Annotated in this window: 48 protein-coding genes (2 of these 48 cut by a window edge); 24 read left to right on the top strand and 24 right to left on the bottom strand. The window is 64.9% G+C overall.

Going from position 1 to position 57,671, the window contains the following annotated elements; all coding sequences use genetic code 11:
- The 10 genes from ACZYTC_RS17905 to ACZYTC_RS17950 form a co-directional block, all read left to right on the top strand.
- On the top strand, positions 1 to 927 hold the 3' portion of the coding sequence (locus ACZYTC_RS17905; protein WP_488990221.1) for a Gfo/Idh/MocA family protein. It extends 150 nt beyond the left edge of the window; only the last 927 of its 1,077 coding nucleotides appear in the window; the start codon falls outside the window, past its left edge; the stop codon is at positions 925 to 927.
- The gene (locus ACZYTC_RS17910; RefSeq protein ID WP_488990222.1) at positions 927 to 1,757 is read left to right on the top strand and encodes a sugar phosphate isomerase/epimerase family protein; all 831 of its coding nucleotides are present in this window, start codon (positions 927 to 929) and stop codon (positions 1,755 to 1,757) included. The genes ACZYTC_RS17905 and ACZYTC_RS17910 overlap by 1 nt, the downstream gene beginning before the upstream one ends.
- A 198-nt stretch (positions 1,758 to 1,955) precedes the next feature.
- A complete protein-coding gene (locus ACZYTC_RS17915) occupies positions 1,956 to 2,759 on the top strand; it encodes an alpha/beta fold hydrolase (protein ID WP_488990223.1) in 804 nt (267 codons plus the stop codon).
- Positions 2,756 to 3,460, top strand: a complete 705-nt coding sequence (locus ACZYTC_RS17920) for a ribulose-phosphate 3-epimerase (protein ID WP_488990224.1) — start codon at positions 2,756 to 2,758, stop codon at positions 3,458 to 3,460. The genes ACZYTC_RS17915 and ACZYTC_RS17920 overlap by 4 nt, the downstream gene beginning before the upstream one ends.
- 2 nt (positions 3,461 to 3,462) lie before the next feature.
- Entirely contained in the window at positions 3,463 to 4,410 is a 948-nt protein-coding gene (locus tag ACZYTC_RS17925; RefSeq protein ID WP_488990225.1) for an ROK family protein, read from the top strand.
- 202 nt (positions 4,411 to 4,612) lie between these two features.
- Positions 4,613 to 5,731, top strand: a complete 1,119-nt coding sequence (locus ACZYTC_RS17930) for a patatin-like phospholipase family protein (RefSeq protein WP_441774334.1) — start codon at positions 4,613 to 4,615, stop codon at positions 5,729 to 5,731.
- A 4-nt stretch (positions 5,732 to 5,735) separates the two neighbouring features.
- Positions 5,736 to 8,186, top strand: coding sequence for a caspase family protein (locus ACZYTC_RS17935; protein WP_488990226.1), 2,451 nt, complete (start codon positions 5,736 to 5,738; stop codon positions 8,184 to 8,186).
- A 10-nt stretch (positions 8,187 to 8,196) separates the two neighbouring features.
- Positions 8,197 to 9,276, top strand: a complete 1,080-nt coding sequence (locus tag ACZYTC_RS17940; protein ID WP_488990227.1) for a ComEC/Rec2 family competence protein — start codon at positions 8,197 to 8,199, stop codon at positions 9,274 to 9,276.
- A 194-nt stretch (positions 9,277 to 9,470) separates the two neighbouring features.
- Entirely contained in the window at positions 9,471 to 10,451 is a 981-nt protein-coding gene (locus tag ACZYTC_RS17945; protein WP_488990228.1) for an aldo/keto reductase, read from the top strand.
- A gap of 153 nt (positions 10,452 to 10,604) precedes the next feature.
- Positions 10,605 to 11,432, top strand: a complete 828-nt coding sequence (locus tag ACZYTC_RS17950) for an aldo/keto reductase (RefSeq protein WP_488990229.1) — start codon at positions 10,605 to 10,607, stop codon at positions 11,430 to 11,432.
- 108 nt (positions 11,433 to 11,540) lie between these two features.
- On the opposite strand, the gene ACZYTC_RS17955 is transcribed toward ACZYTC_RS17950, so the two are convergent.
- Complete coding sequence (locus tag ACZYTC_RS17955) at positions 11,541 to 12,860, bottom strand: LLM class flavin-dependent oxidoreductase (RefSeq protein ID WP_488990230.1); 1,320 nt, start codon at positions 12,858 to 12,860, stop codon at positions 11,541 to 11,543.
- A 209-nt stretch (positions 12,861 to 13,069) separates the two neighbouring features.
- On the opposite strand from ACZYTC_RS17955, the gene ACZYTC_RS17960 reads away from it, so the two are divergent.
- Positions 13,070 to 13,420, top strand: coding sequence for a GFA family protein (locus ACZYTC_RS17960; RefSeq protein ID WP_434959134.1), 351 nt, complete (start codon positions 13,070 to 13,072; stop codon positions 13,418 to 13,420).
- A 171-nt stretch (positions 13,421 to 13,591) separates the two neighbouring features.
- Here the strand turns inward: ACZYTC_RS17960 and ACZYTC_RS17965 are convergent, their stop codons facing one another.
- The gene (locus tag ACZYTC_RS17965) at positions 13,592 to 14,908 is read right to left on the bottom strand and encodes a S41 family peptidase (RefSeq protein WP_488990231.1); all 1,317 of its coding nucleotides are present in this window, start codon (positions 14,906 to 14,908) and stop codon (positions 13,592 to 13,594) included.
- Between the two features lie 135 nt (positions 14,909 to 15,043).
- On the opposite strand from ACZYTC_RS17965, the gene ACZYTC_RS17970 reads away from it, so the two are divergent.
- Both ACZYTC_RS17970 and yddG read left to right on the top strand, forming a co-directional pair.
- Positions 15,044 to 15,478: a group III truncated hemoglobin gene (locus ACZYTC_RS17970; protein ID WP_434959133.1), complete on the top strand. Its 435-nt coding sequence runs from the start codon at positions 15,044 to 15,046 to the stop codon at positions 15,476 to 15,478.
- 155 nt (positions 15,479 to 15,633) lie between these two features.
- Positions 15,634 to 16,521, top strand: a complete 888-nt coding sequence (gene yddG, locus ACZYTC_RS17975) for an aromatic amino acid exporter YddG (protein ID WP_441774340.1) — start codon at positions 15,634 to 15,636, stop codon at positions 16,519 to 16,521.
- A 72-nt stretch (positions 16,522 to 16,593) separates the two neighbouring features.
- On the opposite strand, the gene ACZYTC_RS17980 is transcribed toward yddG, so the two are convergent.
- The 7 genes from ACZYTC_RS17980 to ACZYTC_RS18010 all read right to left on the bottom strand — a co-directional run bounded on the left by ACZYTC_RS17980 (position 16,594) and on the right by ACZYTC_RS18010 (position 20,756).
- Positions 16,594 to 16,989, bottom strand: coding sequence for an acyl-CoA thioesterase (locus ACZYTC_RS17980; RefSeq protein WP_434959131.1), 396 nt, complete (start codon positions 16,987 to 16,989; stop codon positions 16,594 to 16,596).
- Positions 16,990 to 17,181: 192 nt separating this feature from the next.
- Positions 17,182 to 17,679 (bottom strand): RNA pyrophosphohydrolase, encoded by a 498-nt coding sequence (locus ACZYTC_RS17985; RefSeq protein WP_434959130.1) that lies wholly within the window; start codon positions 17,677 to 17,679, stop codon positions 17,182 to 17,184.
- Entirely contained in the window at positions 17,679 to 18,182 is a 504-nt protein-coding gene (locus ACZYTC_RS17990; protein ID WP_434959129.1) for an RNA pyrophosphohydrolase, read from the bottom strand. The genes ACZYTC_RS17985 and ACZYTC_RS17990 overlap by 1 nt, the downstream gene beginning before the upstream one ends.
- A gap of 24 nt (positions 18,183 to 18,206) precedes the next feature.
- A complete protein-coding gene (locus tag ACZYTC_RS17995; protein ID WP_434959128.1) occupies positions 18,207 to 18,800 on the bottom strand; it encodes a DsbE family thiol:disulfide interchange protein in 594 nt (197 codons plus the stop codon).
- Positions 18,797 to 19,000: a heme exporter protein CcmD gene (gene ccmD, locus ACZYTC_RS18000; protein ID WP_488990232.1), complete on the bottom strand. Its 204-nt coding sequence runs from the start codon at positions 18,998 to 19,000 to the stop codon at positions 18,797 to 18,799. The genes ACZYTC_RS17995 and ccmD overlap by 4 nt, the downstream gene beginning before the upstream one ends.
- A 1-nt stretch (position 19,001) precedes the next feature.
- Entirely contained in the window at positions 19,002 to 19,760 is a 759-nt protein-coding gene (locus tag ACZYTC_RS18005; RefSeq protein WP_434959126.1) for a heme ABC transporter permease, read from the bottom strand.
- A 222-nt stretch (positions 19,761 to 19,982) separates the two neighbouring features.
- Entirely contained in the window at positions 19,983 to 20,756 is a 774-nt protein-coding gene (locus ACZYTC_RS18010; RefSeq protein ID WP_488990233.1) for an SDR family oxidoreductase, read from the bottom strand.
- Positions 20,757 to 20,880: 124 nt separating this feature from the next.
- Here ACZYTC_RS18010 and ACZYTC_RS18015 point away from each other — a divergent pair, with 124 nt between their 5' ends.
- Complete coding sequence (locus ACZYTC_RS18015) at positions 20,881 to 21,786, top strand: LysR family transcriptional regulator (protein WP_454811858.1); 906 nt, start codon at positions 20,881 to 20,883, stop codon at positions 21,784 to 21,786.
- A 6-nt stretch (positions 21,787 to 21,792) separates the two neighbouring features.
- Here the strand turns inward: ACZYTC_RS18015 and ccmB are convergent, their stop codons facing one another.
- The 3 genes from ccmB to ACZYTC_RS18030 are packed head-to-tail and all read right to left on the bottom strand — an operon-like array spanning position 21,793 to position 24,043.
- On the bottom strand, positions 21,793 to 22,461 hold the full coding sequence (gene ccmB, locus ACZYTC_RS18020; RefSeq protein WP_434959123.1) for a heme exporter protein CcmB: 669 nt from the start codon (positions 22,459 to 22,461) through the stop codon (positions 21,793 to 21,795).
- A complete protein-coding gene (gene ccmA, locus ACZYTC_RS18025; RefSeq protein ID WP_488990355.1) occupies positions 22,458 to 23,060 on the bottom strand; it encodes a heme ABC exporter ATP-binding protein CcmA in 603 nt (200 codons plus the stop codon). Before ccmA ends, ccmB begins: the two co-directional genes overlap by 4 nt.
- Positions 23,061 to 23,074: 14 nt before the next feature.
- The gene (locus tag ACZYTC_RS18030; RefSeq protein ID WP_488990356.1) at positions 23,075 to 24,043 is read right to left on the bottom strand and encodes a KpsF/GutQ family sugar-phosphate isomerase; all 969 of its coding nucleotides are present in this window, start codon (positions 24,041 to 24,043) and stop codon (positions 23,075 to 23,077) included.
- A gap of 97 nt (positions 24,044 to 24,140) precedes the next feature.
- Here ACZYTC_RS18030 and ACZYTC_RS18035 point away from each other — a divergent pair, with 97 nt between their 5' ends.
- On the top strand, positions 24,141 to 25,391 hold the full coding sequence (locus tag ACZYTC_RS18035; RefSeq protein ID WP_434959122.1) for a lytic murein transglycosylase: 1,251 nt from the start codon (positions 24,141 to 24,143) through the stop codon (positions 25,389 to 25,391).
- A 56-nt stretch (positions 25,392 to 25,447) separates the two neighbouring features.
- Complete coding sequence (locus tag ACZYTC_RS18040) at positions 25,448 to 26,590, top strand: SGNH/GDSL hydrolase family protein (protein ID WP_434959121.1); 1,143 nt, start codon at positions 25,448 to 25,450, stop codon at positions 26,588 to 26,590.
- Between the two features lie 55 nt (positions 26,591 to 26,645).
- Here ACZYTC_RS18040 and ACZYTC_RS18045 read toward each other — a convergent pair whose 3' ends face one another.
- The 7 genes from ACZYTC_RS18045 to rhaS all read right to left on the bottom strand — a co-directional run bounded on the left by ACZYTC_RS18045 (position 26,646) and on the right by rhaS (position 39,301).
- On the bottom strand, positions 26,646 to 27,278 hold the full coding sequence (locus ACZYTC_RS18045; protein ID WP_434959120.1) for a LysE family translocator: 633 nt from the start codon (positions 27,276 to 27,278) through the stop codon (positions 26,646 to 26,648).
- Positions 27,279 to 27,626: 348 nt separating this feature from the next.
- Complete coding sequence (locus ACZYTC_RS18050; protein WP_441774196.1) at positions 27,627 to 29,051, bottom strand: glutamate synthase subunit beta; 1,425 nt, start codon at positions 29,049 to 29,051, stop codon at positions 27,627 to 27,629.
- A gap of 98 nt (positions 29,052 to 29,149) precedes the next feature.
- A complete protein-coding gene (gene gltB, locus ACZYTC_RS18055) occupies positions 29,150 to 33,922 on the bottom strand; it encodes a glutamate synthase large subunit (RefSeq protein ID WP_441774197.1) in 4,773 nt (1,590 codons plus the stop codon).
- 610 nt (positions 33,923 to 34,532) lie between these two features.
- Entirely contained in the window at positions 34,533 to 35,534 is a 1,002-nt protein-coding gene (locus tag ACZYTC_RS18060) for an ABC transporter permease (RefSeq protein ID WP_434959117.1), read from the bottom strand.
- Complete coding sequence (locus tag ACZYTC_RS18065; protein WP_434959116.1) at positions 35,534 to 36,559, bottom strand: ABC transporter permease; 1,026 nt, start codon at positions 36,557 to 36,559, stop codon at positions 35,534 to 35,536. The genes ACZYTC_RS18060 and ACZYTC_RS18065 overlap by 1 nt, the downstream gene beginning before the upstream one ends.
- Positions 36,556 to 38,052 carry a sugar ABC transporter ATP-binding protein gene (locus ACZYTC_RS18070; RefSeq protein WP_441774198.1) on the bottom strand — a complete coding sequence of 499 codons (1,497 nt, stop codon included), beginning with the start codon at positions 38,050 to 38,052 and terminating at the stop codon, positions 36,556 to 36,558. Before ACZYTC_RS18070 ends, ACZYTC_RS18065 begins: the two co-directional genes overlap by 4 nt.
- A 256-nt stretch (positions 38,053 to 38,308) precedes the next feature.
- Positions 38,309 to 39,301 carry a rhamnose ABC transporter substrate-binding protein gene (rhaS, locus tag ACZYTC_RS18075; protein WP_394311249.1) on the bottom strand — a complete coding sequence of 331 codons (993 nt, stop codon included), beginning with the start codon at positions 39,299 to 39,301 and terminating at the stop codon, positions 38,309 to 38,311.
- Positions 39,302 to 39,605: 304 nt separating this feature from the next.
- On the opposite strand from rhaS, the gene ACZYTC_RS18080 reads away from it, so the two are divergent.
- Positions 39,606 to 40,181 (top strand): tyrosine phosphatase family protein, encoded by a 576-nt coding sequence (locus ACZYTC_RS18080; RefSeq protein WP_441774199.1) that lies wholly within the window; start codon positions 39,606 to 39,608, stop codon positions 40,179 to 40,181.
- A gap of 25 nt (positions 40,182 to 40,206) precedes the next feature.
- Here ACZYTC_RS18080 and ACZYTC_RS18085 read toward each other — a convergent pair whose 3' ends face one another.
- The 4 genes from ACZYTC_RS18085 to ACZYTC_RS18100 all read right to left on the bottom strand — a co-directional run bounded on the left by ACZYTC_RS18085 (position 40,207) and on the right by ACZYTC_RS18100 (position 45,851).
- Positions 40,207 to 41,577: an FGGY-family carbohydrate kinase gene (locus tag ACZYTC_RS18085; protein WP_441774200.1), complete on the bottom strand. Its 1,371-nt coding sequence runs from the start codon at positions 41,575 to 41,577 to the stop codon at positions 40,207 to 40,209.
- Between the two features lie 90 nt (positions 41,578 to 41,667).
- Positions 41,668 to 42,735, bottom strand: a complete 1,068-nt coding sequence (locus ACZYTC_RS18090; protein WP_441774201.1) for a substrate-binding domain-containing protein — start codon at positions 42,733 to 42,735, stop codon at positions 41,668 to 41,670.
- A gap of 178 nt (positions 42,736 to 42,913) precedes the next feature.
- A complete protein-coding gene (locus ACZYTC_RS18095) occupies positions 42,914 to 44,530 on the bottom strand; it encodes an FGGY-family carbohydrate kinase (protein ID WP_441774202.1) in 1,617 nt (538 codons plus the stop codon).
- A 292-nt stretch (positions 44,531 to 44,822) separates the two neighbouring features.
- Complete coding sequence (locus ACZYTC_RS18100; RefSeq protein ID WP_488990234.1) at positions 44,823 to 45,851, bottom strand: LacI family DNA-binding transcriptional regulator; 1,029 nt, start codon at positions 45,849 to 45,851, stop codon at positions 44,823 to 44,825.
- A gap of 193 nt (positions 45,852 to 46,044) precedes the next feature.
- Here ACZYTC_RS18100 and ACZYTC_RS18105 point away from each other — a divergent pair, with 193 nt between their 5' ends.
- Together ACZYTC_RS18105 and ACZYTC_RS18110 are read left to right on the top strand one after the other, a co-directional pair.
- Complete coding sequence (locus ACZYTC_RS18105; protein ID WP_441774204.1) at positions 46,045 to 46,965, top strand: phytanoyl-CoA dioxygenase family protein; 921 nt, start codon at positions 46,045 to 46,047, stop codon at positions 46,963 to 46,965.
- A gap of 92 nt (positions 46,966 to 47,057) precedes the next feature.
- Positions 47,058 to 48,395, top strand: a complete 1,338-nt coding sequence (locus ACZYTC_RS18110) for an MFS transporter (protein ID WP_441774205.1) — start codon at positions 47,058 to 47,060, stop codon at positions 48,393 to 48,395.
- A 153-nt stretch (positions 48,396 to 48,548) separates the two neighbouring features.
- On the opposite strand, the gene ACZYTC_RS18115 is transcribed toward ACZYTC_RS18110, so the two are convergent.
- The gene (locus ACZYTC_RS18115; protein ID WP_488990235.1) at positions 48,549 to 49,328 is read right to left on the bottom strand and encodes a DeoR/GlpR family DNA-binding transcription regulator; all 780 of its coding nucleotides are present in this window, start codon (positions 49,326 to 49,328) and stop codon (positions 48,549 to 48,551) included.
- A gap of 167 nt (positions 49,329 to 49,495) precedes the next feature.
- Here ACZYTC_RS18115 and ACZYTC_RS18120 point away from each other — a divergent pair, with 167 nt between their 5' ends.
- The 5 genes from ACZYTC_RS18120 to ACZYTC_RS18140 all read left to right on the top strand — a co-directional run.
- Complete coding sequence (locus ACZYTC_RS18120; RefSeq protein ID WP_488990236.1) at positions 49,496 to 51,574, top strand: bifunctional rhamnulose-1-phosphate aldolase/short-chain dehydrogenase; 2,079 nt, start codon at positions 49,496 to 49,498, stop codon at positions 51,572 to 51,574.
- A gap of 137 nt (positions 51,575 to 51,711) precedes the next feature.
- Positions 51,712 to 52,827: a glycosyltransferase family 4 protein gene (locus ACZYTC_RS18125; RefSeq protein WP_441774208.1), complete on the top strand. Its 1,116-nt coding sequence runs from the start codon at positions 51,712 to 51,714 to the stop codon at positions 52,825 to 52,827.
- Positions 52,824 to 54,704: a glycosyltransferase gene (locus ACZYTC_RS18130; protein ID WP_488990237.1), complete on the top strand. Its 1,881-nt coding sequence runs from the start codon at positions 52,824 to 52,826 to the stop codon at positions 54,702 to 54,704. The genes ACZYTC_RS18125 and ACZYTC_RS18130 overlap by 4 nt, the downstream gene beginning before the upstream one ends.
- A 119-nt stretch (positions 54,705 to 54,823) precedes the next feature.
- The gene (locus tag ACZYTC_RS18135) at positions 54,824 to 56,722 is read left to right on the top strand and encodes an ABC transporter ATP-binding protein (protein WP_488990238.1); all 1,899 of its coding nucleotides are present in this window, start codon (positions 54,824 to 54,826) and stop codon (positions 56,720 to 56,722) included.
- Positions 56,719 to 57,671: the beginning of an ABC transporter substrate-binding protein gene (locus ACZYTC_RS18140; protein ID WP_454811831.1), read on the top strand. Its footprint extends 994 nt past the window's final position; only the first 953 of its 1,947 coding nucleotides appear in the window; the start codon lies at positions 56,719 to 56,721; its stop codon lies off the right edge, out of view. Before ACZYTC_RS18135 ends, ACZYTC_RS18140 begins: the two co-directional genes overlap by 4 nt.

Consider the following 57,671-nt stretch of genomic DNA (forward strand, 5'->3'; position numbering starts at 1 on the left):
TCCTGGACACACAAGCCCGAGAAGACCTTTTCGGACTACGCCGCCATGCTGGCCGATCCCGAGCTCGATGCGGTTATCGTGGCGACCTCGGACGCCTTCCACGTGCCGGCCTCGATCGCCGCTCTGGAAGCGGGCAAGCACGTGCTCAGCGAAAAGCCCGTCGGCATCGGCATCGAGGAAGTGGAGACCTTGCGCACCGCCGTGGCAGCCAGCGGCAAGGTGCTGCAAGTCGGCCATATGAAGCGCTTCGATGCCGGGCTCGAAGCTGCCAAGGCCTTCATCGACACGGAAATGGGTGAGATGCTGGCTCTGAAGGCCTGGTATTGCGATTCAACCCATCGTTACCCGATGACGGATGCCGTGCAGCCGCTGATCGTCACCAGCAAGCAGGCGCGCAGGCCGGCCGGCGATCCCAAGGCCAACCTCCAGCGCTATTACATGCTTGCCCATGGCAGCCATCTCGTCGACACCGCCCGCTATTTCGGCGGGGAGATCGTCGAGGTCGAGGCCCGCTTCTCCGAGCGCTTCGGCGCGCGCTGCTGGTTCGTCGACCTCGCTTTCGCCAATGGCACGCTCGGCCATCTCGACCTCACCGTGGCCGTGCGCATGGACTGGCACGAGGGCTTCCAGATCTATGGCGAGCACGGCAGCGTGCTCGGCAAGACCTATAACCCCTGGTACTACAAGAGCAGCGACGTCGACATCTTCCGCGAAAAGGATGGCGCCACCACGCGCGTCCTCGGCGCGGATGGCCATTTCTACCGTCGCCAGCTCGAGGGCTTCGCCGACGTCATCCTCAAGGGAGCGCCGATGCGCGGCGCCGACATCCAGGATGGCGTCGCTTCGGTACGGGCGATGATCGCCATCGCCCAATCCGTCCGTGAAAGCCGCGCCGTGCGGCTCGATGACGTCAAGGGAGAGTTGTGATGCGGCTCGGCATCTTTGCCAAGACCTTCCCCGGCAGCGAACCGGGAACGGTGATGGCGGCCGCCCGCGCGGCAGGCTACGGCGCGGCGCAATACAACATGGCCTGTTCGGGCCTGCCCTCAATGCCGGCAGCCATCCCCGACGGCGTCGCCGAGGCGGTGCGTGCTGCTGCCCTCGACCAGAATCTCGACGTCGCGGCCGTCTCCGCCACCTACAACATGATCCACCCCGATCCGGCGCTGCGCTGGCGCGGCCATGACAGCCTTGAAATCATCGCCGGCGCGGCCCACGCCATGGGCGCCCGCCTCCTGACGCTCTGCACCGGCACGCGCGATCCGGACGACCAGTGGCGCGGCCATCCCGACAACGCCTCGCCGGAAGCCTGGCGCGACCTCGCCGCCAGCCTGGAGACGGCACTCGACATCGCCGAACGACACGATGTCGATCTCGGCATCGAGCCGGAATTGGCCAATGTCATCGATTCGGCCGCCAAGGCCCGAGTGATCATCGACGAGATGGCCAGCCCCCGGCTGAAGATCATCCTCGACCCGGCCAATCTCTTCGAGGTCGCTTCGCTCGCCGACCAGCAGCGCCTGGTCTCCGAAGCCATCGACCTCCTGGCCGACCGCATCGTCATGGCCCATGCCAAGGACAGGGATGCCGCCGGCGGTTTCACCACGGCCGGCAAGGGCGTGCTCGACTACGACCATTATCTCGCTGGACTGGCTCGGATCGGCTTCGGCGGCCCTTTGGTCACCCACGGACTTGCTGCCGGGGAGGCGGCAGAAGTCGCCGCATTCCTCGGCCGGAAGCTGGCGGAGGTAGCATGACAACAAGCGCCGAACACCGCGCGAGATCTCCTTCTCCCCTTGCGCGACTAGGCACTTCCCATGGAAATGCCTCGGGTCCCGGCAAGCGGATGAGGGGTCTCGCCCTGCTCGGCCAGCGTAGCGACCCCCCTCATCCGGCACTTCGTGCCACCTTCTCCCGTAAGGGGAGAAGGAAAGCCGCACCGCGGAGCAGCTGACATGAGCGTCTTCCCGTGCCATGGCCTCAGCCTCGCCGTGCATGATCGCGGCAGCGGCCTTCCGGTGGTCTTCCAGCACGGCCTGTGCGGGGATGCCGGCCAACCGGCCGAAGTCTTTCCCTTCGATCTGCCGGCCCGCTGCCTCACGCTCGAATGCCGCGGCCATGGCGGCTCCGAGGCCGGCGACAGCGAGTGTTTTTCGCTTCAGACCTTCGCCGACGACCTGGCGAGCTGGCTCGACAATCTCGCGCTCGGCCCCGTCGTCCTCGGGGGCATTTCGATGGGCGCGGCAATCGCGCTGCGTCTTGCCATTGTCAGGCCGGACCTGGTGCGGGCGCTGGTGCTGGCGCGCCCAGCCTGGATTGCCGAAGCGGGTCCCGCCAACATGGAGCCCAATGCCCTGGTCGGCGCGCTGCTCGCCGGTTATGGCCCCGCGGAAGCGCGGGCCCGGTTCGAGGCTTCCGGTACGGCGCGCGATCTTGCCGCCGCTGCTCCGGACAATCTCGCCTCGCTGCGCGGCTTCTTCTCGCGGGAGCCCCAAGCCGTCACCGCGGCGCTGCTCGCCCGCATTTCGGCCGACGGCCCCGGCGTCTCCCGCGCCGATATCGCTGCCCTGAGGATTCCGGCGCTCCTCATCGGCACCGAGGCCGACGCCATCCACCCTCTCGGCCATGCCGAGACACTCGCCGCCCTCATTCCCGGCGCCCGGCTCGCCCGCATCACCCCCAAGGCGCTGGACAAGCCGCGCTACGTCCAGGATTTCCGCGCTGCTCTGGCACAATTCCTATCGGAGAACCCCGCATGAAACCCGCTTCCGGCTGGCTCCAGGCCCTGCCCGCCGACCGCCTGCTCGCCGAATTTTCGCTGTGGTCCGCCAATCTCGGCCGTCTCGCCGACGATATCGCCCGGGTCGAGCCGCATGTCGACATCTTCCATGTCGATGTCGCCGACGGCCATTTCTCGCCGGCACTGCTCTATTTTCCGGACCTGACTGCGGCCGTACGCAAGGTGACCGCCAAGCCCATTCACGTCCATCTGATGACGACGGACGATATCCTTCTCGACCAGATCGACCAGTTCGCCGAAGCCGGCGCCGACCTGATCAGCATCCATGCCGAGAACGCCAATGCCGATGCCGCCCTCGCCCGCATCCGCGATCTCGGCCTTGCCACCGGCATGGTGCTGCAGCTCCACACGCCGGTGGCGGCGGCGGAGCCCTTCCTCGACCGCCTGGACATGCTGACCCTGCTCGGCACCCTGATCGGCATCAAGGGCGTTGGCCTCGACGATTCGGCCCTGGCGCGCCTGCGCGAAGCCCGCAAGCTGATCGCCCAGAAGGCCAGGCACCGCATCATCCTCGCCTCCGATGGTGGCAATCGCGAGCACACCGTGCCCAATCTGCGTCTTGCCGGCGCCGAGACCATCGTGATGGGGTCGCTGGCCTTCGGCGCACCGGATCTGGCCGCCCGCATCGCCTGGGTCCACGGCCTGCAGCGGGAGCCCTGACCGTGTATCGGCGCGCCATCGGCATCGACCTTGGCGGCACGCAGGTGCGCGCCGCCCTCGTTGATGATACCGGCACCGTGCTGCGGCGCGCCGCCACCCGCACGGATGTAGCCGGCGGTCCGGCCGCCGTGATGGCGCAATTCCGCAGCCTCATCGAAGAAGTGACTGACGACGAGAGCCTCGCCTCGCTCTCCGGTGTCGGCGTCTGCGCCCCCGGGCCGCTCGACAGCCTCACCGGCACCTTCATCCATGTCCCGACCTTGCCCGGCTGGGAAGATTTTCCCCTGCGCGACCAGCTTGCCGCCACCCTGGGCCGGCCGGTGGTGGTGGAAGGCGATGCCATCGCCGCCTGCTACGGCGAGTGGCGCTTCGGCGCCGGCCGCGGGCTCGACCACCTCCTCTATGTCACCGTCTCCACCGGCATCGGCGGCGGCGTGGTCAGCGACGGCCGCCTGCTGCATGGCAGGCGTGGCATGACGGCCCATGTCGGCCATTTCCGCCTGGCCAAGGATGGCCCGCGCTGCAGTTGCGGCGCCGTCGGCTGCTTCGAGGCCTTCGCGGCCGGTACGGCGCTCGATCGGCGGGCACGCGAGGCGGCTGTCGCCCATCCCGGCAGCCTGCTCGCCCGCGTGCCGGCACCGGCCGCCGGCAGCGTGGTCGAGGCCGCCCGCCAGGGCGATGCGACCGCCCTCGCGCTCCTCGACGAGGAAGCCGCTTTTCTCGGCGAGGGCTTCGCCAGCCTCATCCATCTCTACAGCCCCGAAAAAGTGGTGATGGGCGGCGGCGTCGCGCATGGCTTCGACCTGATGACGGAGAAGATCCACCAGATCATCCGGACCACCGCCTTGCCCTCCTTCCGCGACGTGCCGGTGGTGAAGGCCGCCCTCGGCGACAATGCCGGCCTGGTCGGCGCGGCCGCACTGGTGATGTTCGACGAACGGGCGCGTTGATCATTCGCCTGCCTTGACGCTGGAAGAATACTGCCCCCGCATAGACAGTGCCCCTTTCTGGGAGCGCCAGCAGGATGCTCGCGCTCCCAGAAAGCACCTCAGAACTTTCCGTGTAGCTCGGCGTCTTCGGAACCAGGAATAACGCCCGACTCACGCCTCCAGTCGAACACTTCGCCCGCAGATCCGGCATGGGGGATTGGCGATGGCACAGGACGGCGGAATCGAAGACCGCACGGTGGACCGCAATACGCCGGCGCTGGCCCTGTCGGGCGGCGGCTTTCGCGCCACGCTCTATCATTGTGGCGCCCTGATCCGGCTCAACCAGCTTGGCCTGCTCGCCAGGATCAGCCGCATCTCCAGCGTGTCGGGCGGCTCGATCACCTCGGGCATGCTGGCGGCCGCCTGGAAGCAGCTGAAATTCCAGAACGGCATCGCCACCGATCTCGACGCCAAGGTGATCGCACCGCTGCGCGAATTCTGCACCCGCTCGGTCGATACCAAAGCAGTGGGGTTTGGAGCGTTCCTGCCCGGCAAGAGCATCGGGGATGTTCTCGCGGACACCTATGACGATCTCTTCGAGGGCATCAGCCTGCAGGATCTGCCGGACAGCCCGCAATTCGTCTTCAACGCCACCAATCTGCAGACCGGCCGGCTCGTGCGCCTGCAAAAGGTCAGGCTGGCCGATTATGCCGTCGGCATCATCCCCAAACCCGACATCCGGCTGGCGGTGGCCGTCGCCGCCTCGAGCGCCTTTCCGCCCGTGCTTTCGCCGGTGGAGATCAAGGTCGATCCCGCACGCTGGGTGAACGCCACCGGCACGAGCCATTTCGGCGACCCCGACTACAACCGCAGGCTTTCCCTGACCGATGGCGGCGCCTATGACAACCTCGGCCTGGAGACGGTGGACGATTTCGCTACCGTGATCGTCAGCGATGCCGGCGCCCCCTTCGGCACCGAGGAATCCGCTCACGCCTTCTGGCCCCAGCAGGCCCTGCGCGCCCTAGACATCGCCACCGACCAGGCACGTGGCCTGCGCAAGCGCCTGCTCTTCGCCGAAGCCAAGGCGGCCGGGCGCGTGGTCGCCTTCAGCGCCATCGACAGTGTCGCCTCGAAATATCCGGCGCCACAGAAGCTTAAGCCCGATCCCGCGATGGTGACACGGTTGGCCCAAATGCGCACCCGCCTCAATCCCTTCGACGAAGAGGAGCAGAGCCGGCTCATCAATTGGGGCTGGCTGATGATGGACGTTGCCCTGCGCAGCTATGTCACGCCGACCGAGCCGGCACCGACTGCCTATCCCCTGCCCGGCTTCCCGGTCTAGCGCCATGATGCTGCCCGGCGATCATCCTGACAGAGGCTCCGGACTGGTCTACCGCGACGACACGCTGGCGGCCGGTCCCGCCACCCATGCACTGATCATCGGGGTCGGCGCCTACCAGTCGCCGCGTTTCAAGAAGCCGCTGACCTCCACCACCATTTCGGCTCGCGTCCTGGCGGATTGGTTTGTCGGCGAGGCGCCGGGCTTTCGCAACGAGGCTTGCCCGCTCGGCAGCCTCGCCATCCTGCTTTCCGAGCCGGCCACCACGGCGCAGCCCCAGGCGACCTATGCCGACGGGCCGGTGCCGCGCGCGACCTTCGCTCTGGCGCGCGAAGCCGTACGCGCCTGGGTCCGGCGCATCAACAGCCACAAGGACAATCTCGCCATCCTCTATGTCGCGAGCCATGGCGAGAGCCTCCTCTCCCGCACCGCCTTCCTCTTCGAAGATTACGGGATGGACGAACTCGACCGGACCGCCGGCATGTCGGAGGTCGAGCAGTTCATGTCCGCGCTGGAGAACGCCAAGGCTGTCTCCCAGCTTCTGCTGTTCGATTGCTGCCGCTCGGCAACGGACCTCTCTCTGCCCTGGAACGAGCCCTTCGGCAGCAAGCTGATTGCCCTGACCCGTGAGAACAGGGGACATGACGAGCCGAGCAAGCAATGGGTGATCGCCGCCACCGCACTCGGAGAAACCGCAGGAGGGCGCGTCAACAACACCACCTTGTTTGCCGACGCGCTGCTCAGCGCTCTCGGCGGCGTCGCCGGCGACCCGGCCGACGAGGACTGGCCGGTGCGTCCCGGCCCGATGGTGGACAGCATCAGCCGGCTGCTCGAGCTGCACCGCCAGCCGGATGAGAAGCCGCAGACGCCCGGCGGGCGCATCGCCGGTACCTTCGAGATCACCTTCGCCGGCGAGCGGGCGGAAATCCCGGTCTATATCTCGATGGCCCAGCCCGAAAATTGGCCCGAGAGCGATTTCATCGTCACCGCCATACCCGGCGGCGAAACGGCCTTCGAGGGCGCAGTTGGAAGGCCCCCCTTCCAGCTCCTGAAATACCCGGAAGCCACCGCCATCAATGTCTCCGTCCGCCGTTTCGGCGCAGATATCGGGGGGGCCAAGGGCAAGGCCCGGGCACCTGCCGTCTTCCTGGAAGTCAAGCGCAGCGCCACACCGACCACGGCAGTGGTGGAAAAACTCGATCCCGGGCGCAGCTTCGGCCCCGCCGCGCAGCTTCTCATCGGCCTTTCCGGGCCCGTGGCGATCGCTGCCGGTGCCATAGCCGAGATTGTCAGGGCTGATGATCCGAAGAAGAACCCCAAGCAGGTCGTCGTCGCCATCGGCGGCGCCACACCGGTGGATGTCCGGCCTGGCGAGCATGTCGTCACGTTGCGCACGCCCGACGGCCGGGTGGAGGTCCAGAACGTCACGGTGGACAAGGACGAGGTGCTGGAAGTGCGCTTCGCCATGCCGGCTTCGCCGCATGAATGGCTGGGAACGGCGACCGCAACCGGTGCCGTGCCGCCCCCTTCTCCTCCCGCCCCGGCGCCGGGCTTGGAAGGCCTGCGGCCTCGTCCGCCGGCGGATATCAACCTTCAGGCTCCGCCCCATTGGCAGGCCGACTTTCCTCTGCCCGCCCCTCCGGCTGTGATACCGGTGGTCGCCACCATCGCCGGCTATGTCGATTGTGCACTCGGCCTGCATGCCCTTGCCGATCCGCGCCTCACCGCAGCAATAGAGAACGATGACGGACGGTTCGTGCAGCTCGGCCTGGCCGATGCCGAGGCCCACCGCTTCGCGCCCTTCGAAAAGGGCGCCCATGATCGTCCGGTGTTCGTGGCGATCGAGACCGGCCCTCGCCGCGACCTCGCCGTGGTGCCAAGCATTGCAGGGCGGTGGAACCCCTACGTCCTCATCGACAGGCTGGCGCCGCGCGAAAGAAGCGCGGCCACCATCATCGCCGAAAACCCCATCTGGAGCGGCCTGATCGGTTTCCTGGCGGCGCGCGACGTCGAGGCCGGCGGCCGCCTCCTGGCCGGCGGGCTGCAGCAGGCCGTGATCGATGCGATGCAGGACAAGCTCGCCGATCCGATCGCGGCGCTGGCAGCGGCGCTGATTGCCGTTTCGGCCTCCTCGCCGGACCTCGAACGGCGCTGGGATCCCTGGCTCGCCAATCTCGTCAACTGGTTTCCGCTCATCCCCGACGGGCCCATCATTCTCGGCCGCCGTCTGCTGATGCGGGCACGCAGTGCCGGGCAGTTCGAGCAGGCCAAGACCCATCTGCTGGAAGGCTTTTCGCGTGGCGCCCCGCTCTATTCGTTGTCGGCTGACTGGCTGGCCCGCGGGCTCGAAAGCCTGCCGGACGAAAAGGTGCTCGAAGCCCCGCGCCGCACAGCCCGCGCCTTCGCCAACCGCGTCGATTCCGCCCAGGCCTTCACCGTGATCCGCCTCGGCGATTGAGGAGTACGCCATGCCGGTTTTCAAGCTCGCCATGCATCCGGCCTCCGAGGGCGACGCGCTGATGTTGAGTTGGGGCGAGGAGGGCACGCTTCACCGCGCTTTGATCGATCTCGGGCGCACCAAGAATTATCGGGCGCTGAAGCCGCTGCTGCAGGCGATCGGCAGCTTTGAGCTCTTCGCCATCAGTCATATCGATGCCGACCACATCGAAGGAGCGGTGCCACTGTTCGGGGAGACGATGCTTCCCTTCACGGCCTGCAATGTCTGGTTCAACGCCTACGCCCAACTCGTCGACGCCAGGGAGCGGCTCCGCGACTTCGAGACGCTTGGCGTCGACCAGGCCGAGAAAGTTACGATCGGCATCGAGGCCAGCGACTGGCCGTGGAACAGCCAATTCGCTTCCCGCATCGTCTCCACGGGCAGCCCGGAGGCGGCAGCGCCCTTGCCGTTCGCCGGTGGACTGGAACTCACCCTGCTTTCCCCCACGGACCACCAGCTCACCTGGCTGCTGCCAACCTGGGAGAGCGCACTGGCCGAGGCTCATCTGCGCAAGGAAGACATGGATCCGGTAGAGCAGGCCGAGGTCGAAGGGCGCGAGATACTCGGCGGCCTCAATGTCGAGGCGCTGGCTGCGCGCCAATACAGCGGCGACAGCACCAGGCCCAATGGCACCAGCATCGCCTTTATCGCAGAGTTCGACCAAAGGCGCGTGTTGATGGCTGCGGACTCCCACGCCGACGTCATCGAGGCCGCCCTCGAGCGGCTCGGCCATAGCGCGGCCAATCCGTTGAAGCTCGACTGCCTGAAAGTCTCCCATCACGGCAGCAAGGCCAATACCTCGCCGGCGCTGCTCAGCCTGATCGACTGCACCCGTTTTGCCTTCTCGACGGACGGCAGCCGCCATGATCATCCGGATGCGGAAACCATCGCCCGCATCCTCAAGCACGATCCCGAACGCCAGAAGACGCTGATCTTCAATTTTCGTCAGCCCAATACGGAGCAATGGGATGATGAGGAATTGAAGACACGCTGGCATTATGATTGCGTCTTCCCCGCAGCGGGCAAGGAAGGCATCGAGTTCGAGTTGTAAGGTAAAGGGCCATCGCGAACTATCTCACAGCTCCGTGAACGCCGGCGAGCCATCCTGCCTCGCTTGAAGCCTGGACTTCGGACCCCGGCCGATTCACAATCGACCCAATCCATCGAATAGCGGGATTAGTCGGCTCGCGTCGTCTTTCAGATGGCGCCGTGTCCGAAACCATTTTTCAGCAAGGAGTTTCATCCATGGATTACATCAAGCTCGGCTCGACGGGCCTTGAAGTGTCGCGCCTGTGCCTTGGCTGCATGACCTATGGCGTTCCCGATCGCGGCAACCACGCCTGGACCCTGCCCGAGGACCAGAGCCGCCCCCTGATCCGCCAGGCCATCGAGGCCGGCATCAACTTTCTCGACACCGCCAATTCCTATTCGGACGGCACCTCCGAGGAAATCGTCGGCCGAGCCATCAAGGAATTTTCACGGCGCGAGGACATCGTGCTGGCGACCAAGGTCTTCTTCCGCCAGCGTCCCGGCCCCAATGGCGCAGGCCTGTCGCGCCGCGCCATCCTTGCGGAGATCGACAACAGCCTCCGGCGCCTCGGCACGGACTATGTCGATCTCTACCAGATCCATCGCTGGGATGAACAGACCCCGATCGAGGAGACGCTGGAGGCCCTGCATGATGTGGTGAAGGCCGGCAAGGCCCGCTATATCGGAGCCTCCTCCATGCATGCCTGGCAGTTCACCAAGGCGCTCTACATCTCCCGCCTCCATGGCTGGACCGAATTCGTCAGCATGCAGGACCATCTCAACCTGCTCTATCGGGAAGAGGAGCGCGAGATGCTGCCGCTGTGCCGCGACCAGGGCATTGCCGTGCTGCCCTGGAGCCCGCTCGCCCGTGGCCGGCTGACGCGAGACTGGAACGAAAGCAGCGAGCGCCAGGAAAGCGACAATGTCGGCACGGCGCTCTACGACGCCACGCAGGAAGCCGACCGCAAGGTCATCGAGGCGGTGGCCGCCATCGCCAAGGCGCGCGGCGTGCCGCGGGCACAGGTGGCCCTCGCCTGGGTGGCACAGAAAAGCGGCGTGACGACCCCGATCGTCGGCGCCTCCAAACCGCATCACCTGACCGACGCCATCGCGGCTCTGGGCCTGACCCTGACGGCCGAGGAGATCGCGGCGCTCGAAGCCCCCTATGTTCCGCATGGGATCGCCGGTTTTCAGTAGGGCGGAAGGTTGCGCTTCGCCGGTAAGACCATAGATGAAGGACGCAGTCCTGGCGGCTGCATCCCTTCCCTCCGACGATCCGTGCCCTCAGGGATCGGATCGCCGTTTTCCTTCATCGCTTTTTCCTTCAGCAGATTTCAGGAAAGATCCCCCATGAGTCCGACCATCCGTTTCAATGACGGCAAGGAAATCCCGCAGCTCGGCTTCGGCGTCTGGCAGGTGCCGAACGAGGGCGCGAATGCCGCGGTGACGGCGGCGATCGAGGCGGGCTACCGCTCGATCGACACCGCCGCCATCTACGGCAATGAAGAGGGCGTGGGTGATGCGCTCGCCGCCTCCAGCGTTCCCGTCAAGGACATCTATGTCACCACCAAGCTGTGGAACGGCGATCAGGGCTATGACACGGCCCTGCGCGCCTTCGAAGCCAGCCTGAAGAAATTGCGTCTGGAGAAGATCGACCTCTATCTCATCCATTGGCCGGTGCCCTCGCGCGATCTCTATGTCGAGAGCTGGAAGGCCCTGATCAAGCTGCGCGAGGAGGGCCTTGTCGCCTCCATCGGCGTCTCCAATTTCCAGATCGCCCATCTCGAGCGCCTGAAGGCGGAAACCGGCGTGGTCCCGGCGATCAACCAGGTCGAGCTGCATCCGCGCTTCCAGCAGAAGGCGCTACGCGCTTATCACGCCAAGGAAGGCATCGCCACGGAGGCCTGGAGCCCGCTCGGCCAGGGCACGCTGATGAGCGATCCGGCGCTGACGGCCATCGGCAGGAAATACGGCAAGAGCGCCGCCCAGGTGATCCTGCGCTGGCATCTCGACATCGGCAACGTCGTCATCCCCAAATCGGTGACGCCGGCCCGCATCGTCGAGAACTTCCAGGTCTTCGACTTCAAGCTGGCGCCGGAAGACATTGCCGCCATCGAGAAGCTCGACGATGCCAAGGGCAAGATCGGCCCGGATCCCGACAGCTTCTCAATGGTGTAAGGCCAGGCAGGACCTGACGCCACCGGCCCTCTCCACGAAGTGGGGAAGGCTGGTGGCGCCCGCCTTAAAACGGCAATGAAGCCGGTTCACTTCGAGGGAAGCTTCCCCCTACTTGAAGAACTGGTTCTCCGGCCGCGGCAGGCCGAGATTTTCGCGCAGCGTCCGCCCCTCATAGTCGCGCCGGAACAGGCCGCACTCCTGGAGCACCGGCACGACCTTGTTGACGAAATCGTCGAGGCCGCCGGGCAGATAGGGAAACATCACGTTGAAGCCGTCCGAACCTTCGCTATCGAGCCATTCCGCCATTTCATCGGCAATGCTGCCGGGGGTGCCGACGAAGGCCAGGCCGGCATAGCCACCGAGGCGCTGGGCAAGCTGACGCACCGTAAGACCTTCGCTTTCGGCCAACTGCAGCACCCGCTCGCGGCCGCTCTTGCTGGCATTGGTCTCGGGAATGGGGGGCAGCCTGCCATCGGGATCGAAGCCCGAGACATCGTAGCCAAGGGCGATGGAGAGCGAGGCGACGGCGCTGTCGTAATGCACCAGGCTGTCGAGCCTGGCGCGCTTGGCCCTGGCCTCTTCCACGCTGTCGCCGACCACCACGAAGGCGGCCGGCAGGATCTTCATATGGTCCCTGTCGCGGCCGAGCTTTGCCATCCGACCCTTGACGTCGGCGTAGAAGCGACGCCCCTCCGCCAGATTGGGCGGCGCAGTGAACACCGCCTCAGCCGTCTCGGCCGCGAGTTGGCGGCCCGGCTCCGATGAGCCCGCCTGCACGATCACGGGCCAGCCCTGCACCGGGCGGGCGATGTTCAGCGGCCCACGCACGGACAGATGCTCGCCCTTGTGGCCGAGCACATGCAGGCGGGCAGGATCGAAATAGATGCCGCTTTCCGCGTCGCGGCTGAAGGCATCGTCGGCCCAACTGTCCCAGAGCCCGGTCACCACATCGTAGAATTCGCGTGCCCGGTGGTAGCGCTCGTCATGTTCGACATGCTCGTCGAGGCCGAAATTCAGGGCCGCGTCGGGATTGGAGGTGGTGACGATATTCCAGCCTGCCCGGCCGCCGCTGAGATGATCGAGCGAGGCAAAGCGCCGCGCGACATGGTAGGGGGCATCGAAAGTGGTGGAGGCCGTGGCCACCAGGCCGATATGTTCGGTGACGGCGGCTAGCGCCGACAACAGGGTGAAGGGCTCGAACGAGGTCACTGTATGGCTGCGCTTGAGCGCCTCCACCGGCATGTTGAGCACGGCGAGATGATCGGCCATGAAAAAGGCATCGAAGCGGGCGCTTTCGAGCCGCTGGGCCAGGTGCTTGAGATGGGCGAAGTTGAAATTGGCATCGGGCCAGGCGCCGGGATAGCGCCAGGCTCCGGTATGAATGCTTGCCGGGCGCATGAAGGCGCCGAGCCGCAATTGGCGGGCCATGAATATCTCCCATGAAACGGCAAGCCGGGTTCGGGCAACTCGGTCGAGCACTTCACTCAGAATATAGAGTGTGTATGGTTTTGATGTCTGCCAAGGCCTTGCGCGAACAAAAGGAAATAGTCTTCCCCATTGCCCGGACGGGATGCCCGAATCCTTCACCTCGGACTATGCTCGGCACAGCAAAGATATCCATTCCGGGAGGACGAGAAATGAGCTTCGAGGGTAGTTGCCATTGCGGCGCCGTCTCCTTCAAAGCCGAGGCCGACGCGCCGAGCAGCGCGGTGAGCTGCAATTGCTCCTATTGCCGCCGGAAGGGCTCGCTCCTGGCCTTCCTGCCGGTAGAAGCGGTGACCATCTCCGCCGACCCGGCCAGGCTCAGGACCTACCAGTTCAACAAGCACCGTATCGAACATCAGTTCTGCGAGACCTGCGGCACGCAGGCCTTTGCCAGGGCAACACGGCCCGACGGGGTTGCCATGGTGGCGATCAATCTGCGCTGCGTGCCGGCCATCGATCTCGACGCATTGGAGATTCACAAATTCGACGGCGCGAGCAAGTAGGGGGCAGTTGCATTCCGGTTTCGGATTCGAAATTTCGTCATTGCGAACGAAGGGAAGCAATCCAGAGGCCCATAAACGAAGAGCCCGACGGCACTGGATTCCTTCCCTTCATTCGCAATGACGGCTCGAAAGCCATCAGCTGTTTCGACCGGGCAGCCGAATCGTCGCCGCTCAGTTCCCGGGAGGCCGCCATAATTCGCTGCCCCCGCGCTCGGTACTCCGCAGCATGTCGAGGGCAACGCCCAGTTGGACGTCGGCGGCGGGGTTCGACGGCACATAGAAGGACGAGCCGCTCTCATCCTTCGCACCGGTGCCCTTGAGGTGGCCTGTCAGGCCAGCTTCGCCCGGCGTGGCATGGCCGAGGCCGGCACCGGTCGGGTCCGGCTGCTGCACAGCGATGTCGGGCTCGATGCCCTGCGCCTGGATCGAGCGGCCGAGGGGCGTGTAATAGCGCGCCGTGGTCAGCACCAGGGCGCTGTCGTCGGGCAGGCGCGTCACCGTCTGGATCGAGCCCTTGCCAAAGGAGCGCGTGCCCACAATGGTGGCGCGCTTGAAATCCTGCAAGGCCCCGGCGACGATCTCGGCTGCCGAGGCGGTGCCGCCATTGATCAGCACCACCAGCGGCACGCCGCCGGTGATGTCCTCGCCATGAGCAACATAGACCTTGGACTGGTCGGGCTCGCGCCCACGGATCGACAGCAGCACTCCTTTGCCGATGAAGGCTGCCGACACCATGATCGCCTGATCGAGCAAACCGCCGGGATTGTTGCGCAAATCGAGAACGATGCCCTTCAAGGCGCCAGGCCGGAAGGCGGTCGACAGGCGCTCGGCGATCCGCTTGAGGCTATCGGGCGTCTGTTCGTTGAATTCCCCGATGCGGATATAGCCGACATCCTCGCCCATCACCTCGAAGCGTACGCTCTCGGCCCGGATGATCTCGCGCATGAGCGTATAGGACAGTGGCCTGGCATTGCCGCGCCGCCGAACGGTCAGGGTGGCGGAACTGCCTACCGGCCCGTTCATGCGCTGCAGCATCAGGGCCAGACCCAGCCCGCGCACGGCAGCGCCATCCAGTGTGAGGATGATGTCCCCTACTTGCAGGCCTGCCGCGGCGGCCGGTGTGGCCGGCAGGACATGCTCCACTTTGACCAGTCCGCCCTGTATTTCGACTTCAAGGCCGAGCCCAACCTGCTTGCCGGCAAGCTCCTGCTGCATGTCGGACATGGCTTTGGGATCGACATAGCGCGAATGAGGGTCGAGCTTCGACATCATGCCGCCGATCGCGCCCTGGATCAGCACATCCGGCGCGGGCTTGTCGACATAGGTGGCAAGCACTCGCTGATAGATCGCAATGAAACGACCGAGCTCGTAAAGTTGCTCGCGACTATCATTGTCCGGGTTTTCAGGGTCGGGCTGCTGTTGAGCCCCGGCCGGATTTGCAATCAAACCAAGAAGAAGAACAATTATCGCAAGTGGACGCATGCGCATAGCGGCCTCCACTCTTCCAATGATTTCCAGTTAGATGGTGATGCGCCATCCGAATGTCAGTACCGGCGCCTAAAAATAGCTGCTGCGACACCAGTGCATTGGTCCTCGTACGAATTTTCCGGCATAGAGACGGCCATGGCAGCCAGTATCAATATGAGCGAGCCTGATGGCATCGCGGTCAGCGAGGCGATGATCGAGCGCCTGGTCCACACTTTCTATGGCAGGGTGCGGCAGGACGAGTTGATCGGGCCGATCTTCAACGCGAAAGTCGCCGATTGGGACGACCATCTCGCCAAGCTCTGTGCCTTCTGGTCATCCGTCATCTTGCGCAGCGGGCGCTATGACGGCCGCCCGCTCCGTCCCCATCTGATGCTGCCGCTGGAAGGTCGCCATTTCGATCGCTGGCTCGATCTGTTCGAGCGCACCGCTCTCGAAGTGCTGCCTCGCAATGCCGCCCTGCTCTTCATCGACCGCGCCCGCCGCATCGCCGACAGCTTCGAGATGTCGATCGGCACCCAGCGCGGCGAGATCCGGCCGCCGCGGCACCAGGCGAGAAAGCTGCCGGCGTAACGCCTGCGGTTTTTCTTTACCGCTCCCCTCCACTACGGCGATCCTTGGAAAAGCGGCACGATTGGGAATGGCAGGGCCAGTGGCCTGGGCCAAAAATCCCCGATAGCGCAGATATCGATTTTGCGGCATAGCAGGCGCAACCGAAAGAACCGTCCATGCCTGCCAAATTGCTCGCTACCCTGATCGGCCTGATCGCCATCCTGCTCTGGTCCGTGCTGGCGCTGACCACGGCGCTCACCTACCGCATCCCGTCCTTCCAACTGCTGGGGCTGACCTTTGCGGTGGCGACGCTGATGGGCGCAGCCTCCTGGCCGTTCCGGCCTGGCGCTACCGCGGCTCTACGCCAGCCCTGGCCGGTCTGGGCGCTCGGCGTCGGCGGCCTGTTCGGTTATCACGCCGTCTATTTCGAGGCCCTCAAGCGGGCCCCGCCGGCCGAAGCCAGCCTGATCGCCTATCTCTGGCCGCTCCTGATCGTGCTGTTCTCCGCCATGCTGCCGGGCGAGCGCCTGCGCTGGTATCACGTCGCCGGCGCCATGCTCGGCTTTGTCGGGGTACTGGCGCTCGCCCTCGCCAAAGGAGTGTCGGGCTTCGAGATGGCCAATGCACCCGGCTATGCGCTGGCGCTAGCCTGCGCCTTCATCTGGTCGGGCTATTCGGTTTTGTCGCGCCGCTTCAAGGCGGTGCCAACGGATGCGGTGGTGGGCTTTTGCGGGGTGACCTGCGTGCTGGCCCTGATCTGCCACGGCCTGTTCGAAACCACGGTGTGGCCCGATGCCAAGGAGTGGCTTGCCATCGTCGGCCTCGGCCTCGGACCGGTGGGTCTGGCCTTCTATGCCTGGGATCGCGGGGTCAAGCATGGCGACATCCGCCTGCTCGGCGTCGCCTCCTACGCCACGCCTGTACTGTCGACGCTGATCCTGGTCGCCGTTGGCATCGCTTCACCGAGCCTGGCCCTGGCGCTCGCCGTGCTGCTCATCGTCGGCGGGGCGCTCATCGCCTCGCGCGACCAGCTCTTTCCTGGAGCAAAGCGCGTTCAAGCGTGAACGCTTGTTTGCCCTAGCTTTTTGCTTCTACGCGCCTTTGCGATTCTTGCCTCATCGGAGGCCTGACGTTCTTCAGCTCGCCGGCCTGCCGAGAAAACGCTCGATGATGGCGCTTGAAAGCCGTTTCGGGCGTTTGGTGGCCACATCCAGGCAGCACCAGCTCGACTTCACCTCGGCCAGCACTTCCTCGCCGCGCTTGATGATGATGCCGTAAAAGGCCCTGGCGCCGTGCACCTTTTCGAGAATGACGGTAGCGATCACATCGTCATCGAGGAAGGCCGGCTTGCGATAGGTGATCTCGTGACGGAGCGCCACCCAGGCATGCTTCTTCAACGCCTCGGCGGGCGCCAGGCGTTCCCAGTGACTGATGATCGCCGCCTGCACCCATTTCAGATAGCTGGCATTGTTGACATGGCCCATGAAGTCGATATCCGAGCGATCGATACCGACGGTATAATCATAGGGCATGACATTTCGAAACATTGCTTCTGCGCCTCCGCGCCAAAAACAGCATATGGGGACGCCACCTCCGAAATGCAGCCCCCAATACCGTGTCAATGCCATTGAAGCAGCATAGCTTGGCACAAGCATGGCACGGCGCCAATCCGTCCAATGGATCTACGCTGAACAGGGTGGTCCGGCGAAAGTCCCGCCCGCGCGTCAGGCGCCGAGGCGGGCGAAGGCCTGCGCCATGCGCAGATAGACCGGGCGCTTGTGCGGGGTCACCAGTTCGGGCAGCCGCGCCAGCCTCTCCCAGCGCCAGCCGAAAAATTCCTGCGGCTCGCCGGTCGGCAGGTTGACGACGTCGATCTCGCTGTCCGTACCCTCGAAGCGGAGGGCGGCCCAGCGCTGCTTCTGGCCGCGAAAGGGTGACAGTTTGTGCGGTGGCCCGTCATAGGGTGGGAAGTCGTAGGGCCACCATTCCTCCGTCACCGCCAGCACCGAGGCGGTGCGGACATTGGTCTCTTCCCAGAGCTCGCGCTTGGCCGCCGCGACGATATCTTCGCCCTCGTCGATGCCGCCCTGCGGGCATTGCCATTCGAAGCCCGGCACGATCAGTTCCGGCCCGGACGTCTCGGCCCGGCCGACCAGCACCAGCCCCTCGGCATTGAGCAGGGCGATGCCGACATTGGGGCGATAGGGTCTGGTTTCATCCATCACGCCACCAGATGGCGGAAAGCCGCCACCACCTCATCGTACACGCCGCGCTTGAACGGCACGATCAGGCCGGGCAAGGCAGCAAGATCCTCCCAGCGCCAATCTTCGAACTCGGCCTTGTGCTGGCCGCCGGCCGGCCTGAGCACGTCGATCTCGCTGTCGGGGCCGGTGAAGCGGAAGGCGAACCATTTCTGGGTCTGACCACGATAACGGCCCGTCCAGCCCCCGCCGACCGCTTCGACAGGCAGATCATAGGAGTACCAATCGGGCGCTTCGGCCAGAAAGGCGATCGAACGCACATTGGTCTCTTCATGGAGTTCGCGGATCGCCGCCTCACGGGGATCCTCGCCCTCGTCGATACCGCCCTGCGGCATCTGCCATTCGAAGCTGCCCGGCGCGCTGCCGGTACGCGGCTTGCGGCGGCCGACGAAGACCTTGCCTTGCGCATTGAAGAGCGCCGCGCCGGCACAGCGGCGGTAGGGAAGCTTGGAACGATCGGTCATTGTGGCCTTGGAACGTATCGGCGGTTATGGTTTGGAGGCGGCCTCGATCGCGGGCAGCAGCCTGGACTTCAGGCTGTCCTCGCTCAGCGGGCCGACAATCTTGTCGACGATCTCGCCCTTGGCATTGACCACGAAGGTCTCCGGCACGCCATAGACGCCCCAATCGATGGCGGAACGGCCGTTGACGTCGACGCCCACGGCCGCATAGGGATTGCCGAAGGTACCGAGATAGCGGCGCGCATTGTCGGGATCGTCCTTGTAATTGATTGCGACCAGACGCGCCTTGTCGAGGCCCGCAAGCTTCATCAGCACCGGATGTTCGTCCCGGCAAGGGCCGCACCAGGATGCGAAGATGTTGACCACGCTCACGCCGCCCGATTTCAGATCGCCGGTGGCAAGCCCCGGAAGCGTCTTGCCGTCCCGCGCGAGTTCGGCGAGCGGCGGCAAACTCATCTCAGGCACGGGTTTGCCGATCAGAGTGGAGGGCAAGGCCGAGGGATCGCCGCCCGAGCGGAGCTGGTAGAAGAACAGGCCGGCAAGCGCCGCGAACACGATCAAGGGCAGGAACACCAGCGCGCGGCGGCGCGGTGCCGGCGGCAGGGCGTGGCTTTCGGTCATGGCGTCTGCCCGCTTTGATTGGCGTCCCGACGCGAACGGCGGCGCAGGCCCTGGGATTCCAGCTCGGCCAGGGTCTTGTGCTGTGCCTTGTGATCGAGCATCACCCAGGCGATCAGCGCCATGATCACGATCGCCGCCAGGCCATAGGCCCAGGCGATGAAAGCCCAGTGCGGACCAAGGTCCATGCCGAACACCACCATGTCAGACCTCCACCGGAACGGAGGCGGTCATGGCCGGGGTGACGCCGGCCGCCGCCATCAGGCGCATGGTGCGGATACGCCGGCGCAGGATTTCGTTGCGCATCGCCATCAGATGCAGCGTGGCGAAGAGCAGGGTGAAGGCGATCGCCATGTCGAGCAGCGGCCACAGCATCATCCACGAATAGATGGTGGAACCGCCGATGCGGAACACCGACGCACCCTGGTGCAGGGTGTTCCACCAGTCCACCGAGAATTTGATGATCGGAATGTTGACGGCGCCGACCAGTACCAGCACGGCCGAGATCCGCGCCGCCCTGCTGGGATCCTCGATGGAGTGCCACAGCGCCATCAGCGCCAGATACATCAGGAACAGCACGAGTACCGAGGTCAGGCGCGCATCCCAGACCCACCAGGTGCCCCACATCGGCTGCCCCCAGAGCGAACCGGTGATCAGGCACAGCAGGGTGAAGGCAGCGCCGATCGGCATGGCGGCCTTCATCGCCACCTCGGCAAGGGGATGACGCCAGACCAGCACACCGAGTGCCGAAAGCGACATCGCGCCCCAGCCGGCCATGGCGAGCCAGGCACAGGGCACGTGAATATACATGATCTTCACCGTGGCGCCCTGCTGGTAGTCGTCGGGCGCAACGGCCGCCCCGTAGAGACCGGCGGCGAACAACAGCACCGTCGCTCCTGCCAGCCAGGGCAGGAGACGACCGGCAAGGCCCATGAACAGGGTGGGATTGGCGTATTTCCACATGCGATTGTTTTACCTGCACGCGCACAGGGAGACAATCTCGCAGGGAACACAAAAATGGGAGACCAGGCGGAAGGACTTCCCCAATCCATGAGGAAGTCCCTCCGAGTGCACGGGCATCTTGCCCGTCTTTTTGGAAGCACCGCGTCTGCTCACCGGGGAAGAACGGGCATAGCAACAAGCAAGCATATCGCCGGGATACCAGTGCACCCGGAAAACTCGCGCTTACTTGGTGGTGTAGCCGCCATTGACGAGGATGGTCTGGCCGGTCATCCACCAGCCGTCGGAGACGAGGAAGCGGATATAGGGCACGATGTCCTCGATGTCGGTGAGGCCGGTCTTGGAGAATTTCGACAGGGCGCCGGCGCTCTTGTGGTAGGCGACGGCATCGGCGCCCTCGGCCGGATAGAAGAAGGGCGTGTCCATCGGGCCGGGACCGATGGCGGTCACCGAAATGCCGCGTTCGCCGAACTCCTTGGAAGCGGCCCTCGTGAAATGCTCCACCGGGGCCTTGGTGCCGGCATAGGCGGCATAGAACGGCGTGAAGGCGCCGAGCAGCGAGGTGACGAGCGTGCAGATCTTGCCGTTGTCGTTGAGGTGCTTGCCGGCCTCCTTGAGGAAGAAGAAGGCGGTTTTCGAGTTGACCGCGGTCATCTCGTCATATTCGGCCTCGGTGATCTCGACGAAAGGCTTCTTGAGCACCTTGCCGACGGTGTTGACGGCAATGTCGGGACGGCCGACGGCCGCGATGGTGTCGGCAAACAGCTTCTCGACCGCGCCGGCCGAGGTGAGGTCGCCCTGGAAGGCGACGCCCTTGGCACCGGCCGCGTTGATGGCAGCAACGGTTTCATCGGCCGCCGCCTTGGTGGCAGCGCTGTTGTAGTGAACAGCCACCGCCTTGGCGCCCTGCGCCGCCAGATCGCGCGCCAGAAGCCCGCCCAGATTCTTGGCGCCTCCGGCAATCAACGCCACTTTTCCCTTGATGCTGTGATCGGCCATGCTGGATCTTCCTGTTTGTGAAGGGGAGGCTAAAGGAAGGTCAGCTTATCGTCTTGAATTTCGATATAAAGCTACCCATTCGAACATGACATGTTAAGATCTCGTACCAATCTGGTATCAGGCCGTGGACCGCATCGACCTCTTCCGTATCTTCGTTCGCGTCGTCGACAGTTCGAGTTTCACGCGCGCCGCCAACACGCTGGGGCTGCCGCGCCCCTCGGTCTCGGCAGCCATCAAGGATCTGGAAGCCCGCATGGGCGCGCGCCTGCTGCATCGGACCACCCGCAAGGTCGCCCCCACGCAGGATGGACTGGCCCTCTATGAGCGTTGCCTGCGCCTGCTCTCCGATTTCGAAGAGACCGAAGGTCTGTTCCGGCAGGCTGCAGTCGGCCCGGCGGGGCGCCTACGTGTCGACCTGCCCGGGCGCATCGGCCGGTTGATCGTGGCGCCGGCCTTGGCCGAGTTCCTCGATCTCTATCCCGAGATCGACGTCGATCTCGGCGTGACCGACCGCACCGTCGACCTGGTCGAGGACAGCCTCGACTGTGTGCTGCGGGTCGGCCCTCTCAGCGATTCAGGGCTGATCGCCCGCACCATCGGCGAATTGCCCCTCGTCAATGTTGCCAGCCCTGCCTATCTCGCGCGTCATGGCGTGCCCCGCAGCCCCGAAGATCTCGACGAGCACCTGGCCGTCAACTATGCCTCGCCCACCACGGGTCGGGTCGAGCCCTGGGAATGGTTGGCTCAAGGCGCGGTCCAGACGCGTTCGGTGCGCAGCCGCGTCGTCGTCAATGGCGCGGAAGCCTATATCGCCTGCTGCCTGGCGGGTTTCGGCCTGATCCAGATACCGGCCTATGACGTGAAGCGCCATATGGCGGCAGGTGAGCTCGTCGAGGTCATGCCCGATTACCGCGCTGCCTCCATGCCGATGACGCTGCTCTTTCCGCATCGCCGGCATTTCTCGCGCCGCGTGCAGTTGTTCGCGGACTGGCTCGAGGCCCTGCTCCGGCGCGAAGTGCTGATGCCGTAGAGCCCGTTATTCCAGCCCGAAACGCAGGGCCCAGGCCGCCGCCACCGTGCCGAGCACGATGGAAAACAGCGTCATGGCCGACAGCAGCAGGAAGGGCGGCAGGAAGGGCATCGGGCCGGTGATCGCGGCGGTGGCGGCGGCCACCCCGAAGATCAGCACGGGGATGGTGAGCGGCAGGATCAGGATAGAGATCAGCATGCCGCCACGCCTGAGCGCCACGGTCAACGCCGCGCCGATGGCACCGAGAAAGGTGAGGGCCGGCGTGCCCACCAGCAAGGTCAGCGTCACGGCCGCAAGGCCCTTGCCAGGCAGATTGACGAACAGGCCGAGCAGCGGCGTCGCGATGACCAGGGGCAGGCCGGTGGTTACCCAATGCGCCAGCGCCTTTACCGCTACGGCCAGTTCCAAGGGGGGCCCGCCGAGATGGATGAGGTCGAGCGACCCGTCGTCGAGATCGGCCTGGAACAGGCGATCGAGGCCGAGCAGCGTTGCCAGCAGGGCCCCGAGCCAGAGCACAGCCGGCCCGATGCGCGTGAGCAGATTGAGGTCGGGACCGACACCGAAGGGAATGACCGTCACCACCGCAAGGAAGAAGATGACGCCGACCGGCGCGCCGCCGCCGGCCCTGACAGCCAGCCGCAATTCCCGCACGAACAGAGCCCCGAGCGCACTCATGCCGTACCGATCGCCAGCGTCCGGCTCGGAGCGAGACCGAGATCGCCATGGGTAGCGGCCAGGATCAGCCCGCCGCCCTGGAGATGCTCGCCCATCACCTCGGCAAGACGGGCCTGGGTGGTGCTATCGAGCGCCGATGTCGGCTCGTCCAAAAGCCAGACCGGCCGCCGTGACACCAGGAGCCGGCACAGAGAGAGCCGGCGCTTCTGGCCGGCCGAGAGATAGGCTGCGGGCAGGTCGATGAGATGCTCGATGGCTAGGATATCGAGGGCATCCTCGATCGAGCGATCGGCATCGCCGTAATAAGCGCGCCAGAAGCCCAAATTCTCGCGCACGCTCAGGGAGGGCTTCAGGGCATCGGCATGGCCACAATAATGCATGTGCTCGGCAGGCGTCTTCTCGGCATCGCCGCCATCCAGGCGTATCCGCCCGTCCCGGCGCGGCACCAGGCCGGCGATCACCCTGAGCAGGCTGGATTTGCCGGCCCCGTTGCGGCCCGTTACCGCAACGAGGTCGCCGGCACCGGCGGAAAAGCCGACCCCTTCGAACACGAGCCGCCCGCCCCGCTCGCAGGCGAGGTTTTCGATCGTCAGGCGCAGGGGCGAGGCATTGCTCACACGACGCCGATGTTCAGGAGGTCGAGCATATGGACGACACCCACGGGCCGTCCGCCTTCCACGGCGAACAGCACGGCGATGCGCCTGGAGTCCATCACCTCCATGGCTTCGCTGACCAGGGCATCGGGGCGGATGATCTTGGGTGTACGTGTCATGATGTCGTCGACCCGCCGAGTCATCAAATCGTCGCTCATATGGCGCCGGAGGTCGCCATCCGTGGCGATACCGATCAGCGCGCCGGACGCATCGACGACGCCGACGCTGCCGACTCCCTTCTTCGACATCACCAGGATGGCCTCCGACATCAGCGTGCCCTCGGCGACCAGCGGCACCGCGTCGCCGGTACGCATGACGTCGCGCACGAATTTGAGCGAAGCGCCGAGCTTGCCACCGGGATGGAAGACACGGAAATCGGCGGCGGTGAAGCCGCGTGTTTCCAGCATGGCCATGGCCAGGGCGTCGCCGAGCGCCAAGATCATCAGGGAAGACGTCGTCGGCGCCTGGCCGTTCGGGCAGGCTTCCTTGGCCTGGGGCAGGACCAGCGGCAGGTCCGCCGCCTTGGCCAAGGTGGAACTCGCCACCGAGGTCACCGCGATCAAGGGCACGTTGAAGCGGGTGGCATAGTCGATGATGTCGCCGAGCTCGCGCGTCTCGCCTGACCAGGACAGGGCGATGACGGCATCATCAGCCGTGATCATGCCCAAATCGCCATGGCTGGCCTCGCTCGGATGCACGAAGAAAGCGGGCGTGCCTGTAGAGGCGAAGGTCGCGGCGATCTTCTTGCCGATATGGCCCGATTTGCCCATGCCGGTAATGATGACCCGGCCCTTGAGGCTGGCGACGAGATCGATGCAAGCGCCGAATATGGGGCCGAGATCGCCTTCGATTGCCTGCGCCAATGCTTCCAAGCCGACGCGTTCAGTTGCGATGGTGCGCAGGGCCGATTGCTGCGCCGCCTTCACCATGCCATCACCTTGCTTCAAACCTGCCTCGTCACGATTTGTTTCGCGGCGGTATTTATCACAGAATCAGTAAAGAGAATCAGGATTCGGGAACGCTTTCATGCCCTGCACGCCTTCTAACGTCATCGCGCGCACGATGCGGCTCGGATCCGTTCTGGGCCTCATGATTCTCGGCCTCGCGCTTCCCGGTCTGGCCTCACCCGCCCGCGCCGACGGCTATCTGACCTTCGTTACCGCCTTGTGGCCACGGGCCGAGAAGGCCGGCATTTCCCGCGAGACCTTCGATGCCGCCTTCGCCGGGCTCGGCGTCGATCCCAAGGTGATCTCGCTGGCCGGCACCCAGCCCGAATTCAACCAGACCATCCGCGCCTATGTCGATGCCCGCCTGAGCGCCGACCGCATCGCCCAGGGCAAGGCGATGGCGCAGCGCTGGAAATCATGGCTCGACAAGGCCGAGGAACGCTATGGCGTCGATCGCTACGTCATTCTCGCCATCTGGTCGTTGGAGAGCAATTACGGCGCCTCGCCCGGCAATTCCGACATCATCCGCTCGCTCACCACGCTGGCCTGCTGCACGGCCAAGCGCCCCGAACTCTTCCGCGACGAATTGATCGATGCCCTCAAGATCCTGCAGGAGCACGACATCACGCCGCGCGGCATGACCGGTTCCTGGGCAGGGGCGCTGGGCCAGGTGCAGTTCATGCCCTCCAGCTTTCTGAAATATGCCGTCGACATGGATGGCGACAACAAGCGCGACATCTGGAACGAAGAACCCGACGTCATCGGTTCGATCGCCAACTATCTCAAGCTGCACGACTGGGATGCCGGCAAGCGCTGGGGCCATGAGGTGAAGCTGCCGGCGAAATTCGATTTCACCGCCATCAATGCTCATGATGGCGGCCCGGTCGGGGCCTGGGCCAAGCTCGGCGTCGCCAGGGTCGACGGCAAGCCGTTGCTGGACACCGGCAAGGCTGAAACCGACAAGGCGTGGCTATTCCTGCCAGCCGGTGCCAAGGGACCGGCCTTCCTGATCTTCCAGAACTATTGGGCGATCAAGACCTACAACATCTCAGATTCCTACACGCTCTCTGTCGGGTTGCTCGCCGACCGTATCCGCGGCATCCCCTCGCTGCAGGGCCGCTGGCCGTCGCAGGAAACCACGCTCAACCGCGCACAGATCACGGCGATGCAGAAGAAGCTGAAGGCGCTCGGCTATCCCATCGAGACGATCGACGGCAAGATCGGCCCGGCAGCGCGGGCGGCTCTGCGCACCTGGCAGGCCAAGGCAGGGCTGGTGGCCGACGGCTATCCGACCCCGACAGTGCTGCAGAAACTGAGCGCGACGCCCTGATGCGTGATAATCTTTCCAGCTAGGGCGTGTCATTCCTGCGAAATCGGAGACCGGCCTTGAAGCAGCGCCTCCTCCTGATCGTCCTGTTCGTGCTCGCTTCCGTCATCCTGTCGCAGCGGCATGTCATGGCGCGCGACAGCGGGGGCGACACGCCGGGGCAGGCCCTGCGTCAATATCAGGAGATGCAGAACAAGGTGCGCCAGCAGAACGCCCGGCCGGCGCCCGTACGGCGCACCAAGGTCCGGGCTTCGCCCTTCGCCCTGCCCAAACCCGCCAAGGTGGCGCCGGCACCAGCTGTGCCGCCTTCCTCCTTCGTGCATGTCATCGGCGATTCGATGGCGGATCAGCTCGCCGCCGGATTGACGGACGTCCTGGACGATCGGCCCGACATCGCCATCATCCGCAATGTCAAAGCCGATAGCGGCCTGGTGCGCAACGACTTTTACGACTGGAACAAAGGCATCGCCGATCTGCTCGCCGCCAATGCCCAGATCGATGCCGTGGTGATCCTGATCGGCTCCAACGATCGCCAGACCATCCGGGATGACGGCACCCGCTTCGAACCGCAATCAGAGGAATGGGAAGCCGCTTATCGCAAGCGCATCGACGCCCTGATCGCGCCTCTGAAAGCCCGCGGCATCAAGATCTTCTGGGTCGGCTTGCCGCCGATGCGCAGCGACGTGCTCAGCGCTGCCATGGTGCGGTTTAACAGCCTCTATCGCAGCCAGGTAACGGCGGCGGGCGGCCTCTATGTCGACATCTGGGACGGTTTCGTCAATTCGGACGGATCCTATGCCGCCAGCGGCACCGGGCTCGACGGCCAGCCGGCCCGCCTGCGCAAGGCCGATGGCGTACACTTCTCCGATGAAGGCGCCAAGCTGGCGGCGCATTTCCTCGAAAGCGATCTGAGGCGCCTGCTTGGCGAGGCGCCGCCAGCACCGATGGTAGCAACCGCCCCAGTCGCTGAACCCACCCCCGATACGCCCGGGGACTCTCCGGCCGAAAAGCCCGAATACGGGCCCGTCCTGCCGCTCGACGCCTATGAAACCGCGCCCGGCGGCCAGTTGCTCGGTGGCGGGGCGCCCAAGCCAGGCGGTGCCGACCCCAGTGTCGCCAGAGTGCTCGGACAGGGCGAAAGCCTGCCTCCCCGTGAGGGCCGCGCCGACGATTTCCGCTGGCCGGCGCAGGCAGTGCCTTAAAGGGAATGCGGACATCCCGGCGGCATGCAGGCACGTCGCGATGTCCGCGCCCTACTCATCGCCGCGCGGTGTCGAGCGCCATGCGGGCGGCGAGGCCCATCAGCACCGTGCCCATCAGCCAGCGCTGCACCGTCGTCCACAGCGGCCGGTCCGCCAGGAAGGCGGAGATAGTGCCCGCCATCACCACGAAGCAGGCATTGAAGAAGGCACTGACCAGGATCTGGATCAGGCCGAGCTGCAGGGTCTGGCCGAGCACAGGGCCGGAATGATCCACGAATTGCGGCAGCAGCGAAAGATAGAGTGCGGCGACCTTGGGATTGAGCAGGCTGGTGAACAGGCCCATGCCATAGAGCCGCCGCACCGAATCAGGTTTGAGCGTGCGAATCTCGAAGGGTGAACGTCCGCCGGGCTTGAGCGCCTGCCAGGCCATCCAGGCGAGATAGGCAGCACCGGCGATACGCAGGGCATCATAGGCATAGGGCACCGCGAACAGCAGCGCGGTGATGCCGAAGGCCGCCAGCAGCATATAGATCACGAAGCCGGTGACGACACCGGTGAGCGAGATCAACCCCGCCAGACGGCCCTGGCAGATCGAGCGCGAGACCAGATAGGCCATGTTGGGGCCGGGTGTCAGCACCATGCCGACGGCAATGGCGGTGAAGGCGAGGACGGTCGTGAGGGAGAGCATGGGGGGCCTCGGTTTTCCCTTCCTACGTGCGTTACGCCCATCCGTACAAGCATCCACGCGAATTCATCATCACTTTGAATGGACACGTCAAAATCCGTGATGGCAGGAATGGTGCGGCGATCGTCTCAGCCCCGTCTCTCGATGGAACGAGACCGGCGTGAAAGGTGGCGCGTGAATATCGGTCTGAAGACCGGCACACCGAAAAAGGCGGGCCCGAAGGCCCAATGCAGTTCGCTGAAAGAGGAAACGCTACGATTCGTCATTGCCGGGTCAAGCCCGACAATGACGAAGATCGTGCAAACTCGAAGACGCTTAAGTGAACGGCATTGGGCCCGAAGACCCGGTCCCTCAGCGCGGCAGCGTCGTCGCGCCCATCAGCGCCTCGTCGATGGCACGGGCGGCCTGGCGGCCTTCGCGGATGGCCCAGACCACCAGCGACTGGCCGCGCCGCATGTCACCGGCGGCGTAGACCTTGTCCATCGAGGTGCGGTAGTCCCGATCGGTGGCGGCGATATTGCCCCGCTTGTCGAGCTCGACACCCGACTGGTCGATCATGCCGGCCTTGATCGGTCCGGTGAAGCCGAGGGCGATGAAAACCATATCGGCGCGCAACACGGTCTCCGTGCCCTCGATCGGCCGGCGCTTCTCGTCGGCACGGGCGATCTTGACGCCGATGACCCGGCCATTCTTGCCGACGATACCGAGCGTCACCGCCTGGAATTCGCGCTCGGCACCCTCGGCCTGCGAGGAGGAGGTGCGCATCTTGGTCGGCCAATAGGGCCAGATCGCCAGCTTGTCTTCCTTCTCGGGCGGACGGGGCCGGATGTCGAGCTGCGTCACCGAGATGGCGCCCTGTCGGAAGGAGGTGCCGACACAGTCCGACGCGGTGTCGCCGCCGCCGATCACCACGACATGCTTGCCGGTGGTCAGCAGCGGTTCTTCCTTGGAGATGTCCTCGCCACCGACGCGGCGGTTGCTCTGCACCAGATACGGCATGGCGAAATGGACGCCTTCGAGCTCGGCGCCCGGCAGGGTGGGATCGCGCGGGGTCTCGGCGCCACCCGCCATCAGCACGGCGTCGTGGCCGGCCTTGAGGTCGGCGAAGCTCATGGTCACACCGATATTGACGCCATAGTGAAAGGTGACGCCCTCGGCCTCCATCTGGCGCACGCGGCGCTCGATATGGTGCTTCTCCATCTTGAAGTCCGGGATGCCGTAGCGCAGCAGGCCGCCGGCGGCGGGCTCGCGCTCATAGACATGCACCTCGTGGCCGGCGCGGGCGAGCTGCTGTGCACCCGCCAGACCCGCCGGGCCGGAGCCGACGACGGCCACCTTCTTGCCGGTCTTCACCTTGGCGATCTCGGGCTGGATCCAGCCCATGGCCCAGGCCTTGTCGGCGATCGACTGCTCGATCGTCTTGATGGTTACAGGCACATCCTCGAGGTTGAGCGTGCAGGCTTCCTCGCAGGGCGCCGGACAGATGCGGCCGGTGAATTCCGGGAAGTTGTTGGTGGTGTGCAGGTTGCGCGCCGCCTCCTCCCAGTCGTCGTGATAGACGAGGTCGTTCCAGTCCGGGATCTGGTTGTTGACCGGACAGCCCGTCGGGCCATGGCAATAGGGCACGCCGCAATCCATGCAGCGCGCCGCCTGCTTGGCGACATCCTTGTCGTCGAGCGGAAGGGTGAATTCGCGGTAGTGGCGGATGCGGTCGGCGGCCGGAATATACTTCTGGTCCTGCCGATCGATCTCGAGAAATCCTGTTGCCTTGCCCATACTAAGTCCTCCGGTCGAACCGGATGCGCGCCGCGCTATCCGGGGCCGTTGTCAAAAGATCAATGTCGCGGACTTCGGTATCCGCGACGATGCCGAAATCACTCCGCCGCCATCATGGTGCGGGCTTTTTCCATCTCGCGCAGGGCGCGGCGATATTCGACCGGCATCACCTTGACGAAACGGGTGCGATAGGTCGCCCAATCGTCCAGCATGGCCTTGGCAAGCGTCGAGCCCGTATAATGCAGGTGGTTCTCGATCATCTTGCGCAGGCGCTCCTCGTCATAGCGCCCCATGTCGCCGGAGACGTCGATGCGGCCCTTGAACTCGAGGTCACCGCCATGATGGTGGAGGCGCTCCATCAAATCCTCTTCCTCTTCCACCGGTTCGAGATCGACCATGGAGAGGTTGCAGCGTTTGGCGAAGCTCTGGTCCTCGTCATAGACATAGGCGACACCGCCCGACATGCCGGCCGCGAAGTTGCGGCCCGTCTGGCCGAGCACGACCACCACGCCGCCGGTCATGTATTCGCAGCCATGGTCGCCGGTGCCCTCGACCACCGCTGCGGCGCCCGAATTGCGCACCGCGAAGCGCTCGCCCGCCACACCGCGGAAATAGCACTCGCCGGAAATAGCGCCGTAGAGTACGGTGTTGCCGATGATGATCGACTTCTCCGGCACGGCCTGGGTCTCGGGGCTCGGCTTGATGATGATGCGGCCGCCGGAAAGGCCCTTGCCGACATAGTCGTTGGCCTGGCCCACCAGCGTCAGGTCGATGCCCGCCGCCAGGAAGGAGCCGAAGCTCTGGCCGGCCGTGCCTGACAGATTCACCTTGATGGTCCCGTCGGGCAGGCCTTCATAGCCGTAGCGCAGGGCGACTTCGCCCGAGAGCATGGCACCGGCCGTGCGATCGACATTGGTGATCTTGCCCTCGATGGTGACCTCGCGGCCATAGTCGAGCGCCGGTGCCGCCTCGGCGATGAAACCGCGGTCGAGCACGGTATCGATCGGGTGCTTCTGCTTCTCCTCGTGGCGGATGCCGACATTGGCCGGCACGTCCACCTTGTGGAAGAGCTTGGTGAAATCGAGTCCCTTGGCCTTCCAGTGCTCGATGGCATCCTGCTTGTCGAGCAGGTCGGAGCGGCCGATCAGCTCGTCGAGCTTGCGGAAGCCGAGCTCGGCCATCAGCTCGCGCACTTCCTCGGCGACGAAGAAGAAGTAGTTGATGATGTGCTCGGGCGTGCCCTTGAAGCGCTTGCGCAGCACGGGGTCCTGCGTCGCCACGCCCACCGGGCAGGTATTGAGGTGGCACTTGCGCATCATGATGCAGCCGGCCGCGATCAGGGGCGCGGTGGAGAAGCCGAATTCGTCCGCCCCGAGCAGCGCGCCGATGACGACGTCGCGGCCGGTCTTGAGCCCGCCATCGACCTGCAGGCGCACGCGCGAACGCAGGCGGTTGAGCACCAGCGTCTGCTGGGTCTCGGCCAGGCCGGTTTCCCAGGGACTGCCGGCATGCTTGATCGAGGTCAGCGGCGAAGCGCCTGTGCCGCCTTCGAAGCCGGAGATGGTGATATGGTCGGCGCGCGCCTTGGCGACGCCGGCGGCGACGGTGCCGACACCGACTTCCGAAACCAGCTTGACCGAGACATCCGCCGCCGGGTTGACGTTCTTCAAATCGAAGATCAGCTGCGCCAGATCCTCGATCGAATAGATGTCGTGATGCGGCGGCGGCGATATCAGGCCGACGCCCGGGGTCGAGTGGCGCACCTTGGCGATGACGGCATCGACCTTGTGCCCGGGCAGCTGGCCGCCCTCGCCGGGCTTGGCACCCTGCGCGACCTTGATCTGCATCATGTCGGCGTTGACCAGATATTCGGCAGTGACGCCGAAGCGGCCCGAGGCGACCTGCTTGATGGCTGAGCGCTTGGAGCGCCCGTCCGGCAGGGTCTTGAAGCGCTCGGCTTCCTCGCCGCCCTCGCCGGTGTTGGACTTGCCGCCGATGGCGTTCATGGCGATGGCCAGCGATTCATGGGCCTCGCGCGAGATCGAGCCGAAGGACATCGCGCCGGTAGCGAACCGCTTTACCAATTCGCTCGCGGGCTCGACCTCGGCCAGGGGCACCGAGGCCATGCCGCGCTCACCAGCCGTCTTGATGCGGAACAGGCCACGGATGGTCTGGAGCTGGCCGTTCTGCAGGTTCACCGTATCGGCAAAGTCGCGATAGCGGTCCTGCGCATTGTTGCGCACGGCATGCTGCAGCGTGGCGACGCTGTCCGGTGTCCAGACATGGTCCTCGCCGCGGATACGGTAGGCGTATTCACCGCCGACATCGAGCGCGTTGCGAAAGATCGGCGCGTCCGAGAAGGCGTCCTTGTGGCGTGACACGGCCTCGGCAGCGACCTCGTTGAGGCCAACGCCCTCGATCATGGTGGCGGTGCCGAAGAAGAACTCGTCGACGAAGGCCGAAGAGAGGCCGATGGCGTCGAAGATCTGTGCGCCGCAATAGGACTGGTAGGTCGAGATGCCCATCTTGGACATCACCTTCAGCACGCCCTTGCCGATCGACTTGATGTAGCGCTTGACCACCTCATATTCGTCGACTTCCTCGGGGAATTCGAGCTGGGCATGAAGCGTGGCCAGCGTCTCGAAGGCGAGATAGGGGTTGATCGCCTCGGCGCCATAGCCGGCAAGGCAGCAGAAATGATGGATCTCGCGTGCCTCGCCGGTCTCCACCACCAGGCCTGCCGCCGTGCGCAGCCCCTTGCGGATGAGGTGATGATGCACCGCCGCCGTCGCCAGCAGCGCCGGGATCGGGATGCGGTCCGGACCTGTCTGGCGGTCGGACAGGATGATGATGTTGTAGCCGCCATGCACCGCCGCCTCGGCGCGCTCGCATAGCCGCTCGAGCGAACCGCGCATGCCGTCCGCGCCCTGGATGGCCGGATAGGTCATGTCGAGCGTCTTGGTGTCGAAACGCTCCTCGACATGGCCGATGCAGCGGATCTTCTCCAGGTCCTCATTGGTGAGGATGGGCTGGCGTACCTCCAGGCGCTTCTTGCGGGAAGTGCCCTCGAGGTCGAGGATGTTCGGGCGCGGTCCGATGAACGACACCAGGCTCATCACCAATTCCTCGCGGATCGGGTCGATCGGCGGGTTGGTGACCTGGGCGAAGTTCTGCTTGAAGTAGGTGTAGAGCAGCTTCGACTTGTCGGAGAGCGCCGAGATCGGCGTATCCGTGCCCATCGAGCCGACGGCCTCCTGGCCGGTGGTCGCCATCGGCGGCAGCAGCAGCTTGATGTCTTCCTGGGTGTAGCCGAAGACCTGCTGGCGATCGAGCAGCGACACGTCGGTGCGCGAAGCGCGCGCTTCCACCGGGCGCAGATCCTCCAGCACGATCTGGGTGCGCTTGAGCCAGTCGCGATAGGGATTGGCAGTGGCGAGCGAGGCCTTCATCTCGTCGTCGGAGACGATGCGGCCTTCCTCCAGGTCGATCAGCAGCATCTTGCCGGGCTGCAGGCGCCACTTCTCGACGATGTCGGCCTCGGGAATCGGCAGCACGCCGAATTCGGAGGCGAGCACGACAAGCCCATCCTTGGTGACGAGATAGCGGGCGGGCCTGAGGCCGTTGCGGTCGAGCGTAGCGCCAATCTGGCGGCCATCGGTGAAGACCACGGCGGCCGGCCCATCCCAGGGCTCCATCAGCGCGGCGTGGTATTCGTAGAAGGCGCGCCGGTCCTCGGACATCAGCGGATTGCCCGCCCAGGCCTCGGGGATCAGCATCATCATGGCGTGGGCGAGCGAATAGCCGCCCTGCACCAGGAATTCGAGCGCATTGTCGAAGCAAGCCGTGTCGGACTGGCCTTCATAGGAGATCGGCCAGAGCTTGGAGATGTCGTTGCCGAACAGCTCGGAATCGACCGAGGCCTGGCGCGCCGCCATCCAGTTCACATTGCCGCGCAGCGTGTTGATCTCGCCGTTGTGCGCGACCATGCGGTAGGGGTGGGCCAGCGTCCAGCTCGGGAAAGTATTGGTCGAGAAGCGCTGATGCACCAGGGCGATGGCGCTCTGGAAGCGCTCGTCGGTGAGGTCCTTGAAATAGTCGCCGAGCTGAGTGGCGAGCAGCATGCCCTTATAGGTGATGGTGCGGCTGGACACCGAGACCGGATAGAAGCCTGCCGTCACCGGCCGGCGCTCCACATCGTTATAGATGACGTTGGAGATCACCTTGCGGATGATGAACAGCCGGCGCTCGAACTCGTCCTGATCGGGCGTGGCGGCCGAACGGCCGATGAAGGCCTGCATGTGGATCGGCTCGGTCGGCAGCACGCTTTCGCCCAGGCCCGAATTGTCCACGGGCACGGCGCGCCAGCCGAGGAACACTTCGCCTTCCTCGGCCACGATCTTCTCTACCACGCGCATGGCATGCACGCGGCCTTCCTCGTTGCGCGGCAGGAAGAAGAAGCCGACGGCATAATCGCCCGGCGCCGGCAACTCGAAGCCCAGCGTGGCGCATTCGGCGGCGAAGAAGTCGTGCGGGATCTGCACGAGCATGCCGCAGCCGTCACCCGCCTTCGGATCGGCGCCGACGGCGCCGCGATGGTCGAGATTGTGCAGGATCTGCAGCGCCTGCGCGATGATCTTGTGGCTCTTGCGGTTCTTCATATCGGCGATGAAGCCGACGCCGCAGGCATCCTTCTCATTGGCGGGATTGTAGAGGCCCTGGGCTTCGGGCAGGCCAGGATCGCGCAGCACCAGGCTGCGCGTATCCAGGTCAGGCGTTCGGCGGTCTTTCGTCACGGTGGCATTCGTTTTCGTCGCAGCGTCGATCGCCGCCGCCGAAACCGTCTGCTGTCCGTGTTGGAAGATCGCGCTCATCGCCTGTTTCCTCTTCGCCTCAGTCACCTGTTGGATATCAAGTCCCGGTCGGTTCTACCGCATCCGTTCCTTCGACACCTGTCAACGCTCACCACCGGACGCAGTCCGATGAACCGCAGGAGGGAGCCAGATGCATTGATCTCGCCCTGCCCCACTTCCCAGCTTCACACACTCGCCCGCTCATCGCCTGCCCTTGCAAGGGTCGGGCCGCGACTATGCCGCCGGATTGTGAAAGCTGTCACTCAATTGTGCACCGCTCCGCGCTGAAACGCGAGAGCGGCGTTCTTGCCATACGGCCAAGCCGGGCCTGTGGGCCATCTTCGGCTGGTCCGCGGGCCGCCGACCCGAAGGCAGCGGCATCCACAATGGGACAGCATAGCTGTCCTAATATGGAGGGCTGACATCGCATGATTCCAAGCTGGGGACAAGCACATAAAAGCGGCAGCGCGACTTTTTCTTGCGTGGGACCCCAGCACGATAGCAAGAAACGAGATGTGATCACATCACGGAGAGACAGAGTGTTCTGAAAAATCGCCATTATGGCGAGATCTTGTCAAGCGATGCGAAAGTGCTTCGCACCCAGCGAGGCATGAAAACGATCTCGCCCGCCCTATCCCCGCAACCCCAGCACCCTTCTCACGATGATCGGCAAGGCGATCGCCGCTACCAGCAAGACGCCGAGGATAACGGCGATGACGATGCCGGGAACGTTGATCAACGTCAGGCCGAAGGTGGTGAGGCCGAGCACGAAGACCGCGATTACCACGCCCGGCATGGTGCCCGAGCCGCCGGCGATCGAGATGCCGCCCAGCACCACCATGGTCACCACTTCGAGCTCCCAGCCCAGCGCAATGTTGGGCCGGGTCGAGCCGATGCGGGCGGTGAGCAGGGCCGAAGCGAGCCCGGACAGAAGCCCCGTCAGCACGAAGATGAGGAAGCGGATGCGATTGACCGGAATGCCCGAAAAACGTGCCGCCACCGGGTTGTTGCCGATGGCATAGAGCATGCGCCCCCACACGGTGAAATGCAGCGCGACGGTGAAAAGCACGGCCAGGACCAGGAACAGGATGAAGGCTAGATAAAGCGGCGGCTCCTGGATGATGTAGAGCTGGGCGAGGTTGGTGTATTCCTCCGGATAGGTGGTGATCGCCTGGTCGCCCAGCACGACCTGGGCAATGCCGCGATAGAGCGACATGGTGCCGATGGTAACCACGATCGACGGCAGGCCGAAGCCGGTGACCAGCCAGCCATTGAAGGCGCCGCAGACGATGCCGACACCCAGGCCGATGGCGATCAGCATAGCAGGCCCATAGCCCGCCTGCGCGCCATAGCCGATAGCGAGCGAGGCCAGAGCCACGATCGCGGCGACGGACAGGTCGATCTCCCGGGTGAGGATCAGCAGCGCCATGCCAAGCGCGATGATCGCCTTCTCCGAGAAGTTCTGGGTCATGTCGGAGAGGTTGTAGAGATCGAGGAAATAAGGCGAACCCAGTGCGTTGACCACGATCACCGCCGCCAGCAGCAGGCAGAGGATGGTCTCCCAGCGCAGCAGGCGGTCCGCCAGCGTCCGGGGCGCGCGGTCGAGCACCTGATAGCGGGCCGTGTCCGTCATCAGCGGGCTCCTTCTCTGGCGGCGGCGCGGCGGCGCGCCTCGGGCAGGATCAGCTTGCCGCCCTTGTGCTCGGCGCGGGCGTTGACCACCACGGCCGCCAGGATGACCGCGCCCGAGATCGCCATCTGCCAGAAAGGCGAGACGTTGATCACCGGCAGGGCGTTGACCACCACGCCCAGGAACAGCGCCCCAAGCAAAGCGCCGCTGACCGAGCCGATACCGCCGCCGATCGAGACGCCGCCGATCACGCAGGCCGCGATCACGCTGAGCTCATAGCCGAGCGCGATTTCCGTATAGGCGATGCCGAAGCGCGCCACCCACAGATAGCCGCACAAGCCTGAGATTGCGCCGGAAAGCGTGAAGACCAGCAATTGCTGGCGGGCAAGATCGATGCCGCAATAGCGCGCCGCCACCGGATTGCCGCCCACCGCATAGAGCCCTCGGCCGATGGTGGTGCGCCCGAGGAAGAGGGCCATTGCCGCCGCCACCGCGATGGCGAACCAGACCAGGCTCGAAAGGCCGAGGAAGGTGGCGTGCGGAAAGTTCAGGAAGGCCGGCGTCATCTTGTCGGAGCTGATCCACTTGCCGCCCGAGACGATGAAGACGAGGCCGCGATAGATGGCGAGCGTGCCCAGCGTCACAACGATGGGGGGAATGCCGACGAAGGCGATGAACACGCCGTTGACGAAGCCGAAAAAAGTGCCGACGGCGATGGCGATCAGAATGATCAGGCCGATCGGCAGGTCGGGCGCCGCGATCGAGGCGAGAGCGGCGACCATGCCGCTGAGCGCCAGATTGGCCGCCACCGAGAGGTCGATGCCACGAATGAGGATCACCGTCATCTGGGCGAGCGCCAGCATGGCGAGGATGGCGGTATCCTTGAGCACGCCCATCAGGCTGTCGGCCCCGAGGAAGACCGGCGCCCTTATGCCGATGGCAAGGACCATGCCTGCAACGATGAGGGCGAGGATGATCTCGCGGCCATAGCGGCGCCACAGGGCCTTCATGCCAAGCCTTCCTGTCATGCCTGGCCTCCCGTGGCGGCCGTGACGATGGCGGCGGCGTCCATCTCGGCCCGTGCGAACTCCTTCACGATGCGGCCCTCGTGCATCACCAGGATGCGATCGGACATGCCCATCACCTCCGGCAGTTCGGAGGAGATCAGCACCACGGCGAGGCCTTCGGCCGCCAGGTCCACCATGAAGTCGTGTACAGCGGCCTTGGAGCCGACGTCGATGCCCTTCGTCGGCTCGTCCAGGACGATGACCTTGGGATTGGTGGCAAGCCATTTGGCGATCACCACCTTCTGCTGGTTGCCGCCGGACAGCTCCTGCAGCTTCTGGTCCCAGGAGGCGGCCTTCACCGCGAGCCTGGTGCCGAAGCGGCGGGTATCGGCGATCTCCGAGCGCAGGCTGAGAAAGCCGAGGCGGGCATGACGCATCAGGCTGGCCAATGTGGTGTTCTCGCGCACGCCGAACGGCAGCACGGCGCCCTGGCTCTGGCGGTCCTCCGGCACATAGGCGATGCCGGCGGCGATGGCATCGGCGGGGCTTTTGATGGCGCGGGCCTTGCCACGTACGAGGATCTCGCCCTTCTCGGGCCGGGAGAGCCCGAACACCGCCTGCATGGCCTCGGACCGGCCGGCGCCGACCAGCCCGTAGAGGCCGAGGATCTCGCCTTGGCGCAAGGTGAAGGAGATGTCGGCGAATTCGCTCTCATTGGCGAGGCCCCTGACCTCGAGCGCGACGTCGCCGATCGGCACCTCGCGCTTGGGAAAGACCTGGTCGATCGAGCGTCCGACCATCAGGCGGACGAGTTCGGCGGAGGTGGCCTCGCTGATCGCGCCATCGCCGACATATTCGCCGTCCCGCAAGCAGAGCCAGCGATCGGCGACACGGAAAATTTCCTCGAATTTGTGGCTGATGAACAGGACCGCCCGTCCCTCAGCCTTGAGCTGGTCGATGATGCGGAAGAGATCGTCGATCTCGCGGGCCGAGAGTGCCGCCGTCGGCTCGTCCATGATGACGATGCGCGCCTCATGCGACAAGGCGCGGGCGATCTCGACCAGATGCTTCTGGGCCACGCTCAGGGCTTTCAGCGGCTCGCCCGGATCGATATCGGCATCGAGACGCTTGAGCAGTTCGCGCGTCCGCGCATGCACAGTTCCCCAGTCCACCAGCCCGCCGGCACCCTTCGGCATATGCCCCATGAAGACGTTCTCGGCGACCGAGAGTTCGTCGAACATGATGGTTTCCTGGTGGATCGCGGTGATGCCGGCCGCCCAGGCATCGCGAGGGCTCGAAAAGCGCACGGCCTGCCCGCCGACCCGGATCTCGCCCTCATCCGGCGTGTAGATGCCGGTAAGGATCTTCACGATGGTGGACTTGCCGGCCCCATTCTCCCCGAGCAGCGCCGTGACCTCACCGGGATGAAGGGCGAGACGCACATCATGCAGCGCCCGCACGCCGGGAAAACGCTTGGAGATGCCGGAAAGGGAGAGCAGGGGGGTGGAGGTCATAGGGATCCGCGCCGGGAGCGAGCCTTCTCCACGAAGTGGGGAAGGTGTCAGTGCGAAGCACTGACGGATGGAGTGTGGCGGGCAGCGCGCCGAGCTTAACGAGATGGCACCACGGTCGCGCAAGTCTCCGAGAGAACATCGCGCTGCCCGCCACACCCCACCCGACCCGACTTCGTCGGGTCACCCTCCCCGGCTCCGCTGGAGAGGGCCAGTCGCACCGCTCTGGGCACGGTGGAATGAGCCGCCGCTGTCTTCCTCAGAAGATCTTGGCGAATTTCTCGACATTCGCCTTGTCGAAGGTGAAGGGTTCGCCCATCACCGCCTCGCCGTCCTCGCCGATCTTGGTCTCGCCCATGCGGCCCATTTTCACGGTTGAGCCGGGCTTGGCGTCCTCGCCGCCGATGATGCCGGCCAGGATCTGCGTGGCCGAATAGCCGTAATCGACCGGATTCCAGATCGCGAACGAGTCGCAGGCACCCTTGAGCACGGCATCCTTCATTTCCGAAGGCAGGCCGAGGCCCGTGATGAAGACCTTGCCGGCAAGGCCGCCGTCGATGATCGCCTTGGCGCCGGCGCGGATGCCGATGGTGGTGGGCGAGATCACGCCCTTGAGATTGGGATGCGTCTTCACCAGGCCCTGCATCTCGCGATAGGACTTGTCGTCCTGGTCATCGCCATAGACGGTATCCACCAGCTTGAGCTTGGCGTATTCGGGCTTCTCCCACTCCTTCTTCATCGCCGCGATCCAGGAGTTCTGGTTCGTCATGGTCGAAGCGGCGGAAAGGATGGCAACCTCGCCCTCGCCCTTGAGGGTCTTGGAAATCATCTGCACCTGCTTGGCCCCGATCATATCGGTGGAGGAAGCGTTGAGGTGCATGATGCGCCCGCCCTTGGCGATGGCGCTGTCGAAGGAGATCACCTTGATGCCGCGCTGCGCCGCCTTCTTGCCGACCGGAACCAGCGCATTGGCGTCATTGGCGGAGACGATGATGCCGTCGACCTTCTGGGCGATCAGGGCATCGATCACCGCGATCTGGTCCTCGGCCGTCGCCTTGGTGGGGGCGGTGTAGATGATCTCGATGCCGCCGAGTTCCTTGGCCGCCTGCTGCGCGCCGTCGCGGCAGGCATCGAAATAGGAATTGCCGAGATTCTTGACCACCAGGGCGATGCGCTTGTTGGCGGCGAAAGCCGGCGTGACCGCGCCGAGCGGCAGGGCGCTCGCCAGCAGCGAACCACCCAGGATCTTCAAGGCGCTGCGACGAGATTGATCGTCGAACATGTCGTTCCCTCCACATTGCCAGCCGGCTCTTGCCGGTCTGTCTGCCTGCGGGCGGCTTAACGGCCGGACTTGGCCACCGACTCTCCCGCGCAGAGGCGCCATTCATGCCCGCCTCGCCGGCGAATGCAAGAGTCGGCTGTAATTTGTCTGATTAATTTTGGCAGGACAGTGACCGCCCTGCTAGAGCCCTGCGCGCGAATGTCTTGATGACCGTGATGCCAGTCGCTACGACAGTCGAAGCCCTCCCTCTCTCGTCACATTGCTCATGGAACCTATGACTTCCCTTCCTTCCTTTGCGGCCTGGACCGTCTGCGGCATCGACGAACTCGATCAGTTCAGCGGCTCCGGCATCAGCCATGTGCTTTCGATCGTGGACCCGCACTGGCCCGAGCTAAGTGCCTTCGGTACCTATGGCGTACATCAGCGCACCATTCTGCAATTCGACGACATCATCGATCCGCTCGCCGGCAAGGTCATGCCGGCACGCGAGCACATGGCCGAAATTCTGCGTTTTGCCCGCGACGAGGCCGGCGCCCTCCTCATTCCCGAACGCCTGCTGGTGCATTGCCATATGGGCGTTTCGCGCTCGACCGCAGCCATGGCCTCGCTGGTCGCCCGCTCCGATCCGAGCCTGTCGGGGGATGAGATCTTTGCCCGCCTGCGCACGATCCGCCCGCAAGCCTGGCCCAATTCCGTGCTGATCGGCTTTGCCGACGAGCTTCTCGGCCGGGGCGGACGCCTCACGCAGGCTCTTCGCCGGCATTATGCCTTCCAGATACGGCACCGTCCCGACATGGCCGATTGGATGGTCAGGCTTGGGCGTGGGCGCGAGGTCGAGATGGCCGCCTAAGGCTGGCGGCGCCTTGCGGCTCGCATCACGCCGCTGACGGAAGCGTCGCCCGCCATTCGGCTCTGTAACGCAGCAGGGCCCCGGCGTCGCCATAGGCCGTTGCCGGTTTTGCCGGCTCCCGCGCCGGCATGTCGGGCCAGGTGGCGAGAAGGGAGGTACCGTAGGCGGTGCCGGAACTGTCGAGGCTGGGCAGCACCGCCTGCCCCGGGCGCAGTGCCGCGAGCAGGCTGCAGTAGACGGGATTGGCGGCAAAGCTGCCCTCGATCAGCAAGGGCCCGCGGTCAGCACCGAGCGCCTCCAGCAGATAATCGGTCAGGAGCACGCAATAGAGGCTGGCGAGCGCCGCCCGCATGCCCTCGCCGGCCGGCAGCATGCCCCGGATCGCGCCGGGATGACCCGGAAAAGGGCCGCCATTGGGTACGAAACTCGGCAGCGCCAACACGCCCGCCGCCATCACGGCCGCGGCATCGGCAAGCGAGCAGGACGCGGACGCGCCATCGAGGATCACGGCATATTCCCGCCCGCCCATGAATTTGGCCGCCGGCACCGGCCGGGCCTCGACATCGGCATAGGCCTGCATGTCCCTGGTCGCGTCGAGCCGGTCGGGATCGGCTCCCAGCGCCATGATCACCGCCCAGGTACCAGAGGAAACCAAGGTAAAGGGCGGCTCGAAGGTGATCAGATGCGGCAGGATCGAGCCGTTGGAATCATGGATGCCGGCACGCACCCGCACCGTGTCGGGCAGGCCGGTTTCGGCCTGAATCTCGGGTCGCAGCGGGCCGAGCACGGCATAGGCCGCGATCGGCGGCGGAAACAGCGCCTCCCAGCCACGGCTGACAACCAGCGAGGACAGGCGCCTTTCACGGACGGCCCACAGGTCGGAATGGCCGCCGATACCGGTGACCTCGTTGCGGGCGATCCCGGTAAGGCGCCAGGTGAAATATTGCGGATAGGGCACGATGTGCCTGACGCGCGCGAATTCTTCGGGATGACGCAATTGCTGGTAGAAGATCTGCTTGCCCGAATTGAGCCCCGCCGACATCGGCGGCGACAGGGTCTCGGCAAAAGGCGGCCGGAACGACGCATACTCGGCCTCGACCTCGCCGACGCCCTCGAACTCGTAATCCATCACCGGCAGGGCCAGATCGCCTTCGCCGATCAGAGCCATGGCGGCGCCATGGGTGGTGACGGCGATATCCGCGATGGCGTGTTCGGCACCGGCCTTGCGCAGCCCTTCCATCAGGAACCGCCAGATCGTCTCGACATCGGCATGTGGATAAGGCGGGCCGGCCAGTGGCCGGTTCGGCATCGAGGCCTGCCAGAGGCTGGTGGCGCCGTCGAACAGGACCAGCTTCACATTGGTCTTGCCGACATCGAGCACGGCGGTGACGGACATGGTCGGCTCGCTAAGCTCTTTGCGATTTGACGGGATCGGCAGGCATCGCAAAACGCGTCGAAACAAGGAGTTGGAGCAGGTGTCGATCGCTCAATACAGATCAGCGTATTTGTCGAAATTCTTGGCGTCGACCACGAAGGGGCGCAGCGTGGCGACGCTGTTCTCGCCGAGGGAGATCTGGCCGAGGCGGCCGGCGGTAAGCATGCTGCCCGTGCCTGGCGCCATGGTGTTCCTGGCCAGCGCCGCGGCAATCTGCATGGCGGCATAACCGATATCCACCGGATTGGCCGTGGCGAAGCATTCCACGGCCTTTGCCGACATCGCGGCCTTCAGCGTGGCCGGGCGGCCGAAGCCGGTGACGAAGACCTTGCCGGCAAGGCCCCTGTCGGTGACGCATTGCGCCGCGCCCACCAAGGCTGCCGGGCTGAAGACCAGCAGGCCCTTGAGATTGGGACGCTGCCTCAGCACGAAGTCCGCGGCGGCATAGCCGGCCTTTTCGTCATCATTGCCATAGAGCGTGTCGGCGAGTTTGAGCTTGCCATAGGCCGGCTTGAGCCATTGCTGCATGGTCTCAGAAACCAGCCCCTGCCCGTCCGCGCCATTGCGCCCGCCGGCCAGGATGGCGATGTCGCCGCCATCCTTGGCGTCATCGGCCAGCATCGCCAAGAAGCTTTCCGCCTTGCCGCGATTGCTGACGGGATCGACATGGGCCATGCGCGAATTCGCCGGCAGGGCTTGCTCGAAGGAGACCACCTTGATGCCGCGGATCATGGCGCGCTTGCACAGCGGCGCCAGCAGGCCGGCATCAACAGGGCTGATCAGGATGGCATCCACCTTCTGCTTCACGAAGCCGTTGATGAACAGGGCCTGCTCGCGCACCTGGCGCTTTTCCGGCGCGGCGACGGCCATGTCGAGATTGCCGATCTGCGTCGCGGCCTCCTGGGCCCCATCGGCGCAGGCCTTGTAGAAGGGATCATCCTTGACGGGCACGATCACTCCGATCCGCAGCCTCCCCTCGGCCGCCGGCAACACCGGCGTCGGATCCGGCTTGGGCTTTGGCTTGGGATTGGGCGCCGAAAAAGCGGTCGATGACATGCCGGCCAACCCCAGGCCCCCCAGCAGCGTGACGATCTGGCGGCGGCTGAAGGTGTCGGTCATGGGAACTCCGTCCGGGAATGCTGCGAAAACGGCAAAATACGCCACAGGCCCGATCGAACGGCCGGGCCGGCAACGAGAGCGACCGAATCACGGCCGCGCTTATCTCATCACATGCCATGATCTTTGCAATCACGGCGTTACCGCAGGCTCGGTCTGAGGCGATTCCGGGATCGTCTCCTCACGCCATCAGTTCGCGGGCCTGGCGCCCGGCCGCCTGCAGCACCTCATAGACCTTGAACTTCTTCTCATGGAACGCACGGATCTCGCTTTGGCCGGGCGCATAGGTGGCTCCCAAAGCGGACATGCCGCTCATCGCCTCGGCCAGCGCGGGATAGGCCTTGCCGGCGACGGCGCCGAGCATGGCCGCGCCGAGCAGGACGGGTTCGAGCGTCTCGGCCACCGCAACCTCGATGCCGGTGGCATCGGCGATGATCTGGCGGACCAACGGGCTCTGGGCCGCGCCGCCCGAGATGATGATCTGCTGGAGCACGATGCCCTTGGCCGCCATCGCCTCGACGATCTGCCGCGCGCCATAGGCCAGGCCGCAGAGCCCCGCGACATAAAGCCTGACCAGGCTGTCGAGATCATCTTCGAGATCCAGCCCCGCGATCACCGCGCGGGCATCCGGATCGGCGTGGGGAGCACGATTGCCGAGGAACTCGGGCACGACGTGGATGCTGCGTGCCAAAGTGGCGTCGCCGGCGAGATTGGCCTGCGCCTCTAGCCAGGCCAGCAGCGGACGCCCGGCGGTGTCGGCCCGCTCCACAGCCTGGGCATAGGCCGGATGCAAGGTGAGGAGATGGTCGAGCGCCGCACCGGCGGCCGACTGCCCGCCCTCGTTCAGCCAGAGGCCCGGCACCATCGCCGAGAAATAGGGCCCCCAGACGCCCGGCACGAAGGCGGCCTCGCGCGTACTTGCCATAGTGCAGGCCGAGGTGCCGAACACATAGGCGAGGCGCCCCGTCACATCGGCGCCCTCGCCGTCCTTGCCGGCCGCGCCGACGGTGCCGATGCCGCCGGCATGGGCATCGATCAGGGAAGCGCCGACGGGAATGCCCGCCGTCAGGCCGAGATCGGCGGCGGCTGCCTCGGTCAGGCCGGAACCGAGCGGTGTGCCGACATCCACGATGGTGTCGCCGATGCGGGCAAAACCTTCGTCGGCGAGTGCGCCCAGGCCGATCTTGTGGAAATAACCGGCATCCCAGCGCTTCTCATGCGCCAGATAGGTCCATTTGCAGGTGACGGTGCAGACCGAGCGCGACAGCGATCCGGTGGCGCGCCAGCTCAAATAATCGGGCAGATCGAAGAAATAACCGGCCGCCGCGAAGACCTCCGGCTTGTGTTCCCTCAGCCAGAGCAGCTTGGGCGTCTCCATCTCGGGCGAGATCACGCCACCGACATAGCGCAGCACCTCTTCGCCGGTCTCGTTGATGCGCCGGGTCTGGTCGAGCGACCGATGGTCCATCCAGACGATGACGTTGCGATTGGGATCGTCGGAGGGGCCGACGGAAAGCGGCTCGCTTTGCTTGCCCACCACCACCAGGGAACAGGTCGCGTCGAAGCCGATGCCGGCGATGGCGCCTGGCTCGACCGCGGCCTCGGCCAGCGCGCCCTTCACCGCCACACAGACCGATTGCCAGATGTTCTCGGAGGACTGTTCGACGATATCGCCAGCCTCGTGCCAGATGGTGATCGCCTGTTTGGCCGAACCGAGCAGCTTGCCCTTGGCGTCGAACACGCCGGCCCGCGCCGAACCCGTGCCCACATCGACCCCGATGAAATATTGATCGCCCATGTCGCGGCTCGCTCCCGGATGTCCTGCAGCCTTTTGGCTGCTCTGAGCATTCAGCTTAAAGGGGTGCCCCGGCTTGGCAACCTCGATTGGCGGGCGCGGCTGATACGAATTTCACCCAGCGCCATTGCTTTTCGGTCGGAACACAAGCGGATTGTGCGCGCGACACCGTGCAAACGGCAAGCATTGGGATCGAACAGGCAAGGGCATAGGCCCGGAACGGCTCGCCACAGGCGATTGCCTTTTGACCAACAAAGAGCGTCCCCGCCGCACCGCCGGCGTTTTGCAACTGCCGCTACGCCGAACTGCGGCGCACCACTTCAAAACCGATATCGACGATCCGCACGGGAACCGTCTCTTTGCGTATGCGCGCTAGTATCAATTCGCCAGCGCGCGTCCCAATGTCACGCCCGGCGATGCGTATCGTGGTGAGATCAAGGCCACTTGGCTGAGCGATCGCGAAATCGCCAAAGCCGGCGACGGCGAGCGCTCGCGGTGTCTCGATGCCACGCCGCTGCGCGGCCAGCAGCACACCAGCAGCGATGGCATCGAGCGAGCAAAACACGGCATCGGTATCGGGAAAACGGGCAAGCAACTCATCGAGGAGCACCGGACCGCTTTCCATGCCGGTGACCACAGCGGCAACGGCAATTTCGCGTAGCGCTATGCCCAGAGCCGCCAATGCGCTGCGATAGCCCTCGCGCCGCTGCAGGCCGCGCTGATCATTCTCGTCACCAGGACCGATGAAACCGATGCGCCGATAGCCATAGCCATGCAGCGCCATCGTCATCGCGCGACCAGCAGCCGGATTGTCGAAGCCGACCGCCATGTCGACCGGCTCGGCCGGCAGTTCCCAAGTCTCCACGACGGGCACGCCAGCTGTGCTCAGCAAGCGGCGGGCGCGGGGGGTATGCAGCGTACCGGTCAACACGACTCCATCGGGACGACGGCCGAGGATCGCGCGCAGCAAACGCTCCTCGTCGGCCGCCGAATAATCCGACGAGCCGAGCAGAATGGAAAAGCCTGCTGCTTCGACGCAGCGCGTGAGGCCCGCAATGGTCTGTGAGAAAATCGCGTTCTCGAACGTCGAGACCACCGCGGCGATCAACCCACTACGCCGTGCGGCAAGACTGCCGGCCAGGAGATCTGGCACATAGTCCAGTTCGGCCATCGCCGCTTCGATACGGGCACGTGTTGTCGCCGCGACAAGCTCAGGCGTGCGTATAGCGCGCGACACGGTCATCTGCGAAACGCCAGCGCGTTCCGCCACATCATCCATGCGGAGCCTGCGTTCTGTTTTGGGGTGTGGTTTGGGGTCTGCCATGCGCCTTTTTTCAAATTATTCGCTTCGGCGCATCACGGCGCAAGAGACCGACCCCGCCTCGTATTATTTTTCCTCTCACAACTCAACGCGCTTGACTCAAGATTATGTTACCGCAAACATGTTTGCGCAATCATGTTTGCGCAAACAGGCACTATCCGTTCGAGGAAGAAACGCCGTGCCGCAAGGAGGAAAAATGCTCAGTGAAGCCCAAATCCAGGCCTATCACGACGATGGCTACATTCTTGTCGAGGATGTTGTTACGGGCGCGGAGCTCGAAGAACTGCGACGTCTGACCTATGAGAAGATCGATCAATCGCGGGCCGTCTCGGTGAGCGATGAGGTGTTCGACCTCGACGATGGGCACTCAAAAGACAATCCGAAGTTGACGCGCATCAAGATGCCGCACATTCAGATGCCCGCGTTCTGGGACATATTGAAATCCAGCAAATTCCGCTCGGTTCTGGAAGCCCTTCTTGGTCCGGCCGTGCGCTTGCAGACCTCGAAGCTCAATACGAAGGCACCAGGCGGCGGGGCCGCCGTCGAATGGCACCAAGACTGGGCGTTCTATCCGCACACCAATGATGACGTGCTGGCAATCGGCCTCATGCTTGAGGACGTCAGGGAAGAAAGCGGTCCATTGCTCGTCATACCGGGCACGCACAAGGGCCCGATACTCAGTCACTTCGTCAACGGCGTATTCGCCGGCGCAATCGATCCGAGCGACCCGCTGTTCGAGAAGGACAAGATCGTCACGCTGACCGGCAAAGCCGGTTCGATGACGGTACATCATTGCCGTACATTGCATGGGTCCGCGCCGAACGTGTCTGATCGGGCGCGCCTCATCTGTTTCTATGAGATGTGCGCGGCCGATGCCTGGCCACTCGCGGGTGGCGCAGGCGCCTTCCTCAACATGAACCAGCGCCAAGTCTATGACGCAGTGCAAAGCCGGATCATCTTCGGCGAGCAGACGATGCGTCCGCGTCTGAAAGACGTACCTGTACTCCTGCCGTTGCCGCCGGCGCCGGACGCGTCGTCGATCTTCAAGACTCAGAAGAGCGCGGGCGCGGTCAGCGCCTTCGCCAAGGCAGGTCAGAAGGACGAGCGCGCAGCATAGCCGTGCCGTGCCCCTGTGCGTAAAGCGCAGCCGGCGCCCAACGAGGCGCCGGTCATTCGATACAAAACAAATGCCTCCGGGGAGGATTCTCTATGCCAAAAGCTGCGGCGGAAATGCATCCGCGCAAGGTCATCGTCGCGTCCTGCGTCGGCTCTGCACTCGAATGGTACGACTTCTTCATCTATGCGACGGCCGCCGGTCTCGTGTTCGGCAAGCTATTTTTCGCCGATTTCGGTGGTAAGGGCACGCTGATCGCCCTCGCAACGTTCGGCGTCGGCTTCATCGCCCGCCCTTTCGGCGGCTTGTTCTTCGGTTATCTTGGCGACCGCATCGGCCGCAAGCCGGTGCTGCTGATCACCTTGATGATAGTCGGCATCGGCACAGTCTTCATCGGCCTGTTACCGACTTACGACCAAATCGGCATCTGGGCGCCAATCCTTCTCGTCACGATGCGACTGATGCAAGGTTTCGGCGCAGGTGCCGAATATACGGGCGCCGTGATCCTGCTCGCCGAGTATGCGCCAATCGGCAAACGCGGCTTCTGGTGCTCGTTTGCGCCCGCCGGAGTCGGCCTCGGAATGATGTTGGCATCGAGCGCGTTCTGGCTCGTCTCGCAACTGCCGCAAGAGCAATTCATGGATTGGGGCTGGCGCCTACCATTCCTGGCCAGCATCGTTATCGTCGCGTTCGGCTTGTTCGTGCGCTACCGTATCGATGAAACACCGGTGTTCGAGAAGATAGCCGCCGAGCCGGAAAAGAAGTCGAAAAACCCTATCATCGAGTCGCTGACGAAGCAGCCGCGCAACTTCTTCGTCGTCCTCGGCGCGCGTCTTGCCGAGAACGGCTTTGGCTATCTATTCCCGGTATTCGGACTTAGCTACGCGGTGAACACGCTCGAATTCCCCAAGGATCAATCATTGCTGGTGTTGATGACCAGTTATGTCGTGCAGATAGCTTGTGTGATCGGCTTTGCGGCACTGTCGGATCGCATCGGCCGACGGCCCATCTACATTGCTGGCGCGTTGTTTGGGTGTCTCATCGCGTTTCCATTTTTCTGGCTGCTGGAGTCGAAATCGTTCCTGGCTTCTATCGCCGCGTTCTGGCTGGCGCAGATAGCGGTTGGTATGATGTTCGGCGTACAGGCTGCATATTTCTCCGAACTCTTCGGACCGGCGCGCCGCTTCTCGGGCTTCGCCTTCGCGCGCGAACTCGGGTCGCTTCTCGCCGGCGGCCCGGCACCCGCATTGGCGACCTTGATGGTGTCGTGGGCTTCAGGCTCGTCTTGGCCGGTGGCGCTTTATTCGATCTTCCTCGGCCTCTGCACGGCCTATGCCGTATGGATGGGTCCGGAAACCTATCGGGACGACATCGCAGTCGATCAGCTTGAGAGCGACGCCACAACTCTGCGGGCGCAGGCACAAGTTGCGTAGCGAGGAATAGGAACGAGAAGAATAACAAAAACCGAGTTCGCAAGCGCGAACTCGGCATCGCGAGCCTCGTTGCGATCGAGCACCTGAAGCGGTTCGTTTGGCAACCTCGATCAGCGGACCGAACTGATAGGAATTTCGCCAGAAGACTCGTCGTCAACCTGCCACACGAACCACCTCGACCTCGACGCCATTCTCCTCCAGCATGTCGCGGGCAGCGGGCGGAATGCCGTCATCGGTGATCAGCCGGCGGATACGCGATAGCGGCGCGACGGCCATCGAGCCGCGCGGCTCGAATTTCGAGGAATCCACCAGGACGACGAGATCGGCCGCACGATTGAGCAGCTTGGCTTCGGCCCGTGCGATCAGCGGATCGCTCTCGATCAGGCCGAGCGGACCGATGGAGGCCGCGCTCATGAACATTTTCGACGCCGTGTAATGCTGGATCGAATCCTCGTCGAAGGGCGAGAGGATCAGGCTCTGATCGCGATAGATCTCGCCACCCGGCAGGATGATGCGATTATCGCTCTCCTGCATCAACGCCGCGGCGATCGGGAAGGAGTTGGTCAGGATCTGCAGGCGCGAGGCCCGCAGGAACTCCACCATGTGGAAGGTGGTCGAGCCGCCATTGATGATGATGGACTCCCCGTCCCGGCACAGCGCCGCCGCGCGCTCGGCGATCGCTCTCTTCCGCTCGGCGTTGAGGGCCTGGCTGCCCCCCGAACGCCGGGCCTCGAGCTTCGCGCCTTCCGGCGAGGGCAGGGCGCGGACGCCGCCATGCATGCGCTGCACCATGCCTTGCGCGGCCAGATGGGTGAGATCGCGGCGAATGGTTGCGGGTGAGGCCCTGGTGACGACGGCAAGCTCGCGCGCCGAGATCACCGAGCGCTCCCCAACCAGCCTGACGATGGCCTGCCAGCGTTCCTGTTCGTGCATGCCTCCTCCATTCGCTCATAAACTCGCTCATTCGCTCATGCATGTCAACGAAACGCATAGTTTGTTGCATTGAACGACAAAATATGCGCATTAAGTGAGCGAGAATGATTGACCATGAGCGAGAGCGTTCATAAGGTCCGGGAACAATGACACAGGAAACGCATGCCATGGCCTCCGCACGACTCGCAGATCTCTGGGACGACGCCGTCGCCAGTTCCCTCGATGAACCAGGCAAGCTGCTCTATCGCTCCAACCTGCTGGGCTCGGACCTGCGCATCACCAATTTCGGCGGCGGCAACACCTCAGCCAAGGTGACGGCAACCGATCCGCTGACGCGCCAGGACGTCACCGTGCTCTGGGTCAAGGGCTCTGGCGGGGACATCGGCTCGATGAAGCTCGATGGTTTCTCCACCCTCTATCTCGACAAGCTCGAAGCCCTGAAGGGTCTCTATCGTGGCCTCGCGCATGAGGACGAGATGGTCGGCTATCTGCCGCATTGCACCTTCGACCTCAATCCGCGCGCCGCCTCTATCGACACCCCTCTGCATGCCTTCGTGCCCAAAATCCATGTCGATCACGTCCATCCCGACGCGGTGATCGCCATCGCCGCCTCGCGGAACGCCGAAAAATTGACGCAGGAGATTTTCGGTGGCGAGATCGGCTTCCTGCCCTGGCAGCGCCCGGGCTTCGACCTCGGCCTCAAGCTCTCCAAGCTGGCGACCGAGAACCCGCATCTCACGGGCGTGGTGCTCGGCGGGCATGGCCTGTTCACCTGGCATGACGATGCCAAGACCTGCTACCAGCTCACTTTGCGCATCATCCAGAAGGCGGCCGACTGGCTGGAAGCCAAGGCGCGCAAGCCCACCTTCGAGGGCGGCAAGGTCACGTCCCTGCCCGCCGCCGAGCGCGCTGCCATCGCCACCCGCCTGATGCCCGCCATTCGCGGCAAGATCGGCAAGGCTCAGGCTAAATCAGGCCATTTCACCGACGCGCCCGAGGTGCTGGAATTCGTCAATTCGAACGCGCTCGACAAGCTCGCTCCGCTCGGCACCTCCTGCCCCGACCATTTCCTGCGCACCAAGATCCGCCCGCTGGTGATCCCGTTCGCCGGTGACGTTGAGGCCGCCATCGCCTCCCTCGATGGCCTGATCGAGGCCTATCGGGCCGATTACGCCGCCTATTACGAGCGTTGCAAGCATGCCGATTCGCCGGCCATGCGTGATCCCAATGCCGTGATCTATCTGGTGCCGGGCGTGGGCATGCTCTCCTTCGCCGCCGACAAGGCGACGGCTCGCATCGCCGCCGAATTCTACGTCAACGCCATCAATGTGATGCGCGGCGCCAGCGGCGTAGACCTCTATGTCGGCCTGCCCGAGCAGGAAGCCTTCAACATCGAATACTGGTTGCTGGAGGAAGCCAAGCTCCAGCGCATGCCCAAGCCCAAAGGTCTGGCCGGGCGCACCGCCCTCGTCACCGGCGGTGCCGGCGGCATCGGCCGGGCAATTGCCGCCCGCCTGATGCAGGAAGGCGCCAATGCCGTGCTGGCCGATATCGACCAGACCTCGCTCGACGCGGCCGTCGCCGATTTCGGCAAGCTGTTCGGCAAGGACAGGGTGCGCGGCATCGCGATGGACGTCACCGACGAGGCGAGCGTGATCGCTGCCTTCGAGGAAACCGCGCGCAGCTATGGCGGCATCGACATCGTGGTCAACAATGCCGGCATTTCCTCCGCCGCTTCGGTCGAGGACACCACGCTGGAACTGTGGAACCGCAACATCTCCATCCTCGCCACCGGCTATTTCCTGGTGGCGCGCGAGGGCTATCGCCTGATGAAGAACGAGGGCAATGGCGGCTCCCTGGTCTTCATCGCTTCCAAGAACGGCGTCTCGGCCTCGGCCGGCGCCTCGGCCTATTGCACCGCCAAGGCCGCGGAAATCCATCTCGCCCGCTGCATGGCTCTGGAGGGGGCGCCGCACGGCATCCGTGTCAACGTCGTCAATCCCGACGCCGTGCTGCGCGGTTCCAAGATCTGGCAGGGCGAGTGGCGCCAGCAGCGCGCGGCCTCCAACAAGATCGGCGAGGACGACCTGGAGGAGTTCTATCGCAAGCGCTCTTTGCTGCAGCGCTCGGTCTATCCCGAGGACATTGCCGAGGCCGTCTACTTCTTCGCCTCCGACCTTTCGGCCAAGTCCACCGGTAATTTTCTCAATGTCGATGCCGGCAATGTGGTGAGTTTCACGCGCTGATCCCCCTAGAGGGCTTCGAAGAGGGGCAAGGCTTCCGACAAGGGATTGTGCGACCAGCGACAGCGGGCTAAGCGGAAGGGGTCTGTTCCGCCTGCGGGAACGGCCTCCCGCAGCGCTCAAGCAGATCATCGCTTTCCATGGCCCGGATCGCCTTCCACGCCCCGCTCAAGCCCCCCGATCACCCGGTGCCTTCGGGCGACCGGGAAACCGCGCGCCTCTTCCTGGCCGCGCTGCGAGGCGCCGGCTTCGAGGTCGATATCGCCTCGACACTGCGGACGGCCGATCCGGTCGGCGGGCGGGATTTTTTGGGGCAAGCACAGGCGGAAGTGAGCCGCCTGCTTACTCTTTACCGCGAACAGCCACAGGAACGGCCCGCGCTGTGGTTCACCTATCACGTCTATTACAAGGCGCCGGACCTCGTTGGCCCGGCGATCACGCGTGCCCTCGGCATTCCCTATGTGATCGCCGAGGGATCGCGGGCGCCCAAGCGCGCGAGCGGCGCCTGGGCAGACGGGCACGCCCAGGCGGAGGCTGCCCTCGACGCAGCCTCGCTGATTCTCATCCTCAATCCGAACGACCGGGCCATGCTCGAGGCGGCAAGACCTGATGGCCAGGTTCTGGTCGACCTGCCGCCCTTCATCGATGCTGCCGCCTGGCCGTCGCTGGCGCGAAGCCGGCCAGAACACGGCCCCTGCCGCCTTCTCACCGTCGCCATGATGCGCGAACGCGACAAGCTGACTTCCTATGGCATTCTGGCCACGGCCCTGGCCGAACTCGATGCCGATCTCGACTGGCGTCTCGACATCGTCGGCGATGGCCCCGCCCGAGCCAAGGTTGAGGCACTCTTCGCCCCCTTCGGCAAGCGCATCACCCCCCATGGCCGCATCGATGATCGCGCCAGGCTCGCCTCACTCTATGCACAGGCCGATCTGCTGGCCTGGCCGGCGGTGAACGAGGCCTTCGGCATGATCTTTCTTGAGGCAGCCCTGCAGGGTTGCCCCGCGGTCGCCGGCAAGTTCGGCGGCGTGGGCTCGGTGGTGCTGGACGGGCAGACCGGCCTGCTGACCAGGCCCGGCGATGCCGCCGATTTCGGTCACTCCCTCGCCAGGCTGATGCGCGACACCGCCCTGCGGCAGCGTTTCGCCGGCCAGGCCCTCGCCTTTGCCCGGCACGAGCGCTCGCTCGCCTCCGCCTCTCGCCGCTTGCGCGAGGCCTTGCTGCCCCTGATCCAACCGGAAAAGCCCACCGCATGAGCCGCTCCGTCCTCATCCTCGTCACCCATCTGCTCGGCGTCGGCCATCTCGCTCGCGCGGCGGCCCTGGCGCGCGGGTTGGTCTCGGCCGGCCATCGCGTCACCCTGATCAGCGGTGGCCGGCCCGCTCCCCTGATCCGAGTCGAGGGGGCGACCTTCGTACAATTGCCGCCCGTGCATTGCATCGGCGTCGACTTCCGCACCCTGCTCGGCCCGGATGGCCGGGAGATTGGGGACGACATCCGCCAGGCCCGCATCGAGGCCATCCTGGCGGCGCTGGAATCTGCCGAGCCCGACGTGGTCGTCACCGAAACCTATCCCTTCGGCCGGCGCCAACTCGCCGCGGAATTCCGCGCCTTGATCGAGGCGGCGCGCAATCGGGCCAGACCGATCGCCATCCTCGCCTCCATCCGCGACATCCTCAACCCGCCGGCCAAGCCGACCCGGGTGGAGGAGACGGAGGCCGTCCTCGCCCGCTTCTATGACGGCGTTCTCGTGCATGGCGACGCCGTAGTCACGCCGCTTTCGGCCTCCTGGCCCACCAGCCCGGGGCTGGAGCGCATCCTGACCTATACCGGCTACATCGCCGACACGGCCGCGCCGGTCCAGGCCCTCCCCTCCGGCGAAATCCTGGTCTCGGGCGGCGGCAGTGCCGCCAGCCTGCCGCTCTATCGCGCCGCCATCGAAGCCGCGGCGCTTGCCGATCCGCTGGCGTGCTGGCGCCTGCTGGTCGGGCACGGCGTCGCCGCTGATGATTTCGAGGCACTGGCGGCCAGCGCCGGTCCCCGGGTCATCGTCGAGCGTGCCAGGCCGGATTTTCCTTTCCTGCTGGCGGGCGCTGCCGCCTCGGTGAGCCAGGCGGGCTACAACACCATGATCGATCTCGCCCGCGCGGGCGTGCCGGCGGTGGTGGTGCCTTTCGAGCAGGGCAAGGAAGCCGAGCAGCGCTTGCGTGCCGAGCGTTTCCACGCTCTCGGCCTCGCCCGCATCGTCGATGAAGCAGATCTTTCCGGCCCGTCTCTGGCGGCAGCCGTCAAGGCCGCCCTGGCGCGCACTCCTCGCGGCGAAGCGCCCGTCCTTGCCCTCGACGGTATTGCCGGGAGCGTGCGAGGAGTGGAAGAAGCGGCGCAGCGGGCCGAAAACCTGGCCCAGGCCTGGACCCGCCTCGACCAGGCCCTCGCCACCCGCCGCGAAGTCCGCCTGTGGTGGCGAGACGACGATGCCGTATCAGCCACGCCGGCGCTCGACCGCCTGCTTGCCCTCGCGCATCGCCACGGCCTGCCACTTTCACTGGCCGTCATTCCCGCTGCCGCTTCACCAAGCCTCATCGAGGCGGTTGCCGAAGAACGGGACGTCGACGCCCAGGCAGTCGACATTCTCGTCCACGGCTATGCCCATGCCAATCATGCTCCACCCGGTGCCAAGAAACAGGAGCTCGGCCATCGTCCTGCCGCCGAGGTGCTGGCGGAACTCGGCCAGGGCCTCTCGACATTGCGCTCCAGCTTCGGTGCGCGCTGCCTGCCCATCCTGGTGCCGCCCTGGAACCGCATTGATCCGACGCTGATCGATGGCCTCGCGGCCCTCGGCTTTCGCGGCCTGTCCGTTGCCGGCCCGCGGCCAGCCGCCGAGCTGCATGATCTTACCGTCGTCAATATTCACGTCGATCCGATCGCCTGGAAACAAGGCGGCGGCCTGCTCGATCCTTTTCTGGTATTGTCGCAATTCATCCGTGCCCTTGAACATGACGAACCCTTGGGCATACTCACGCATCACCTCGTACACGATGCCTGGATTTGGAGTTTTCTGGATAGGTTGTTCGGACAGCTCAAGAATCACGCGAATATACGTTTCCTGCCGGCGCACGCGTTATTTGCGTGAAGCGCTGGATCGAAAAACGATACACACGCCAGATAGCAGTAGCGCTCGATTGCGCGTGGGAATAGTCTGGCAAGCGACAAGCACCGGAAAACGGGCATCGGAGAGACTGCGGAGCGGGGATGATCAACCAGCCGTTGCTGAGCGTGCGCGAGCTCAGCGTAGATTTCCAGGGCGACACCGGCCTGGTTCACGCGGTGAAGAACGTGTCTTTCGATGTCTTCGAAGGACAGACGCTGGCGGTGGTTGGCGAGTCCGGATCCGGCAAGTCGGTGACGGCCCAGGCCATCATGGGCCTGCTTTCCAAGACGGCGCGGATCACGGGTGGCAGCTGCCTGTTCCGCGATCCCGCCACCGGCACGACGACGGATCTCGTCAAGCTCAATCCCAACGGACCGGAGATGCGCGCCATCCGGGGCGGGCGCATCGCCATGATCTTCCAGGAGCCGATGACTTCGTTGTCGCCGGTACATACCATCGGCGACCAGGTCACCGAGGCGCTGATCGTGCATACGGGCTGTTCCCGGCGCGAGGCGAATGAGCGGGCGCTCGATCTCTTCGCCAAGATCCATTTCCGCAATCCCCAGCGCATGCTCACCACCTATCCCTTCGAACTGTCGGGCGGCATGCGCCAGCGCGCCATGATCGCCATGGCCCTGATCTGCCGGCCGGCCCTACTGGTCGCGGACGAGCCGACCACGGCGCTCGACGTCACCACCCAGGCGCAGATCCTCGCCCTCATCAAGGAAATCCAGGACGCCAAGAGCGCCGTGAACCAGAGCATGGCGGTGATCTTCATCACCCACGACCTCGGCGTGGTCGCCAACATGGCCGACGAGGTCGTGGTGATGTATCGCGGCGAGGTGATGGAACTGGGCGGCCGCGACGCCATCTTCCAGGATCCCCGACATGACTATCTCAAGGCCCTGATGCGGGCCGTGCCTCATTTCAACATGAAGCCGGGCGAAAGGCTGAAGCCCTTGCGGGAAATCGCCGTGCCGCCGCGTGGAGCCGCGGCGCCTGCACCGGCAGGCGCCGGCCCGGTCCTCCAGGTCGAAAACGTCTCCAAGAGCTTCACGATGCGCGCGGGCATGTGGTCGGGCCGCAGCGAGACGATCCAGGCACTGAACAACGTCTCACTTTCGCTCGAACGGGGCACCACGCTGGGTCTCGTCGGTGAATCGGGTTCGGGCAAGACCACCCTGTCACGCATGATCATGCGCGCACCCGGCAGCGCACCGGACAGCGGCGAAGTCCGCTTCGACGACGGCAGCGGCCCGCGCGACGTCTTCGCGCTGGACGGCGAGGCGCTCAAGACCTATCGCCGCTCGGTCCAGTTCGTGTTCCAGGACCCCTTCTCCAGCCTCAATCCGCGCATGACGGTGTTCGACATCTTGTCGGAACCCCTGCGGATCCACAGCATCGGCACCTCCGACGAACGTCATGAGCGGGTCAAGGCCCTGCTCGAACTGGTCGGGCTCGAGCCGCAATATATGCGCCGTTACCCGCATTCCTTCTCGGGCGGCCAGCGCCAGCGCATCGGTCTTGCCCGGGCACTGGCTCTGGAGCCCCAGGTGATCCTCTGCGACGAGCCCACCTCGGCCCTCGACGTCTCGGTCCAGGCCCAGATCCTCAATTTGCTCAAGGACCTGCAGGCGGTACTCGGCGTGTCCTACCTCTTCGTCTCCCACAATCTCGCCGTGGTCGAATACATGGCCCGCGACATCGCCGTGATGTGCCGCGGCCATATCGTGGAGCAGGCGCCGCGCGAGGTGCTGTTCCGCTCGCCCCAGCATCCCTATACCAAGGCCTTGCTGCAGGCCATTCCGGACGTCGACCTCGCCAACCCGCTCGATTTCGCCAAGCTGAAGACCGGCGGCGCCTCCCAGCCCGAGCGCTGGCCCGCCCCCTTCGCCATCCTTCCGGACGCACCGCCGCCCATCATGGTGGAGGTGGAGCCCCGCCATTTCGTCCGCCTCGGCGCCAGCGCAGCCGACCAGCGCAGGGGGGAAGCGGCGTGAACACCGGCTTCACCGTCCTCAAGAGCGTCGCCGCGGCATTGGCCCTCGGTTTCTTCCTGGCCGGCCCGGCCATCGCGGATCCGCCGCCGGCTCCGGCCGAGCCGCCTTCCCTGGTGGCCAAGATCGCCGATGGCAGCTTGCCCCCGCTGCTCGATCGCCTGCCGAAGGTGCCGCTGGTGGCCGACATGCTCGCCCGCAATCGCAGCCTCGGCGACTATGGCGGCGAGATCCGCACGCTGGCGTCCAAGGCCCGGGATCTGCGCTACATCAACGTCATCGGCTATACCCGCCTGGTTGGCTATGACGAGCATCTCAACCTGGAGCCAGATGTCCTGCAGGCCGTCGCCAGCGAGGACGACAAGGCCTTCACCTTCACCTTGCGCGAAGGCCATCGCTGGTCTGATGGTGCCCCCTTCACCACCGAGGATTTCCGCTTCTATTGGGAAGATGTCGCCCTTAATTCGAAGCTCAATCCAACCGGCCCGCCCGCCTTCATGCTGGTCGACGGCGAAAAGCCGAAGGTCGAGGTGCTCGACGCCACTCATATCCGCTACAGCTGGTCTAAGCCCAATCCGGGATTCCTGCCCTCGCTGGCGGGGCCGCGACCGATCTGGATCTATTCGCCGGCTCACTATCTCAAGCAGTTCCACAAGAAATATGGGGATGCGGACAAGCTCGCCAAGATGGCAGCGGACCGGCAGATGATGTCCTGGGCTGCGCTCTACAACAAGCTCGATGATCCCTATGAGAACTCGAACCCGGACATGCCGACGCTCGATCCCTGGCATGTGGTGACCAAGGCGCCGTCCCAGCAATATGTGTTCGAGCGCAATCCCTATTTTCACCGCATTGATCCCCGCGGACGGCAGCTTCCCTATATCGACCGCATCGTGGTCTCGATCTCGTCCGCGGGCCTGTTCGCCGCCAAGGCGAATGCGGGAGAGGTCGA

The organism is Labrys sp. F242 (assembly GCF_057813875.1).

Coding starts and splice junctions, on each gene's coding strand:
- ACZYTC_RS17910 (WP_488990222.1), top strand. CDS start 927: ATGCGGCTCGGCATCTTTGCCAAGACCTTCCCCGGCAGCGAACCGGGA.
- ACZYTC_RS17915 (WP_488990223.1), top strand. CDS start 1,956: ATGAGCGTCTTCCCGTGCCATGGCCTCAGCCTCGCCGTGCATGATCGC.
- ACZYTC_RS17920 (WP_488990224.1), top strand. CDS start 2,756: ATGAAACCCGCTTCCGGCTGGCTCCAGGCCCTGCCCGCCGACCGCCTG.
- ACZYTC_RS17930 (WP_441774334.1), top strand. CDS start 4,613: ATGGCACAGGACGGCGGAATCGAAGACCGCACGGTGGACCGCAATACG.
- ACZYTC_RS17935 (WP_488990226.1), top strand. CDS start 5,736: ATGATGCTGCCCGGCGATCATCCTGACAGAGGCTCCGGACTGGTCTAC.
- ACZYTC_RS17940 (WP_488990227.1), top strand. CDS start 8,197: ATGCCGGTTTTCAAGCTCGCCATGCATCCGGCCTCCGAGGGCGACGCG.
- ACZYTC_RS17945 (WP_488990228.1), top strand. CDS start 9,471: ATGGATTACATCAAGCTCGGCTCGACGGGCCTTGAAGTGTCGCGCCTG.
- ACZYTC_RS17950 (WP_488990229.1), top strand. CDS start 10,605: ATGAGTCCGACCATCCGTTTCAATGACGGCAAGGAAATCCCGCAGCTC.
- ACZYTC_RS17955 (WP_488990230.1), bottom strand. CDS start 12,860: ATGGCCCGCCAATTGCGGCTCGGCGCCTTCATGCGCCCGGCAAGCATT.
- ACZYTC_RS17960 (WP_434959134.1), top strand. CDS start 13,070: ATGAGCTTCGAGGGTAGTTGCCATTGCGGCGCCGTCTCCTTCAAAGCC.
- ACZYTC_RS17965 (WP_488990231.1), bottom strand. CDS start 14,908: ATGCGCATGCGTCCACTTGCGATAATTGTTCTTCTTCTTGGTTTGATT.
- ACZYTC_RS17970 (WP_434959133.1), top strand. CDS start 15,044: ATGGCAGCCAGTATCAATATGAGCGAGCCTGATGGCATCGCGGTCAGC.
- yddG (WP_441774340.1), top strand. CDS start 15,634: ATGCCTGCCAAATTGCTCGCTACCCTGATCGGCCTGATCGCCATCCTG.
- ACZYTC_RS17980 (WP_434959131.1), bottom strand. CDS start 16,989: ATGCCCTATGATTATACCGTCGGTATCGATCGCTCGGATATCGACTTC.
- ACZYTC_RS17985 (WP_434959130.1), bottom strand. CDS start 17,679: ATGGATGAAACCAGACCCTATCGCCCCAATGTCGGCATCGCCCTGCTC.
- ACZYTC_RS17990 (WP_434959129.1), bottom strand. CDS start 18,182: ATGACCGATCGTTCCAAGCTTCCCTACCGCCGCTGTGCCGGCGCGGCG.
- ACZYTC_RS17995 (WP_434959128.1), bottom strand. CDS start 18,800: ATGACCGAAAGCCACGCCCTGCCGCCGGCACCGCGCCGCCGCGCGCTG.
- ccmD (WP_488990232.1), bottom strand. CDS start 19,000: ATGGTGGTGTTCGGCATGGACCTTGGTCCGCACTGGGCTTTCATCGCC.
- ACZYTC_RS18005 (WP_434959126.1), bottom strand. CDS start 19,760: ATGTGGAAATACGCCAATCCCACCCTGTTCATGGGCCTTGCCGGTCGT.
- ACZYTC_RS18010 (WP_488990233.1), bottom strand. CDS start 20,756: ATGGCCGATCACAGCATCAAGGGAAAAGTGGCGTTGATTGCCGGAGGC.
- ccmB (WP_434959123.1), bottom strand. CDS start 22,461: ATGAGTGCGCTCGGGGCTCTGTTCGTGCGGGAATTGCGGCTGGCTGTC.
- ACZYTC_RS18030 (WP_488990356.1), bottom strand. CDS start 24,043: ATGGTGAAGGCGGCGCAGCAATCGGCCCTGCGCACCATCGCAACTGAA.
- ACZYTC_RS18035 (WP_434959122.1), top strand. CDS start 24,141: ATGCCCTGCACGCCTTCTAACGTCATCGCGCGCACGATGCGGCTCGGA.
- ACZYTC_RS18045 (WP_434959120.1), bottom strand. CDS start 27,278: ATGCTCTCCCTCACGACCGTCCTCGCCTTCACCGCCATTGCCGTCGGC.
- ACZYTC_RS18050 (WP_441774196.1), bottom strand. CDS start 29,051: ATGGGCAAGGCAACAGGATTTCTCGAGATCGATCGGCAGGACCAGAAG.
- gltB (WP_441774197.1), bottom strand. CDS start 33,922: ATGAGCGCGATCTTCCAACACGGACAGCAGACGGTTTCGGCGGCGGCG.
- ACZYTC_RS18060 (WP_434959117.1), bottom strand. CDS start 35,534: ATGACGGACACGGCCCGCTATCAGGTGCTCGACCGCGCGCCCCGGACG.
- ACZYTC_RS18065 (WP_434959116.1), bottom strand. CDS start 36,559: ATGACAGGAAGGCTTGGCATGAAGGCCCTGTGGCGCCGCTATGGCCGC.
- ACZYTC_RS18070 (WP_441774198.1), bottom strand. CDS start 38,052: ATGACCTCCACCCCCCTGCTCTCCCTTTCCGGCATCTCCAAGCGTTTT.
- ACZYTC_RS18080 (WP_441774199.1), top strand. CDS start 39,606: ATGACTTCCCTTCCTTCCTTTGCGGCCTGGACCGTCTGCGGCATCGAC.
- ACZYTC_RS18085 (WP_441774200.1), bottom strand. CDS start 41,577: ATGTCCGTCACCGCCGTGCTCGATGTCGGCAAGACCAATGTGAAGCTG.
- ACZYTC_RS18090 (WP_441774201.1), bottom strand. CDS start 42,735: ATGACCGACACCTTCAGCCGCCGCCAGATCGTCACGCTGCTGGGGGGC.
- ACZYTC_RS18095 (WP_441774202.1), bottom strand. CDS start 44,530: ATGGGCGATCAATATTTCATCGGGGTCGATGTGGGCACGGGTTCGGCG.
- ACZYTC_RS18100 (WP_488990234.1), bottom strand. CDS start 45,851: ATGGCAGACCCCAAACCACACCCCAAAACAGAACGCAGGCTCCGCATG.
- ACZYTC_RS18105 (WP_441774204.1), top strand. CDS start 46,045: ATGCTCAGTGAAGCCCAAATCCAGGCCTATCACGACGATGGCTACATT.
- ACZYTC_RS18110 (WP_441774205.1), top strand. CDS start 47,058: ATGCCAAAAGCTGCGGCGGAAATGCATCCGCGCAAGGTCATCGTCGCG.
- ACZYTC_RS18115 (WP_488990235.1), bottom strand. CDS start 49,328: ATGCACGAACAGGAACGCTGGCAGGCCATCGTCAGGCTGGTTGGGGAG.
- ACZYTC_RS18120 (WP_488990236.1), top strand. CDS start 49,496: ATGGCCTCCGCACGACTCGCAGATCTCTGGGACGACGCCGTCGCCAGT.
- ACZYTC_RS18125 (WP_441774208.1), top strand. CDS start 51,712: ATGGCCCGGATCGCCTTCCACGCCCCGCTCAAGCCCCCCGATCACCCG.
- ACZYTC_RS18130 (WP_488990237.1), top strand. CDS start 52,824: ATGAGCCGCTCCGTCCTCATCCTCGTCACCCATCTGCTCGGCGTCGGC.
- ACZYTC_RS18135 (WP_488990238.1), top strand. CDS start 54,824: ATGATCAACCAGCCGTTGCTGAGCGTGCGCGAGCTCAGCGTAGATTTC.